Origin of the sequence: Raineyella sp. (genome assembly GCF_034933565.1) — a bacterium.
GTDB lineage: Bacteria > Actinomycetota > Actinomycetes > Propionibacteriales > Propionibacteriaceae > Raineyella.
On the sequence record NZ_JAYFNG010000003.1, the window covers coordinates 1 to 56,680 of the forward strand.

Sequence of the window (56,680 nt, forward strand, 5' to 3'; positions counted from 1 at the left end):
GGTCCGGGGGTAACCGGGCCGGCCGCCGGCGGGGTGGGTAACTGGGGGCCCGGCCGGGCGGGCGGCCGTGGTGTGAGGCTCTGACGCCCCGGCGTCGGCCGAGCGCGGACCTGACGTCGGCCGAGGCTCCGATGACCCGGCGTCGGTCGTCGGTCGACGGTCAGGCGGTGGCCAGGGTCAGTTCCTTCGTGGGCGCGTCGTACGTCGCCCGGTCGAGGATGCCCTCGCGCTTCGCCACGATGACCGGGACCAGGGCCTGGCCGGTCACGTTGAGTGCGGTGCGGACCATGTCGATGATCGGGTCGATGGCCATCAGCAGGCCGACGCCCTCCAGCGGCAGGCCCAGGGTCGACAGGGTCAGGGTCAGCATCACCGTCGCGCCGGTCATCCCGGCGGTGGCGGCCGACCCGAGCACGGCGACCAGCACGATCAGCAGGTAGTCGGCCAGCGTGAGCGGCACGTGGAAGAAGTTCGCCACGAAGATCGAGGCCAGTGCCGGGTAGATCGCGGCGCAGCCGTCCATCTTGGTGGTCGAGCCGAGCGGCACCGCGAACGAGGCGTACGAGGACGGCACGCCCAGGCTCTTGATCGTCACCTCCCGGGTCACCGGCATCGTGCCGAGCGAGGACCGGGAGACGAAGGCGAGCTGGGTGGCGGGCCACACGCCGCGGAAGAAGGGGCCGACCGCCAGCCCGTGGCTCCGCAGGATGAGCGGGTAGACCACGAACCCGACGATCAGGCAGCCGAGGATCACGTCGAGGACGAAGACGCCGAGGGAGCCGACGGTGCCCCAGCCGTACGAGGCGACCGCGTAGCCGAGCAGGCCGACGGTGCCGATCGGGGCGAGCCGGATGATCCACCACAGCACCCGCTGGACGATCGTGAAGGCCGAGTTGACGAAGCCGAGGAACGGCTCGGCCTTCCGGCCGGCGCGCAGGGTGGCGGCGCCGACGACGATCGCGATCACCAGGATCTGCAGGGCGTTGAAGCTCAGCGCGGTGCTGGTGCCGTGGGTGGACACCTCCAGGCCGAGGAAGTTCTGCGGGACCAGGCCGTTGAGGAAGTCGAGCCAGGTGCCCTGGGTCGAGGAGACCTTCGCGGCGCCGGCGGCCACGCTGGTGTGGCCGCCCGGGGTGGTGAGGACACCCAGACCGATGCCGATCAGGACTGCGATCAGTGCGGTGATCGCGAACCAGATGAGGGTCTGGACGGCCAGCCGGGTCGCGTTCGCGACCTCCCGCAGGTGGGCGATCGAGGAGACGATGGCCAGGAAGATCAGCGGCGGGACGACGGCCTTCAGCAGGGTGACGAAGATGGTGCCGATCATCTTCAACGTCGCGGTGAGCCAGTTCGGGATCGCCGTGCCGTCGGCGGCGTGGCCGGCCGGGCCGAGACGCAGGGCGACCAGGCCCAGGACGATGCCCAGGGCCAGGCCGATCAGCACCTGGGCGCTGAAGGACAGGTGGAAGCGCTTCGTGCGCTGCTCGGGCAGGGTGCCGGCGACGGACCGGTCGGCGGGGGTGGCCCGGTCAGGGGCGGTGACCCGGTCAGGGGTGGTGACCCGGTCGGTCGGGGTGGGGCCGGACGGGTCAGCGGACCGTGGCGACGTCGGGTGTGCCGGGGTGGGATCGAGTTCGGTGTGGCTCACGAGCATGGACAGTACAACATGAAATAAGTTTTATCAAAGTCACCCATAAGTCGACCTGTAGGCTGGGTGGTATGGTCAGCCGCCGATGCTCACCCGGGCGGACCGTCCGTCTTCCGCGGCTCGTACGGTTCCCGTTGCTCGTTCGTCGCCAGTGGCTCGTACGTCGCCAGTGGCTCGTACGTCTCCGGTGGAACGTACGTCTCCGGTCGGCGCACTGTCGCCGATCAGCCGGCCGGCCAGCGCCGGCAGCGCCTCCTGCAGCGGTGCCTCCCACTTGAGGGTGACCAGGTCGTCGGCGCGGGTCCGGCCGCGGGTGACGACCACGATCGGCAGGTGCCGCTTCGCCGCCCGCCGGACGAACCGCAGGCCGCTCATCACCTGCAGCGAGGAGCCGAGAACCAGCAGGCCCTCGGCGCGCTCGACCAGGTCGAAGCAGTGCTCCACCGTCGCCCGCGGTACGACGTCGCCGAAGAACACCACGTCGGGGCGCAGCCGGTCAGCCGAGCAGCGGGTGCACAGCGGTGCCCGGAACCCGTCCACCTGCATGGCCGAGAGCACCGCGTCACCGTCCGGCCGGATCTGCGTGCCGCGCCCGACGAAGCCCGGGTTCGCCGCCGCCATCCGGGCATCGAGGGCGCTGCGGGAGCTGACCTCCCCGCAGGCCTCGCAGACCACCCGGGCGAGTGAACCGTGCAGCTCGGTCACCGCCCCGGTGCCGGCGCTCTGGTGCAGGCCGTCGACGTTCTGGGTGATCACCGCCCCGGTCACCCCGGCGCGCTGCAGCGACGTCAGCGCCAGGTGGGCAGGGTTGGGCCGGGCCCGGCGCAGGTTCTGCCAGCCGACGTAGGACCGCGCCCAATAGCGCCGTCGGGCCTCGGCCGAGGCGCGGAACTCGTCGATCCGCATCGGCTGGATCCGGCGCGTGCCGTCCGGGTCGCGGTAGTCCGGGATGCCGGAGGCCGTGCTCATCCCGGCCCCGGTGAGGACGAGCCACGGCCGGGAGGACACCAGGGGGACGATCCGGTCGAGCACGGCTCGAGGGTACGTCACCGGTGGCGGCCCCGACGACGGCGTGCCGCGCCCGACGGTGGCGCGTTGGTCCTGATGGGGTGGCGAGAGTCGGGCGGCGAGGGCGGGGCGGTGGTGCCGCGTTGGTCCTGATGGGGTGGCGAGGGTGGGGCGGTGGTGCCGCGTTGGCCGACGATTCTCACGGCTGACGATCTTCCTCGACCTGGCTGACAGAGGACGGGCGTCGAAATCGGCGAACGTCGGCCGATGTGCGGTACGTCGGCTGATGTGCGGTACGTCGGCTGATGGCCGGTCGTCGGCTCAGTCGGTGGTCGGGCGCTGCTCGCCGGCGGTCACCGGGAAGGGGATCACGTTCTCGCCCACCGGCCGCGGGCAGGTGGCGTACGACGCCACGAAGGCCGCGGGGAAGTTCAGCGACCGGTTGAAGTCCAGCGTGGTGCCGCCCGCAGGGTCGACCTCGCCCAACATGACGAAGCGCCAGTCGGCGGTGTCGAGGCCGTTGGTGGGGTCGTGGAAGACGACGTACGCGTCGCCGTGGCCGCCACTGACCAGCAGTCGGACGTCCTCGTTGTCGCGGGTGAAGGACACCTCGCCCCAGAACGTCATCGGCTGGCTGACATCGGGTCGGGCCGTCTGCACCTCCCGGACCAGGTCGCCGGTGAACTGCTCGAAGTGCGCCCGGACGATCCAGCCCGGGTCCCAGTCGTACGTGGGGACGCCGGTGAATCCGGTGCGGGTGGGCGCCTGCGGGTCGCGCAGGCGCACCATCGGGCGCCCGCCACGGATCCCTGCCTCGGCCATGATGCCGTCGTGGATGAACGACAGATCGGACTCGTCCTCCTCCAGCGGGATCTCGATCGTCCCGGTGACCGGCTCCTCGCGGCGCAGCACGCCGTCCTCGGCGGTGAGCTCGACCCGGACCTCGGCCTCGTCCCCGGACCACAGGCCGGGGAACCCGTCGAGGTGTCGGGGGTCCTCATCCAGCCAGTGCAGCGCGGTGAGCGACAGCCAGCCGTACGGTGCGCGCAGGCCCTTCTCACGTGTCCGGTGCCAACGCGTCCACTCGCTGCGCTCCCACGTCGTCCAGTCGGGTCCGGTGCCCATCGCTCCTCCTGCCTCTGCTGCAGCGAGGGTAGCGCGACCCGCCGACAGCCCGCGGTGGCGTGCCGGGGTGTCGGTCCGCGCGGTGGTCCCGCAGGCCGCCCGGCCGGGTCAGGCCGGCGTGCTCGTCGACGCCAGCGCCTGGCGCAGCGTCGCCACGAAGGCGTCGACGTCGGCCTCGGTGGTGTCGAAGGTGCACATCCAGCGCACCTCGCCGGTGGCCTCGTCCCAGTCGTAGAAGAAGAACCGCTCCCGGAGCCGTTCCGCTGCCGCCCGGGGGACGATCGCGAAGACCGCGTCGGAATCGACCGACTGGGTGATGCGGACCCCGGGCAGGTCGCGGACGCCCGCGGCGAGCCGGGCCGCCATCGCATTGGCCCGTCCGGCCGAGCGCTGCCACAGGTCACCCTCGTACAGGGCGAGGAGCTGGGCGGAGACGAAGCGCATCTTGCTCGGCAGCTGGGTGAGCAGCTTGCGGACGTAGAGCGGCCCGCGGACCGCCTCGGGGTTGAGCACGACGACCGCTTCGGCCCCGATCAGCCCGTTCTTGGTGCCGCCCAGGCTGATGACATCGGCGCCGACCGCGGTGGTGATGTCGCCCAGGCCGCAGCCCAGGCTGACCGCCGCGTTGGCCAGCCGCGAGCCGTCGAGGTGCAGGTACATCCCCAGCCCGTGCGCCTGGTCGGCGAGGGCGCGCAGCTCGTCGGGGGTGTAGACGGTGCCCAGCTCGGTGCACTGCGCGACGCTGACCACCTTGGGCTGGGCGTGGTGCTCGACGCCGAAGCCGTGCGCTCGCCGGGCCACCAGCGCCGGGGTGAGTTTGCCGTCCGGGGCGTCCACGGTCAGCGTCTTGATGCCGGCCAGCTTCTCCGGTGCACCGCACTCGTCTACGTGGATGTGGGCCGTCCCGGCGCAGATCACGGCGTCCCAGCGGTCGGTCAGCATCGCCAGCGACATGATGTTGGCCCCGGTGCCGGTGAAGACCGGGTAGGCGGTCGCCTGTTCCCCGAAGTGACCCCGGAGCACCTGCTGGAGCCGTGCGGTGTACGGATCCTCGCCGTAGCTCACCACGTGGCCGTTGTTCGCGGCGACGATCGCCTCGATCACTTCCGGATGGGCGCCGGAGATGTTGTCGGAGGCGAAGCCGTGGTGGGTCGGATCATGCAGCGGTGCGGGCATACGGACCACAGTAGTGGCGCCGTACGTCCGCACCGCGGGGAGTGACCCGGGCGGGGTCAGCTCAGCTTGATCCGGTACTCGGCCTCCAAGCGGCCGGTGACCTCGTGCTTGCGGGTGCGGCCGGTGGCGTTCCAGCCCATCGCCTCGTACACCCAGATGGCGCGGGTGTTGTCGGCGTACACCCACAGGATGATGTCGGTGAAGCCCTCCTCACGGCAGGCTTCGGGCAGGGCGATCAGCAGGCGGCGGGCCCAGCCCTCGCCCCAGTGCTCGGGGGCGACGCCGAGGAAGCGCAGCTCGCCCCGGTTCGCCGCGGTGGCCTCCCGCTCCGGCTCGACGGCGGCGAAGGACACCACGCCCTCCTCCTCGTTGGCGATCGCCAGCAGGAAGGAGTGCCCGGAGGCCGCCAGGACCTCCTCGATCAGCGGGATGGAATCGTTGATCTTCACGTCGCTCGCGTCGACGAGATCGCGGTGTGCAGTGGCTTCGGCCCAGATGGTGGCGGCCTGCTTGACCAACTTGGGGTCGCGGGTCTTGGTGGCGCCCATCTCGAACTCGGTCATGATGGTCCTTCCGTGTCATGCCGCGTCAGGGCGGGAGTGCCACGACGCTTCTCGGTGCACGCGACCTCGTCAGCAGGGCCGGCACGTGCCTCACTCTAATGGTTGCCGGGGGCGCATTCTAATGGTCGCCGTTGCAGCCAGGGGAATGATCGCCGGTGTGGCCGCGGTGGTGGCCGGGACGGTCCGCCGGACGAGCCTGCGGGACGAGACCTGCGAGGCGTACGGGACGAGGCGTGCGGGGCGAGGGAGCGGTGGGGCGCGGTCAGGCGGCCAGCACCTGGAACAGGACGTGGTCCTGCCAGCGCCCGTTGATCCGCAGATAGCCGGGTGCCCGGCCGATCCGGACGAACCCGTTGGCGACCAGCACATGCTGGGAGGCGATGTTGTGCGGGAGGGTCGCGGCCTCCAGCCGGTGCAGTCCCAGCTCCCCGAAGGCGTACGCCTTGACCGCCGCCACCGCGACGGTGGCCAGACCCCTGCCGGTGTGGTCCAGCGACACCCAGTAGCCGAGCCCGCCGGACAGGAAGGCGCCGCGGGTGATCCGCGAGACGGTGATCCGGCCGACCGGTTCGTCGTCGTCGAGGATGAGGAACGGTGCCGCCAGCCCGGCCTCCCGCTCCCGTAGTGCCTCCGCCAGGAAGGCCTGCTGACCGGGCACGGTGTACCAGGACTCCTCGCGCCGGGGTTCCCACGGCTGGAGGAAGGTGCGGTTGCGGCGGTAGAGCGCCGCCAGGACGGGGGCGTCCTCGAGCGTCGCCGGACGGATCACGGAGCGGGACATGAGGCCAAGTCTGCCAGTGGGCAACGATCGCACAGCGGGCAACGATCAAACATTTGATTAGCTGAGGTAATGAACTATGCTAACCATAGCTGGGCGGTCCGCAGGGACCGGCACGGCAGACCGGAGCCGGCGGACGTCGGCCCGGGACGGATGGAGGCAAGGAAACGACAGTCACGAGGACAGCTCTCACCGGGCGAGCGACACCCACAGCGGCGAAGGACGTGACGATGACCGACACCGAGGCGATCGACACGGCGTCGGTCGACAAGGTTTCGATCGGCAAGGTTTCGATCGGCACCGCGTCGATCAAGACCGAGCCGACTGACACCGAGGCCCTGCTGGGGCTGGCGAACGACGTGCGGATGGTCTGCCAGCAGGTCAGCCGACGGGTCCGGTTCGAGAGCAGTGCCGACGTGGCGCCGCACCAGTTCAGTGTGCTGGTGAAGCTGCGGCACCGTCCGTGGACGCCAGGAGAGCTGGCCGACGCCGAACGGGTGAGCCCGCCGAGCATGACCCGTACGGTCAACTGCCTGTGCGAGCGCGGGCTGGTCGAGAAGGTCGGCAACCCCCAGGACGGCCGCCAGCGCCTGCTGCACCTCACCCCGGAGGGGGAGGCCGTGGTCGAGCGGACGATCAATGCCCGTGACACCTGGATGATGCAGCGCCTCTCGGAACTGTCCGACGACCAGCGCGACACCCTCGCGGCGGCCACCGCCGTGCTGCAGGAGGTGTTGGGCCAGTGAGCCGCACCCAGGCGAGTCCCCGTCCCCTCGGGTCCGTCGGTGCCCGGCGTACGGTCAGCGCGACCCCACACGGCATCTTCGCGTCCCTGCACCTGCGCAACTATCGGTTGTTCTTCTTCGGCATGCTGCTGTCCAACATCGGCCTGTGGATGTTCCGGGTCGCCCAGGACTGGCTGGTGCTGACCCAGCTGACCCAGCACTCCTCGCTCGCGCTGGGCACCATCACCGGTCTGCAGTTCCTGCCGATCCTGCTGCTGTCGGCGTACGGCGGCGCGATCGCCGACCGGTTCGACCAGCGCAAGCTGCTGATGGTCACCCAGACGGCCGCCGGGCTGGTCGCCCTGGTCCAGGCGCTGCTGGTGCTGACCGGCACGGTGCAGCTGTGGCACGTCTACCTGCTGGCCACCCTCGGTGGTGTGGTCGCCGCGTTCGACAACCCGGCCCGGCAGGCGTTCGTCTCCGAGCTGGTCCCGGAGGCCTACCTGGTCAACGCCGTCGGCCTCAACGCCACCACCTTCAACGCCTCGCGGCTGCTCGGCCCGGGACTGGCCGGTCTGATGATCGGTGTCTGGGGTGTCGGCCCGGCGATCCTGGTCAACGCGATCAGCTACGCCGCGACCCTGATCGCCCTCGTCGCGATGGACCCGGCCGACCTGCACCGGGCGCCCCGGACCAACGGTCGGGGCTCGGTCCGGGAGGGCCTGGCGTACGTCCGCCGGCGCCCGGACATCCTGCTGGTGATGTTCATGGTGTTCATGCTCGGCACCTTCGGGCTCAACTTCCAGGTCACCAACGCGCTGATGGCCACCCAGGTGTTCCATGTCGGCCCGGCGGAGTACGGCCTGATGGGCACCCTGATGGGCGTCGGCACGCTGGGCGCGGCCCTGATGGCCGCCTCGCGCAAGCGGCCCCGGATGATGGTCCTGGTCGGTGCCCTGGGCGGCTTCACCGTCGGGATGGCGGGCCTGACCGTGGCCCCCTCGTACGCGGTGTACCTGGGGCTGCTGGTCCTGGTCGGGGTGACCTCGCTGACCGTGATGACCAGCGCCAATGCGACCATCCAGCTCTCCGTCGACCCCGCCATGCGGGGCCGGGTGATGGCCCTCTACATGATGGTGTTCATGGGCGGCACGCCCGTCGGCGCCCCGTTGATCGGCTGGGTCGGCGCCCAGTTCGGCGCCCGGGCCACGCTCGGGGCAGGCGCCGTCGCGACCGGCATCGCCACGCTCGCCGCCCTGTGGGTGCTGCTCCGCTCGCGCCGGGACGGTGCCGGGGCCGACGGTCCGCAGCACGACCGCCCGGACCGTGACACGATGACCGCATGACGCCCACGCTCCACCTCGTCGGCGACGAGCAGGTCGACGCGCTGCTCAGCCGTGAGCCCTTCGCCCTGCTCACCGGCATGCTCCTCGACCAACAGGTGCCGATGGAAGTCGCCTTCGCGGGGCCGGCCAAGCTGCTCGAGCGGCTGGGGACCGTCGATCCCGGCGCGATCGCGGCGATGGACCCCGAGGCGTTCGTCACCGCCTTCTCCGAGCGCCCCGCGGTGCACCGCTTCCCGCGGTCGATGGCCGAGCGGGTCCAGGCACTGGCCGCCGCGGTCGTCGCGACGTACGGCGGCCGCACGGAGGCGATCTGGACCGAGGGCGACCCCGACGGGGCCGAGGTCCTGCGCCGGCTCAAGCGGCTGCCGGGCTTCGGCGAGCAGAAGGCGAAGATCTTCCTTGCCCTGCTCGGCAAGCAGCTCGGCGTGCAGGCGCCCGGTTGGCGGGAGGCTGCCGGCGACTACGGCGTCGAGGGCAGCCGGCGGTCCATCGCCGACGTGGTGGACGCACGCTCCCTCGCCGAGGTCCGCGCCGTCAAGAAGGAGCTGAAGGCGCAGGCCAGGGCGGCGCGACCCGCCCGGACGAAGCCGACCGGAGCCTAGGCTCCTCGAGCGGGCAGCGCGGCCAGGGCGCCAGCGGTCAGCGCGCCAGCGGTCAGGGCGATCAGCGGTCAGGGCGATCAGCGCGCCAGGGCGTGCCGCAGCGCCGAGTCCAGATCCGGCTGGGCGAAGCGGAACCCGGTGGCCTCGAGCCTGGCCGACGACACCCGCTGATCGGTGTGCACCAGCTCCGCGGCACCGTTCCGGCCGAGGACGAGCCGCGGCCCGAACGCCGGGGTGGGGATGAGGGAGGGCCGGTGCAGCACCCGGCCGAGCCGGGTCGCGAACGCCCCCGCGGTGACCGGCTGGGGGGCGACCGCATTGACCGTCCCGGACCAGGTCGGGTCCAGGATCGCCCGGGCGTAGACCCGGGCCAGGTCGTCCAGACCGATCCAGCTCAGCACCGCCTGGGGCCGGGTGAGCCTGCCGCCGACCCCGGCCAGGTAGAGCGGCAGCTGCAGCGCCAGCGCACCGGCCGCGGCGTCGAGGACGACCCCCGTACGCAGCGTCACCAGCCGTACGTCGGCGTCCCGGACCCGCTCGGCGGCCGCCTCCCACTGCCGCACCACGTCGGCCAGGAAGTCGTGACCGGGGGTGGAGTCCTCGTCCAGCAGCTCACCCGGCCGCCTGGCCCCGTACACACCGATGGCACTGGCCTGCACCAGGGCGGTGGGCCCCGCCCCGGCCCGGTGTGCGGCCACGATCGCCCTGGCGAGGGTCGTGGTCGCGTCGAGGCGTGACCACAGGATCTCGTGCTTCGCCGCCGCGGTGAAACGGCCCGCGATGCGGTGGCCGGACAGGTTCACCACCACCTCGACATCGGCGAGCTGCGCCGGATCGAGGTCCCCCAGGGCCGGGGCCCAGGCGATCTCGTCCGCGGAGTGCGGCGGACGGCGGACCAGCCGGCGCACGGTGTGCCCGCCGGTGGTCAGCAGGGCGCACAGCTGGGTGCCGACCGTGCCCGAGGCGCCCGAGACCGCGACCACGACCGGCGTACGTGACAGAGCGGCGTGCAGGGCCAGGTCGGCGCGCAGCTGCTCCTCGCGGAAGCGGAACAGCCCCGCCAGGTGGTGGTGCATCCGGCTCTCGCCGATCGGGCCGGCCAGGGCGGCGGGCAGCTCGTACGTCACCCGGTCGGTGATCCGGGTGCCGCCCTCCTCGGCATCCTCGAAGAGGTGCTCGTGCCGCCAGCTGCGCAGCGGGCCGCTGACCTGCTCGTCGACGAAGAGCACCCCCTGCTCGTACGCCGTGTGCTCCACCAGCCAGTGCAGGCCGGGGGCCGACCGCACCGAGCTGGGCATGGTCCGGCCCGGCCACAGGGCAGTGAGGACGGGGGAGGAGATCCGCAGCAGACGGCGCGAGCCGGCCCGGATGCCGTCACTGGGGCCGTCGACCGTGACGATCGAGCCGGGTGGGCTGAGGCGGACGAAGGCGCCCGGGCGCTCGTGCCAGGCGAACACCTCGTCCCGGGGGTGCGGGTAGGTCGCGGTGTGCTCGAAGACGGTCACGGGAGCCTCTCTGGTCCTGCCGGACCGGCGCCCGGCGGAACATCTGTCCCCATCATGCGTCGCGGACCGCTGCCTCACCAGTACGCGGCCGGCCGTCAGAGCAGTGAGGCCTCCCAGTCGAGCAGCGTCTCCTTGAGGTCCTCCCGCCCGCCGTACCCGCCGAGGGACCCGTCGGCCATGATCACCCGGTGGACCGGGATGATCCACGAGATCGCGGTGGCCGCGCAGGCATTGGCCGCAGCACGGGCGCCGCGTGGCGCTCCGGCCGCGCGGGCCACCTCGCCGTAGCTGATCCGCTGGCCGTACCGGGTGGCCCGGATCACCTCCCAGCAGGCCCGGTGGAAGTCCGATCCGGGCTGGTCGACGTGCAGGTCGTCGTACGCGGTCCGGTCGCCGTCGAGGTGGGCGAGCACCGCGGAGCGTACGATCCCCGCGCCGTCGTCCCGGACCGGTGCAGCCCACTCGGGGCCGACCGCCCCGGCGGGGGAGCGGACGGGGCGGAGCAGGCCCGCCAACAGCTCCGGCGCCGGGGCGAAGCCGGCTGCTCGAACGACCGGGACCTCGTCGCCGGTCCACGCCACGACGAACCCGCCGAACGGCGTGGCGACCTCGGTCCAGCGGAGCCGTACGTCCATGCCGGCAGCCTAGTGCGGCGCCCTGCACAGACGTCGTCCCCCGGACCGGGTGGTCCGGGGGACGACATCTGTGCGCAGGAGTGGGGTCACTCCTCGTGGTGAGGGGCGGGGGTCACTCCGCCGCGACGCCGACGGTGGCCGGCGCCGTCTCGTCGGTGGGTTCGGGGGCCTTCGCGTTGACGATGATCACCGGGGTGCCGATGGTCACCTCACCGGAGATGGCCTGCGCGATGGGGCCGAACTTCTTGCCGTTGGTGACCAGGACGGGGGTCACCAGCGAGTAGCCCTCCTCCTCGATGACCTTGCGGTCGAAGGTGACGAGCGGGGTGCCCGCCTCGACCCGGTCGCCGGTCTTCACCTTGACGTCGAAGCCGCGGCCCTCCATGTTGACCGTGTCGATGCCGACGTGGATCAGCAGTTCGATGCCGCTGTCGAGCCGGATGCCGAAGGCGTGACCGGTCTCGTGGGCGACGAGGATCTTGCCGGGGGCGGGGGACACCACGGTGTCGCCGATGGGCAGGATGCCGACGCCCGCACCGACGGTGCCGCGGCTGAAGACCGGATCGGGGATCTGCTCCAGTGGCATCACGGTGCCGTCCAGCGGGGAGCCGATCTGGGTGATCGCACCGGGCCGCATGGCCGGCTTGATCGGGCGGCCACCGGCGGTGGCGGCCTCGACGGCCGGGGTCTGCACGGCAGCGGCCTCGACGGCGGCCTCGTGGATGGTCGCCTCGGCCTCACGGATCGCGGCGGCCTGGGCCTTCTGCTCAGGAGTCCGGTAGTCGGAGATGATCACCAGGATCATCGCGGTGAAGAACGCGACACCGATCGACAGGGCGTACAGGCCGATGTTGTTGAAGGCGGGGATGGTCAGCAGCGAGGTGAAGACGAAGGCGCTGGTCTTCAGGCCGCCGCCGATACCGGTGATCAGGCCACCCAGGAAGCAGCCGACCAGCATGCGCGGGTAGATCCGCTTGTAGCGCAGGTGGATGCCGTACAGGGACGGCTCGGAGATGCCACCCAGCAGGCCGGCGGCGAGGGCACCGGTGGCGGTCTGGCGCATCATCTTGTCCTTGTCACGGATGGACAGGAAGAGGACACCGGCGGTGGCGCCGAAGCAGGCGAAGTTCCACGAACCCATCGGGCCCTGGATGAAGTCGTAGCCGAGGCTCTGGATGTTCAGCAGCATGATGGCGTTGATCGGCCAGTGCAGGCCCAGCGGCACCATGAAGGGGTACGCCAGCGGGATGACGATGGCGAAGATCAGCGGGGAGAAGTCGTTGATGGACTTCAGGACGTTGGCCAGACCGGCGCCGGCGTACACACCCAGCGGGCCGATCAGGAAGGCGGTCAGCGGGATCATGATCAGCATCGACAGGAACGGCACGAAGATCAGCTGGACGTTCTCGGGGATGATCTTGCGCAGCAGCTTGGTCAACGGGCCGAGGACCCCGGCCATCAGCAGCGGCGGGAACACCTGCGAGCTGTAGTTGAAGATCGTCAGCGGCAGGCCGAAGATCTGCACCACGTTGATGGTGCTGCCGGCGAACTGCATCTGGGTCGAGGCTTCCTTCAGGGCGGCGAAGCCCGGCAGCATCACGACGGCCATGATGGCGAAACCGACCCACGGGTCGGCGCCGACCTTCTTGCTGGCGTTGTAGGCCACCATCAGCGGCAGGAAGACGAACACGCACTGCCAGGCCAGGTTGACGAACTGCCACGACACCGGGAGCGTGGTGCGCGGGTCGGCCCAGTTGCCGATGACGCCCAAGGTGCTCATCAGTGACATGAAGGTGATGAAGAGCGAGGCGCCGAGCAGGGCGCCGATGGTCGGACGGAACGAGTCGGACAGGAACTCGAAGAAGGAGTCCAGCCAGGCGAACTTGCCGCGCGGACCCTTGGCGCGTTCCGCGGCCTTGACATCGGCGTCAGAGGTCTCGCCGGTGGAGACCTTCGCCATCTCGGGGAGCTTCTGGATGTCCTCGAACATCTGGGTCACGGCGCCGCCGATGACCACCTGGAAACGATCGCCGGTCTGCGGGACTGCCCCCATCACCGCCGGGATCGCCTCGACAGCCTTGGAATCGACCTTCGTGCCGTCCTTCAGCTGGAAGCGCAGGCGTGTTGCGCAGTGGGTGAAGCTCTGGATGTTCCCAGCGCCTCCCAAGCCCTTCACGATGTCGCTGGCTGGTGAACTCGCCATCTGGGTTCTCTTTCTCGTGCGACCAGTGGAGCCGTCTTTGGATCCGCTCGTTCCCTGGGATCGGGTCTGACGTCGGTTCCATTGAACGAACACAATCCTAACCCAGGGGGTCAGGGTGTGCTAGGGGTTCTGACGCATAGCTCTGCGTCGAAGCGGCGTGTCTGCAAGGATCCGAGTCTTTTTGTCCACTGTGGATGGAAATCGGTCCGACCGATCTTTGCGTACGGAGGTCGAATGAATCTCAAGCAACGCGCCATCACTAGGTTCGACCGGCGGGGTTTTCGGTGGGGGAGTGTCGACCCTTCGATGGTCCTCCCCGCGGACGGGTGACGGACCATGTACTACGTATGACGAAGATCACGTTACAAGGGCGGTCTCCCCGGGTCCCTCCCGGGGGCGGATCAGGGGTCTCCCGGGTCCGGGGCGGACAGCCGTCAGGCCCCGCCGGGGCCACCGGACGGGTACCAGGGGGCCAGGGGGCAGGGGAGCGGGGCGGGCAGGAGGGTCGTACGCCGCCGCTGGTGGCACGTCGGATCCCGGCGGCCGGGTGCGCGCCATGCCCCGGATTACCCTGGGGTCGGATCCGGCCGGGCGGCGGGACGGGGAGGGTGGACGATGACCGAGACGATGACGAGCACTGTCACCGACACCGCGTTGATCTTCGAGGGTGGCGGCATGCGGGCCAGCTTCACCTCGGCGGCGGTGGTCGAGCTGCTGGCGGCGGGCATCCACGTCGACTGGGTCGGGGGCATCTCGGCCGGCGCCTCGAACACGGTGAACTACCTGACCCGGGACGCCGTACGTGCCCGGACGTCCTTCGTCGAGTTCGCCGCGGATCCGCAGATGGGCAACGTCGGCACCTGGCTGCGCGGCAAGGGGCTGTTCAACGCCCGGTACATCTACGAGGACAGCTGCTACCCGGGCCGGGCGCTGCCCTTCGATTTCGCCACCTACCGCGCCAACCCGGCGCGGATGGCGATCGGCTCGTTCCGGATGAGCGACGGCGAGATGGTCTACTGGGGCAAGGACGACACCCCTGACCTGCCCTCGTTGATGCGCCGTGTCCGGGCCAGCTCGACGATGCCGGTGCTGATGCCTCCGGTCACCATCGACGGAGTCGACTACCTCGACGGTGCGCTGGGCCCGACCGGCGGCTTCGCCCTCGACGCCGCCCGCGCCGCCGGCTACCGGAAGTTCCTCGTCGTGCTGACCCGGCCACGGTCGTACGTGAAGCCCCAGCTGAAGAACGAACGGCTCTTCGGCCGCTGGTTCCGGCGGACCCCGGCCGTCGTCGATGCGTTGATCCGGCGGCCCGCCCACTACAACAGCACGCGCGAGGAGCTGTTCGAGCTCGAGCGGGAGGGCCGGGCGATGCTCTTCGTCCCGGAGACCATGCCGGTCACCAACGGGGAGCGCAACGTGGCCAAGCTGCGTGCGGCCCACGAGCAGGGGCTCGCCCAGGTGCGACGGGAACTGCCGGCCTGGCAGGAGTTCCTCGGCCTGGCCTGACGTCGACCGGCCAGGATCCTCAGGCCGCGGGGGTCCCGGTCTGCCGGGGCTCAGGCTGCGGGGGTCCGGTCCGCTGGGGTCCCGGTCTGCCGGAGCCCCATGCTTCGGGCGGACCGTCTGCCCGCAGGCTCAGGCCGCGTTCGGATCGGGCTGGTGCAGTCCGAAGATGTTGCCCTCGGTGTCCTTGAAGTAGCCCTGCCAGGCCATGCCGGTGAGCGCGGTCTTCGGTGTGAGGGCCTCGCCGCCGTGCGCCAGGATCCGCTCGGCGTAGAGGTCGTAGTCCTCGCAGACCATCGTCACGACATACGCGTTGACCGGCTGATCGTTCTCCGGGGCGCCGCCCCGGCGCGGCAGCAGCCCGCCGTCGATGCCGGCCGTGCCCGGTTCCCCGGTGGTGATCCCCCAGTAGATGCTGTCGGTCGTGCTCGACCAGTCGACGAAGGCCCAGCCGAAGACCTCGGTGTAGAAGGCCCTCGCCCGGTCGACGTCGTCGGCCTGGATCTCGAAGTGCATGGGGCGGACAGGACTGGCCATGGTGACTCCTGCGGTGAGTCGGGTCCGAGGGGGCGTCTCGAGGGCAGGGGCGTACCCGGGGTGGGTGTGCCCGTGCTGCGGGCGGACCGCCCGTCGGACCCGGTCCGGCGGCCCTCCCGCGGACACCAGCCTGCCGCACGCCGGGGCCGACGCGCCAGAGCCTTGGGCCCGTACGCCCGGGGGCAGTGCGGTCGTCCCCGGCTCCGGCCGAGGTCGGCCCCAACCAGGTCAGCTCCGGCCAAGGCCGGCCCTGGACCGGGTCGGCCCCGGGCCGGGTCAGTTCTGGAGGCGCCGGGTGACGGGCCGGATGGCGATCTCCTCGACCGTCGCCTCCGGGGATGCGTCCACGGCCGTACGGACGACCGCGGCGACGGAGTCGACCCGCAGGTGATCCTCGGGGTGGTAGTCCCGGCCGGCCTCCGCCTGGAGGTGGCGCTGCATGTCGGTGTCGACCCGGCCGGGGTAGATCGTCGTCACCCGGACACGTCCGCGCTCGTCCTCGCGCAGTCCGTCGGCGAGCGCCCGCCGGGCGAACTTGGACGCCGAGTACGCAGGGGAGCCGGTCACCCGGCGGCCCGCTCCGGAGTTGATCATGATCACCATGCCGCCGGCGGCGCGCAACGCGGGGAGCAGCAGGCGGGTGAGATCGGCGACGGCGATGACGTTGAGCTCCATCACGTCGCGCCAGTCCGTACGGGTCAGGTCCTCCAGCTGCCGCGGCGCGTCGCGGCCGGCCGAGTGCACCAGGACGTCGAGCCGGTCGATCCCGCTGACCGCCGCGGCGGTGGAGGCCGCGTCGGTGAGGTCGGCCACGAACGGTTCCGCGGAGGGCAGCGCGGCGACCACCGGCGCGACCGCCTCGGCGGAGCGGCCGCCGATCAGCAGATGGTGGGTGTCGGCGAGCACGTCCGCGATGCCGCGGCCGATGCCTCGGCTGGCGCCGGTGATGAGGGCTACTGGGCGATCCATGCCGGGAACGCTACCTGTCGGCGGTGACGTCGGCACGCCGCGATGGAGGAGGATTCCTCGGAGCGGTCCGCGGCGTGCCGCAGACCGTCGTGCAGACCATCGTCGTGCCGACGCTCACCGTGCCGTGGGCCGGCCGGGTCAGCCGCCGTACGGGTAGCCCCGTCCCTGCGGGCCGCCCTCGCCGCCCGGACCATCCTGGCCGCCCGGGTACGGACCGCCCGGGTAGGGACCACCGGGGTGCGGACCACCCGGGTAGGGACCACCGGGGTAGGGACCACCCGGCTGCCCGGGGCCCGCGTAGCCGGGGCCCCACTCCTGCGGGCTCGCAGGAACGGCCTCGAGACCCAGCCGGCGGCGCTGGTCGATGTAGAGCACCGTCGTGAAGAGCACCAGGAACGGCCCGCTCAGCAGGGCGATCACTTCGCTGCCCACGGTGCTGATCAGGAAGAACGGTGCCAGGGAGGCGAGCTGGGCCAGCATGGCGCTCACGCTGTCGACCTCCTGCAGGCTCTGCATCCGCGGCAGCAGCATTCCCTGGCTGATGCCCGAGATGGCGCCGGCGGCGATGCCGACGAGGATGTTCGCCACCAGGAGGTAGCCGAAGATCCGCCAGAACGAGCCACGGCTGATGCGCCAGGAGCGACCCAGCGCGGCGATCGGGCCGTCGCCGTCGATCGCCAGCGTCTGCAGGACGAAGGCCCAGCGGATCTGCAGGAAGATGGCCACGACGATCAGAGCGATCGTCAGCACGACGACCAGGGCGCCCAGCCCCGAACTGCCGGTGTCGACGATCGCCGTCGCCAGTCCGAAGAACACCGCGGCGATGACGAGGATCGCCACCGTCAGCAGCAGCACCAGCAGCACCGCCCGGCCGGCCAGGCCACGCGTACGCCGCCACAGATCACCGACCGTGGAGGTGCGGCCGTCCTCGATGTCCCGGCCGGCGAGCGCGATCATGCCCTGGCACTTGACCTTCACCAGCGCGCTGATGACGGAGATCGCGAGCAGCAGCACGATGCCGCCGACGAGCAACCCGATCGTGGTGGAGTCGAACGACGGCACACCGTCCGGCATGGAGCCGGCCAGCACACGGATGACCGCGCCCACGATGAAGGCGATCGCGATGGCGGCGGTCACCAGCGAGACCAGGGTCGGGATCAGGGCGATGACGATCAGTTGGCCGAAGCGCCGCCCGTAGAACCGGAAGGCGGCGGTCAGCACGTCCCCCAGCGAGAGGGGGTGGGGAGGCAGACCCGAAGACGCAGGGAAGGCAGGGGTGGACATGCCCCTGAGCGTACGACGTCCGGGGCCGCCGTCGGGGGGAACCCCACCCGCAGCGGACAGCGGACGGATCCGGCCGCCACGGGCCCCGTACGCTTCCGTTCGTCTGCCGGGTGGGCCACTCTGGAAGGGATCGTCCCCACAGGGGGAACGCCCCGGAGGAGGGACCAGCGTGGCGAAGTCGGATGCTTCGAAGAAGCAGGCGGAGGAGGGCGGGAAGGTCGCCGGGGACGGCGGCGGGCGTCCGGTGCGGTGGATCCTCGAGCCGGAGGAGCACGACTACCCGGCCGCCGAGTCGTACCTGTCCCTACTGACCGATCCGGATGTGGCGCGGCTGACCGTCGCCGCGATGCGGGAGGCGCAACCGGCCCACTTCAAGGCCAAGGACATCCTGCGGGCGGCCCGGCTGGAGCTGCTGTCCGACGTCAACCCGCACGTGGCGTCCGACCTGCGCAAGATCGCCGAGGGCAAGCCGCTCTCCCCGGTGCTGATGGTGCGCGGCGACCTGCCCGCCGGGCGCCCGGCCCAGATCGCCGACGGCTACCACCGGGTGTGCGCCAGCTACTGGACGGACGAGAACACCGACATCCCGGTCCGCATCGTCGATCCCGCCCGACCATGAGTTTCGGCGTCCTGGCCCTGCTGTGCCTGGTGGCGCTGGCCGGGCCGGTGTTGTCCCTCACCCGGGCCTCGCACCTGCCGGTCGTCGTCGGCGAGCTCGGTGTCGGGCTGCTGCTCGGTGCCACCGGCCTGCGGGTGCTGCACCCCGCCGACCACACCTTCTCCTTCCTCGCCGAGATCGGCTTCGGCCTGGTGATGTTCGTGGCCGGCTCGCACGTGCCGGTCCGGGACCCGGCGCTGCGCACCGGCCTGCGGGTCGGCGTGCTGCGAGCCCTGCTGATCGGGGCGCTCGCCGCTCTCCTGGGCACCGGGCTGGCGATGGCGTTCGGCACCGGCCACGCTGCCCTGTACGGCGTCCTGTTGGCGTCGTCGTCGGCCTCGATGGTGATGCCCGCGCTCAACGGGGTGCCGCTCGATGGCCGTGCCATGGTGCAGATGCTGCCGCAGGTGGCGCTCGCCGATGCGGCCTGCATCGTGCTCCTGCCACTGGTCATCGATCCCACCCATGTGATGCGGGCGGGGATCGGGGCGCTGGCCGTGCTCGCCGCGGCCGCGGTGATCCTCATCTTCCTCCGCTGGCTGGAACGGTCCGGGCGCCGCAAGGCGATCCATGACCTCTCCCAGGAGCACAGCCTGGCGATCGAGCTGCGGATGGCGCTCACCCTGCTCTTCGCCCTGGCCGCGCTCGCTGCCAGCATGCATGTCTCGATCATGCTGGCCGGCTTCGCCCTGGGCCTGGCGTACGCGGCGATCGGCCAACCGCGGCGGCTGTCGCACCAGGTCTTCGCCATCACCGAGGGGCTGTTCTCGCCGATCTTCTTCGTCTGGCTGGGCGCCTCGCTGGACCTGCGCCAGCTCGGCTCCCACCCGGCGGCCATCGGGCTGGGACTGGCCCTCGGGGTGGGGGCGTTGGTCGTCCACGGCGCGATGGCACTGACCGGCCAGCCACTGCCCGTGGCCGTGATGACCGCTGCCCAGATGGGCGTGCCGGTCGCCGCCGCCACCCTCGGCACGAACCTCGGGGTGCTCGCGCCGGGGGAGGACTCGGCGCTGCTGCTCGGCGCCATGGTCACCGTGGTCGCCGTCGCGGTGCTGGCCGGGCCGGTGGGGCGCATCGCCACGGCAGGCTCGCCCGACACCGGCTCCACCGGGCAGGGCTCCAACGGGAAAAGGAGCAACGGCAAGGGTGCCAAGGGAAAAGGGGCCGACGGGCAGGGTGCCAACGGGAACGGGCCCAGTGGGAAGGGCTCCAACGACAAGGGCTCCAACGGCAAGGGCGCCGACAGGAAGGGCCCGCAGGATCAGGGCTTCGACGGGAACGGGGCGTCTGCGACGACGTAGCGCCGCGACACGTTCGGGGCCGTCAGTCGCCCGGTGTCGTCCCCGACGGGGTGCCCGGCACCAGCTTCAGGCCGACCACGGCCGCGACGATGCCGCCGAGGAAGACCAGCCGGGCGGGGGAGACCGCCTCGGCGCCGGTCACCATGGCCCAACCGACGGTCAGTGCGGCTCCGACCCCGACCCAGACGGCGTACGCGGTGCCGATCGGGATGTGGCGGGTCGCCCGGGCGAGACCGAGCATGCTGGCGGTCAGGGCCACCAGGAAGACGAGGGTCGGGAGCGGGCGGGAAAGACCGTCGGAGCGGCCGAGGGCGGTCGCCCAGACGGCCTCGAACGCGGCACTTGCCAGCAGGATGATCCACGGCACGTCAGCTGACCGCCTTCAGACCGACGATCGAGCCGATCAGCACGACCAGCAGCAGGCTGCGGGTGACGGTGGGGCGTTCGGTCCCCCGGACCATCCCGAGCAGCACGGTCAGCGTGGCACCGATCCCGACCCACACCGCGTAGGCGGTCCCCGTCGGGATGTTGGTCATGGCGCGGGCGAGACCGGCCATGCTGAGGACGAGGGCGACGACGAAGGTGACGGTGGGCAGCGGGCGCCGCAGTCCGCGCGAGGCGCCCAGGGCTGTCGCCCAGACCGCCTCCAGCATGCCGGCGCCGACGAGGATGAACCATGACATGGGTGACCTGTCCGAGTCAGTCTTGTCAGCTGCGGGTACTGCTCCCTCGTCCGCGGCCCGGGTCGGGGGCCCTGTCGGAGCATAGCAAGGGCCCTCGGCCCGCAGCTTCAGGGAAATCCCCCATGGTGGGAATAACTCCGACCGATGCATAGTTGAGCGGATGTGACTCAAGCTCCGACTTGAGCGGACTCGACTCAATCATCACCCGATGGAGTCGAGTAGGCTCAGGCAAGGGTTGAGCCGAGTAGACTCAACCCAGCAGCAGTTCCCTGGTCCGCGTGGACCGGCGCCACCGGCACCGGGCACCGGCACCACTCGGGCTACACCACGCAGGTCACACACCATCAGGTCAAAACACCATGGAGGTACATCACATGGCTCGTGCAGTAGGTATCGACCTCGGCACCACCAACTCTGTCGTCGCTGTCCTCGAGGGCGGCGAGCCGACGGTCATCCCGAACGCCGAGGGTGCCCGTACGACCCCGTCCGTCGTCGCCTTCTCCAAGAGCGGCGAGGTCCTGGTCGGCGAGGTCGCCAAGCGTCAGGCGGTGACCAACGTCGACCGTACGATCCGCTCGGTGAAGCGCCACATGGGCACCACCTGGACGACCCGGATCGACGACAAGACCTACAAGCCGCAGCAGATCTCCGCGTTCGTGCTGCAGAAGCTGAAGCGCGACGCCGAGGCGTACCTCGGTGAGACCGTCACCAACGCGGTGATCACCGTCCCCGCCTACTTCTCCGACGCCGAGCGCCAGGCGACCAAGGAGGCCGGTGAGATCGCCGGTCTGACCGTCGACCGGATCATCAACGAGCCGACCGCGGCCGCTCTGGCGTACGGCCTGGACAAGGCCGACCAGGAGCAGACCGTGCTGGTCTTCGACCTCGGTGGTGGCACCTTCGACGTCTCGCTGCTGGACATCTCCGACGGCGTGTTCGAGGTCAAGGCCACCAAGGGCGACAACCGCCTGGGTGGCGACGACTGGGACACCCGGGTCGTCGAGTGGATGATCAAGCAGTTCAAGAACAAGAACGGCGTCGACCTCGGTCAGGACAAGATCGCCCGCCAGCGCCTCCAGGAGGCCGCGGAGAAGGCGAAGATCGAGCTGTCCGCCGCGTCGGAGACCTCGATCAACCTGCCGTACATCACCCTGGGCGAGTCCGGGCCGCTGCACCTCGAGGAGAAGCTGTCCCGCGCCGAGTTCCAGAAGATGACCCTGGACCTGCTCGACCGCTGCCGCGCCCCGTTCAACTCGGTGCTGCAGGACGCGAGCATCCCGGTCTCGAAGATCGACCAGGTGATCCTGGTCGGTGGTTCGACCCGGATGCCCGCCGTCGTCGACCTGGTCAAGGAGCTGACCGGCGGCAAGGAGCCGAACAAGTCGGTCAACCCCGACGAGGTCGTCGCCCTGGGCGCCTCCCTGCAGGCCGGTGTGCTGAAGGGTGAGGTCAAGGACGTCCTGCTGCTCGACGTGACCCCGCTGTCGCTGGGCATCGAGACCAAGGGTGGCGTGATGACCAAGATCATCGAGCGCAACACCACCATCCCGACCAAGCGCTCCGAGGTGTTCACCACCGCCGAGGACAACCAGCCGTCGGTGATGATCCAGGTCTACCAGGGCGAGCGCGAGTTCGCCCGGGACAACAAGTCGCTCGGCAACTTCGAGCTGACCGGCCTGATGCCCGCGCCGCGCGGCGTGCCGCAGGTCGAGGTCACCTTCGACATCGACGCCAACGGCATCGTCCACGTCAACGCCAAGGACATGGCCACCGGCAAGGAACAGTCGATGACCGTCACCGGCGGCTCCGCGCTCGGCAAGGACGAGATCAACAACATGGTCAAGGAGGCCGAGGCGCACGCGGAGGAGGATCGCAAGCGTCGCGAGGCGGTCGACACCCGCAACGAGGCCGAGGCGCTGGTCTTCCGCACCGAGAAGCTGCTGAAGGACAACGCCGACAAGATCGGTGAGGACACCAGGACCCCGGTCGAGGAGTCGATCAAGGAGCTGAAGACCGCGCTCGAGGGCGAGGACGTCGAGGCGATCAAGGCCGGCATGGAGAAGCTCAACACCACCTCCGCCGCGATGGGCCAGGCGATGTACGCCGCCGCCCAGGCGCAGTCCGCGCAGGAGCAGCAGGCCGCGTCCGCCGAGAGCGGCGCTGGCTCGGCCCAGGACGACGACGTGGTCGACGCCGAGATCGTCGATGACGAGAACGACAAGGGTGACAAGAAGTGACCGATCCCGAGAACGTGAACGGCGAGGAGGAGCGGCCGGAGGGCCTGCACATCTCCGACAAGCGCCGTTTCGATCCCGAGACGTACGAACGCCGGGTCCCGGGGACGCCGACGGCCGATCAGGCCGCGGCGGGCCCCGGGCCGTCCGGTGACACCGGTGCGGAGCCGGCCGACCGGGCGGAGCCGACCGGGCAGGTCGAGGACGCCGACGAGACCGAGGAGGGCGAGGTGCCCGGAGAGTTCGTCGTGCCCGACGACGTCAGCGAGCTGGTGGAGGATGCCCGGGTGGTGGAGCTGGAGAGCCAGGTGCGGGAGCGCACCGAGGACCTGCAGCGGCTGCAGGCCGAGTACGTCAACTACAAGCGTCGTGTCGACCGGGACCGCGATGTGGCCCGCCAGACCGGGATCGAGTCGGTGATGAACGACCTGCTGGCCGTCCTCGACGACCTGCGGTCGGCTCGCTCCCACGAGGACCTGACCGGCGGTTTCAAGGCCGTCGCCGAGGAGATCGAGAAGGTCGCGGCGAAGCACGGTCTCGAGGCGTACGGCGTCGAGGGCGAGGCCTTCGACCCGCAGATCCACGAGGCGCTGATGCATCAGCCCGCCCCCGAGGGCACCGAGGTCGACGGTCCGACCGTCGTCGCAGTGCTGCAGCCCGGCTACCGCATCGGCGAGCGCATCCTGCGTCCCGCCCGGGTGGCCGTCACCGGGGCCTGAGACCGGCCCCACGAGGGAGGACGACGATCGGCGGTCCGGGTCCGGAGTGTTCAGCCCGGACCGCCGATCCGCCCCCCGGGACCATCACCCCGGAAGGCTTCCTGAACACACCCCATGAACACACACTCCAGGAACACCTGATCCTGCGAGCATGCGAGCAGCAGTGAGGACGAGCATGCGAGCAGACGAGTACGCGAGCAGCAGACGAGTACGCGCGCAGTACGCGAGCACGGTGAACCCAGCAACCACGGATGAGAGGCCGCGCCGGTGAGCACGAAGGACTGGCTCGAGAAGGACTACTACAAGGTCCTGGGCGTCTCGAAGGACGCCACCCAGGACGACATCAAGAAGGCCTTCCGCAAGCTGGCGCGCGAGAACCACCCCGACGCCAACCCGGGCAACGCCGACAAGGCGGAGCGGTTCAAGGCCGTCTCGGAGGCCAACGACGTCCTGTCGGACCCCAAGAAGCGCAAGGAGTACGACCAGCAGCGCAGCCTGTTCGGGGGCGGCTTCCGGTTCAACCGCGGCCAGGGGCAGGCCACGCCGAACGTCGACGACCTGTTCCGCAACGCCACCTCCGGCGCCGGTGACTTCTCCGACCTGCTCGGTGGCCTGTTCGGTGGGGGCGGTGGCGGCGTCCGCCGGACGACCAGCCGCAGCCCGCGCCGGGGGGCCGATGTCGAGGGCGACGTGACGATCGACTTCGACCAGGCCGTCGAGGGCACCACGGTGTCCATGCAGATGGTCTCCGACGCGCCCTGTGCGGCTTGTTCGGGCACCGGCGCGAGGTCCGGCACCGTGCCGCGGGTCTGCCCGACCTGTCAGGGCTCGGGGATGCGTACGGCCACCTCGGGTGGCGTCTTCCAGGTCACCGAGCCCTGCCAGGACTGCCACGGCCGTGGGCTGATCGTCGACGACCCGTGCCCGGTCTGCGGCGGTTCCGGGCGTGGTCGTTCGACCCACACCATGCAGGTCCGCATCCCGGCCGGGGTCGAGGACGGCCAGCGGATCCGGCTGAAGGGCAAGGGCTCCCAGGGTGAGCACGGCGGCGGCCCCGGTGACCTCTACGTCGACGTCCACGTCACCCCGCACAAGCTCTTCGGCCGCAGCGGCACCAACCTCACCATCACCGTTCCGGTGACCTTCAGCGAGGCCGCGCTGGGTGCCGAGATCGAGGTGCCGACCCTGCACGGGCAGAACGTCCGGCTGCGGATCCCCGCCGGGACGCCGAACGGGCGTACGTTGCGGGTCCGCGGGCGCGGTGTCGTCCGCAAGGACGGCTCCAAGGGTGATCTGCTGGTCACCATCGAGGTGACCGTCCCGGCCCAGCTGACCGACCGGGCCCGTAACGCCCTGCTGATCTACGCCGACGAGGCGGGCGAGACCAACCCGCGCGCCGCGCTGTTCGCCCGGGGGCACTGATGGCCGCCGAGTCGAGCCGGCTCCCGGAACGGATCGACCGGGATGCGCCGGTCTTCGCGATCTCGGTGGCGGCCCGACTCGCCGGCATGCATCCGCAGACGCTGCGGACGTACGACCGGCTGGGACTGGTGTCCCCGCGGCGTACGTCCGGGCGTGGCCGGCGCTACTCGCCGCGCGACGTCGACCGGCTGCGGATGGTCCAGCACCTCAGTCAGGTCGAGGGGATCAACCTCGAGGGCATCCACCGGATCCTGCAGATGCAGGACCTGGTCGAGGATCTGCAGGCCCAGGTGCGCGATCTCGAGGAGCGGCTCCGGCAGGCGCTGGTGGCGCCGGCGGGGTCGCGGTTCTTCACCGCCGACCCGTCCGGTGGCGTCCGGATGGGCTCCTCGGTCGGTCGGCCCCATCCGCCGCGGGCGCTCACCGGTCGCTGACCGGAGGTTACGACGGCCTCGCCGGTCGCCGACCGGGCGACGCGAGGGCCTCACCGGTCGTGTCGCGAAGGCACAGCGCGGCGGTGCCGGGGCTGTGACCGGGGGACGCCGAGGTCGGCCAGGACCGCCTCGGCAGCGCGCTGTCCGGACACCATCGCCCCATGGATCGAGCCGGTCTTGCGATGGTCACCGGCGACGTACACGTCGTCCCAGATCCGCACCTGCTGCCGGTCGGACAGCGGCGGGCGGTGCGTCGGCAGCGCGTTCGGCAGCTCGAAGTGCGCCACCACCTCCCAGTCGTCGGTCGGCACGCCGTAGATCGCGGCCAGATGGCGACGGACGACCCGGGCATCGGCCCGGCCGTCGAAGCGGTCGAGGAGTGTCTTGGCGGCCACCAGGTGGGTGCCCGGCGGAGCGTACGTGGGGGCGAAGCTGGTCACTTCGACCGCGGTCCACACCGGCCCGATCGGGCCCCGCCCGTCGAGCGCGAAGACCGGCAGTGCGAAGGGCGCCTCGGGGGCGCGGAACCACCAGGTGGCGACGCCCTGCATCCGCGGGCGTCGCACCGGCAGCAGCTGGTTCACCGCCTCGGGGCTGACCGCGACGACGGCCTTCCGGGCCCGCAGCGTGTCACTCCATGTCCTGACCTCCACGCCCGGGCCGGTCTCCAGCACGGCGGAGGCGTGCACCTCCAGACGCACCGGTCGCCGCAACTGGGCAGCGAGCAACTCCGGCAGTGCCTGCATGCCGTTCGCCGGCAGCCCGGGGGTCCCGGCGAGGATGCTGTGCAGCACCCATTTCGCGTACGCCGCCGACGTCGTCCCGCTGCTGTCGGCGAGCAATGCGTAGAGCACCGGGAGCAGCAGCTCCTCGCGCAGGGCGCCGCGCACCCGGTACTCGTCCAGGGACGCCTCCAGTGTGGTGTCGTCGTCGGAGTCGAGCACCCGCCCGCCGACCAGGCCGCTGGCCGACCAGCGGGCCAGCGCGGTGAGGTCGGTGGCGGAGATCATCCGGCTGCGGACCATCGAGGGCAGCAGCCGGGGGGCGCGCCGCGGATCACCGAGGAGCTGCGGGCCGTCGGTGCGACGCACCAGCAGCGCGGCCTGCGGATAGCGCATGTCGAGCAGATCGAGGTCGACCCAGCGGTGCACGGCCGGCATCTGCGGGTTCAGCGTCATCAGGCCCCAGTCGCAGGTGAACCCGTCGATCCGCGAGGAGCGGATCCGCCCGCCGACCGTCTGGCCGGCATCGACGGTGAGGACGTCCATCCCGGCGTCCTCCAGGACCCGGGCGCACCGCAGCCCCGCGACGCCGGCACCGATGACGATGACATCGGCATCCATCCCGCTCACCTCCCGGATCGGACCTCCAGGGCCCGGCAACGGGCGCCCGGTACCCCGTCAGGGGTGCTGGACAATTGTGCAGCACCGCCGCCGTCCTGTCGGGTCAACCGGCTCCAGCTTCTCGGTACGAGGCCCGAGCTTTTCGGGTCACCTGGGCTCGAGGTTTCTCGGGTACGACGCCCGAGGCTCTCGGATCGACGAGGCCGAGACTCTCGGATCGACGAGGTCGCGAGTTCCTCGGGTCAACTGAGCTCGAGCTGACCGAACATGTTGAACCGGACCAGGTCCTGGCGGGGATGGTGGACGAACTCCCACAGATGCGCGTCCGGGTCGGCGACGATCGCGGTGTACGCGCCCCAGTCACGATCGGTGGGCGGGCGCACCGAGTAGCCGCCCGCGGCGAGCCACTCCTCGTACGCTGCGCGGACCTGCGCGTCGGTGCGGAAGTGGCTGACCAGGCGCTGCCCGCGGAATCCGGTGCCGCCGGACGACAGTTGGGCGCCGTCGGCGAGGTGCTCCCAGCTGGACAGGGCGAGGATCGGGCCGAGGGTCTGGAACAGGACGACATCGGTCACGCCACGGCGGGCCTGGAATCCGACGGCCTCGTAGAACTGCGTCGACCGCTCGAGGTCCTTCACGCCGAGCGTGACAATCGACAGGCGCGGTTGCATGGGCTCACCGTAACCCGGGTCGCGGCCCGGACGCGGTGGTGACCGGGATCACGACACAGGTCCGGGGGACGGCAGTGGTCGGGTTCACGACACCGGGTCGGCCCGCCGGTGACCCGGACCATGGTCCCGGTCCGGGTCGGGTGGAGTCAGGAGCCGAGGAACGCCCTCACGATCGGTCCCGCGGTCGCGGAGCCGGAGGTGCCGTTCTCGGCGTAGACGGCGACCGCCACCCCGTCGCGGTAGCCGATCATCCAGGCGTGGGTCTTCGGCGGGGTGTCGGTGCCGTACTCGGCGGTGCCGGTCTTGGCGCCGGTGAGGACGCCGCGCATGCTCGACGCCGTCCCGTCGGTCACCACGGACTGCATGATCGAGCGCAGCGCACCCGCCTCCTGGTCGGTGAGTGGGGGCGCGTCGGCGCTCGGGCGGTGCGCCTCGAGCAGGTAGGGCACCACGGTGTGGCCGCTCGCCACCGAGGCGGCCACACCGGCCATCGACATCGGGGACGCCTCGACCAGGCCCTGGCCGATCAGGGCCTCGGCGGCGCCCACGGTGTTCGCCGGGGGCGGCACCGAGCCGTAGAAGGCGGGGAACCCGGTGTCGTGGTCCTTACCGAGCCCGAGGCTGGCGGCCGCGTCGGTCAGCTGCTGCGGGGTGATCCGGTCGCGCTGGCCGATCATCGCGGTGTTGCAGGAGTTCGCCACCGCCGCGCGCAGGGTGGTCCGGCCCAGGCCGGCGGCGGGGAAGTCGGAGTAGTTGGTGAACGTACGCCCGTCGACGGTCACGGTGGGGGAGCAGGTGACGGCGGAGTCGGGGGTGAGGCCGGAGCGCAGCAGCGCCAGCGAGGTGACCACCTTGAAGGTGGACCCGGGGGCCTGGCGGGCGAAGGTGGCGGTCGGGTTGGCCCCGTCGTCGGGCGCGGTGGCGGCGGCGAGGATCGCGCCGGTGCTGGTGTCGACCGCGACCAGGGCGGCGGAGCCCTTGACCGAGGACAGTGCCTGTTCGGCCTTGGTCTGGCGACCTGCGTCGAGGGTCGTCTGCAGGGCGGCGCCGGCGGTCGCGGTGGCGTTGAACACCGCCGGTGGGTCGGCGACCTGACCGGCCGGGGTGTCCCGCGGGACGATGATCACCCGGTCGCCCGGCTTGCCGCGCAGCTGGTCGTCGTAGCGCTCCTGCAGGCCGCCGACACCGACCGGGTCGCCGACCAGGACGGCGCCGCCGGAGGCCTGGGCCCGCTGCGCGTCCGCCGTCCCGACGGTGCCCAGCAGGCCCTGGGCGAAGCTGGCGGTCGGGGCGAGCTGGCGGACCTCGCGGTGCACCCGCGCCCCGGGCGTGCCGAGGAAGTCGGGGGGGACCTGGGCGCGTTCGGCCCGGATGGTCAGCGCCTCGACGAAGGCGATCGCCCCGGCGGCGTGCACCTTGTCGAGGTAGCGCTGGGAGTCGATGCCGAGGGCGGTGGCGATCTTCCGTGCGGAGTCGTCGACCTGGCCGGCGGCGACGGTGGACTTGTCGAGGCCGAGGACGAAGACGTCGCGTTCCTTGACGATCGGCAGTCCGTCGGTGCCGAGGATCTGGCCGCGCTGGGCGGCGGTGCGCCGGTGGACCAGCCGGGTGGTGGCGGTGAGCGCGGGGTGGAGGACGGTGGGCGCCCAGTCGAGCGACCAGCCCTGGCCGCCGCGGGTGTACGTGGCGGTCGTGTCGTAGTGCCAGGTGCCGGCCGGGAAGACCCAGTCGAAGGTGAGCGGGACAGTGGCCTTCTGCCCGTCGACCGTCGCCGTGCCGGGGGTGACCCGCGGCCTGATCCCGTCCATCCCGCTGGTCAGGGCGGTCAGCTCGGCCTCGGCGTCGGCCCCGTTGCCGGTCCGCAGGCCGGCCAGCGAGCCGGACTCCAGGCCCGTCCGGAGCGCGGCCACCTCCCCGTTCAGGCCGACCCGGGCCAGTGGCCCGCAGCCGACGGTGGCGGTGAGCAGGGCGAGCGCGAGGAGGGGCAGGAGCAGTCGCCGGATCGTACGGTGGGTCACCTCGGCAGTCTTCGCCACCGTGGGGGTCACGTCAACGAGGTCCGGTCACCGGGCGACCGGTCGATCACCGGGTGAACCGTACGGTGGCGCCGCTGGCCCGGGAGGAGGCAGCATGAGCCCATGATCACGGCCATGCACCTGCTCATCTATTCCGACGATGCCGCGGCGACCCGGACCTTCCTGCGTGACGTGCTGCTGCTCGAGTCGGTCTCCGTGTCGGCACAGAGCGGGGAGCCGGACGAGGCCTCCGTCGACGACTGGCTGATCTTCGCCGCCGGCCCCTGCGAGGTCGCCGTCCACCCGACCCATGCGGAGGGCGTCGGGGCGACGTACGAGTCGCCGAAGCACCACAGCATCTCGCTGATGTGCGACGACCTGGCGGACACGATGGCCGAGCTGGCGGGGCGTGGCGCCGTCTTCACCGGGGAGGCCCAGGATCTCGGCTGGGGGCTCGCCGTCACGCTCCAGGTGCCCGGTGCCGAGGACATGCTCCTCTACCAGCCCCGGCACGCCACCGCGTACGCCAAGGGTCTGCGGGCCTGACCGACCCCCGGCCCGCCCGACGTCCGGCCCGCCCGGGATCCTGGGTCGGCCGGGATCCTGGGGCGGTCGGGTGGCCCGGACCCTGCGTCGGTCGGGCGGCCGCCCGACCCGGTCACGTCCGGGGACCCGGGCGGGTCGGAGTGCTGGGGGCGCTGGGGGCGCTGGGGGCACCCGGGACGCCGGGGAGCCTCGGGGCCGGTGTGCCGGCGGCCGGGAGCCGGACGGTGAACACGGTGTTGCCGGGCCGGGAGCTGCAGGTGACCGTGCCGTGGTGGGCCTCGACGACGGCCCGGACGATCGCCAGCCCGAGCCCGGTGCTGCCCTCCGTCGACCTGCGGGACGTGTCGGCCCGGGCGAACCGGTCGAACAGGTGCGGCAGGAAGTCGGGGTCGATGCCGGGCCCGTCGTCGGTCACGATCGCCTCGACGGAGCCGTCCCCGCCCCGCCGGACGACGGTGCTCACCGTGCTGCCGGGCGGGGTGTGCTTGCGGGCGTTGGACAGCAGGTTGGCGATCACCTGGGACAGCTGACGGCGGTCGCCGTGCACGGTCATCGCCTCGTCCGGGACGTCGCAGGTGAACACGTGGTCCGGCCCGGCGGCCGTCGCGTCCATCACCGCCTCGACCGCGAGCTCGCTCAGGTCCAGGTCGACGAAGGTGGGCGTACGTCCCTCGTCGAGCCGCGCCAGCATCAGCAGATCCTCCACCAGCCCGGTCATCCGATCAGTCTGTGACTCCACCCGGCCCAGTGACGTACGGCCCTCGGGGCTGAGCTCCTCGGTCAGCCGCAGGATGTCGGTGTAGCCGCGTACGGCCGCCAGCGGGGTGCGCAGCTCGTGCGAGGCGTCCGCGACGAAGGCGCGCAGCTGGCGTTCGGTCCGGGCCCGGGCCCCCAGCGCCTCGTCGACGTTGTCGATCAGCAGGTTGAGCGCGTGGCCGACGTTGCCGACCTCGGTGCCGGGCTGGGCCAGGTCGGTCGGCACCCGGCGGCCGCTCAGATCGACGGTGCCGCTCTCCAGCGGCATCGCGGCGACGTCGGTGGCGACCTTGGAGATCCGGGCCAGCGGACGCAGTGAACGGCTGATCGCGAGGGTGGCGACCAGGCCCGCCAGCAGCAGCGCCGATGCGCCGCCGACCAGTTCGGTGGCGGTCAGGAACGCCACCGGGCCGTCGACCGTCGTCGTCGGCAGACCGGTCACCACCACCTTGACGCCGCCGCTGCTCTGGTCGGCGACGGTGATCGACTGCATCCGGTACTCACCGATGGACAGCCGGACCGTCTGCGGTGCGGGCAGGCGGGGGGTGGTCTCCGCATCGTTGTGGGCGGCGCCGGTGGCGGGGGTGAGCAGCCCGGCGGCGGCGATCGTCTGCACATCGGCGACCCGCAGTGCCGAAGTCGACCCGTCCGGCACCCGGTAGTAGGCCGCCGTGCTGCCGGACGCGTCGCGCACCAGGGTCAGCACCCGGGTCGGCTGACCCGGCGCGTCGATCGGGTTGCGGTCGTGCACGTCGTCGTCATGGTCGGTCGGCCGGGCGTACGACAAGGAGCGCAGCATCGCCTGCTGGACGTCGGAGTCGAGCCGCTGGGAGAGGTTGTGGTGCATCACCGCGACCGTCACCGCGCCGAACGCGGCGAGCACGGCGGCCATGATCACCAGGATCATCGCGACCAACCGCGTCGTCAGCGACAGCCGGCGCCAGCGACCGATGCCCGCCTTCCGAGTGCCCGATCCCTTCCCCGGGGTGGTCAGGGTGGTGGCCGCGGGCAGCGCCGGGTCGGCGTACGGCGGGATGGGACCGGGGGCAGCTGCCATCAGACGGCGGGCTTCAGCACGTAGCCGACGCCCCGGACGGTGTGGATCATCGGCTCGCGGCCGGCGTCGATCTTCTTGCGCAGGTAGGAGATGTAGAGCTCGACGATGTTCGCCTGGCCGGCGAAGTCGTAGTGCCACACGTTGTCGAGGATCTGGCCGCGGCTGAGCACCACCTTCGGGTTCTCCATCAGGTAGCGCAGCAGCTCGAACTGGGTGGCGGTCAGGTCGATGTCGTCGCCGCCGCGGGTGACCTCGCGGGTCTCGACGTTCATCGTCAGGTCACCGACGACCAGCTCCGCGGAGTCCGCGTACGCGGCGCCGGACCGCTCGACCAACCGGTGCAGCCGCAGCAGCACCTCCTCGATGGCGAACGGCTTGGTGACGTAGTCGTCGCCGCCGCGGACCAGACCGGTGATCCGGTCCTCGACGCTGTCCTTGGCGGTGAGGAACAGGCAGGGGATCTCGGGGAAGTGCTGGCGGATCCGGGCGAGCACCTCGTCCCCCTCCAGGCCGGGCAGCATCCAGTCGAGCACCAGCACATCGGGGGCGTACGTCCGGGCCTGCTCGACCGCGTCCAGGCCGTCATGGGAGACCTTGACGTCCCAGTTGCACATCCGCAGGCCCATCGCGACGAGGTCGGCGAGGACCGCCTCGTCGTCCACCACGAGGGCGCGGATCGGGGAGCCGTCCGGGTGACTCAGCTTCGGCAGCGCCTCGGCGAGTGCGGCGAAGTTCCGGTGGGTGCTCATGCCGTCCCCCAGCGATCGTGCCGCGTACGGCGGCGGGTGATGGTTGTCAGTCTAGGTTCCTCCTCGCACCACGGCGGTGAACGGGAGCCGTCCACCATGGCACCCGATGATGGTGTGCCGGGGACGTACGCATCCTGTGCCGGATCTGTGAGGCGCCGGCCCACCGCCTCCCGGGTCGCCCACCGACGCAGTGCGGACGTTCCCGCGGGAACGTCGTCCCTGCCGTCGGACGTCGCGCGCGTTCCCGCGGGGAACGTCCCGGGAGCGTCGCGGCCCGAACGTCGCGGGGGTATCGCGGCCCGAACGCCTCGGCACCCGGACGCTGTCGGGGCGGTGGTTAGGGTGGGGTCATGACCGAGGTCACCGTCACACGCAATGACGACACGGGCCGCTACGAGGCCCGTGTCGGTGGCGAACTCGCCGACTACCTGGACCTGCTCTACAAGGGCCACGGACGCCGGGACCAGGAGCAGGTCGAGCAGGACTGACCCGCATGGAACGCCGCGCCCTGCTGGCCCAGCGGCTGGCCACCCAACGCCTCACGGCCGCTCCGGCCGATCCGGTCGCGGTGGTCGGTGAGGCGCTCGCCGTCCAGTCCCAGGACGCCCCGATGGCCCGCTGGTCGATCGGGATGCGCTCGGGGACGCCCGGGCCGGAGGTCGCCGCGGCGGTCGATCGGGGCCGGATCGTCCGCACCCACGTCCTGCGGCCGACCTGGCACTACGTCCTCCCGGTGGACCTGCGCTGGCTGCTCGCGCTGTCCGCTGCCCGGATCGAACGGTCGATGGGGGCGCGGCACCGCCAGCTGCGGATCACCGAGCCGGTGGTCGAGCGGGCGTTCGAGGTGATCCGGGCGGCGATCACCGAGCAGGGGCCGCTCACCCGCCGCCGACTGCACCCGCTGCTGCCGACGACCGGATTCCCCGAACAGGGCCAGGTCGTCGGCCACCTGCTGATGCTCGCCGAGCTGCGGGAGCTGGTCGTCTCGGGTCCGTCGGCGGGCGACCAGCACACGTACGCCCTGATGGATGACGTGGTGCCGCCCGCGACGCCGCGCCCGCGCGAGGACCTGGTCCGCGAGCTGACCGCGCGGTTCTTCGCCGGTCACGGGCCGGCGAGCATCCGGGAACTCACCCGCTGGGCGGCGGTGACCCAGGCGGAGATCCGCCGCGCGCTCGACGAGCTGGGCCTGGCGTCGGTGACGTTCGACGGGGTGGAGCTGTGGTGGGACCCGGCGGCGGTCCACGAGGAGACCCGGCCGCGGCGGGCGCACCTGCTGCCGACGTTCGACGAGGCCACCCTGACCTACCTGGCGCCGTCGTGGCAGCGGACCGACGGCCATCCGATGGGGGACCGGCCGCCCACGTACGCGCGGGTCGGCGGTGGGGTGGTGATCTGTGACCTCGCCGAGGTCGGCCTGTGGCAGCGCCGGGCCACCGGGGCGACGACGCGGGTCACGCTCGCCCTCAGTCCGGCGGTGTCCGCACCCCAACGGCAGGCGATCATCGCCGAGGCGCAGCGGCTCGCCGACTTCGAGGGCCGCCCGCTGGAACTGGCGGACTGAGCCTGGGCAGCGGGCCCCGGGCGGACGGGCCAGGGAGTGGCTTCCTCGTCGCTAGTGAGTTGGTCTGCCAGCGGGCCCCGGGCGGACAGGCCAGGGACAGCGAGGAGCGACGGCGGATCCCGGACACAGCACACGGACCACGGGAACCGCGGGCCGTGGGGCGGCCCGGGCCACGTGGTCCGTGGGATCGTACGGTCGGGTCAGCGGGTGGATCCGGCTCAGATCGTGTAGTCGGGCTTGGCGTTCTCCCCCTCGCCGGGCGGGGTGTCAGGACCCGGCTGGGTGTCAGGACCGGGCTCGGCGTCAGGGCCGGGCTGCGGGGTGGGGCCGGGCTCGGCGGTGGGGGCCTCGCCCTCCTGCTTCGGCTCGAGCTTCTCGCTGAGGGTCTCGCGGCCCTTCTCGATCGCGTCGTCGATCTGGTCGACGGTCTCCTTGACGACCTTGGCCACCTTGTCCAGCGTCTCGTCCAGGTTGAGCTTCTTCTTGGCCTCGTCGAAGTTGAATCCCATGTCAGTGCTCCCGTGATGGTGCGCCGGGCGGACCGGCTGCGCTTGGTTCCAGGCTAGCCAGCCACGACTCCGGGACGCGGCCCGCTGGCCGGGGATCGGGGACTTCTGGGTGCTCGGCCCCGACCGGTTCCGGGTCGGTTCCGGGATCCTCCCCGCCACACAGCAACCGCATGGGAACCTCTCATCCCCGACCTGCCCATCGTGGCCACCATGGACTCGTCCGATCCACCGGACGGTTCTGATCCACCACATCGCGTCGGTCCAGCACATCGCCTCGATCCACCACATCGCCTCGGTCCAGCGCATCGTCCCGATCCACTGGGTCGTTCGGCCCGCCACGTCCTTCCGGTCCGCCACATCGACTCGCGGGAGTCTCCCATGGTCACACTCGTCGTCGCCCTCGCCATCGGCCTGGTCACCTTCGCCTCCGCGCGCGACTGGCCGGGGACGCGCCGCCTGCACGCCCTGTGGCTGCACCACGGCCCGGCGATCATCGGGTACGTATGCAGCGCCCCGGCGACCTTCGTGACGCTGGCCGTGCTCGGCGTGACCACCTGGATCCTCGCCGGCGCCGGCAGCCGGGTGAGCCTGGCCCTGCTGCGCGACATGAGCACCAACCTGCACCAGCTGCGGCAGGAACCGATGACGGTGCTGGTCCGCAGCGCGTTCTGGGCCACCCCGGTCGAGATGGTCGGCTGGCTGGTCCTGTTCACCCTGATCGCGGCGCCGATCGAACGCTGGATCGGCACCCGCGCCTGGCTGCTGGTCTTCTGGGTCGGTCACATCGGCGCCACCCTGCTGGTCGCGGTGCTGCTCACGGTCGGGGTCAGTTCCGGGCGGGTCCCGACGACCGTGGCGAACACCATCGACGTCGGCGCCAGCTACGCGTTCTTCTGTCTCGCCGCGGTCGGCACGTACGGACTGCGGGGCCGGTGGCGGATCGCCTGGGCCGCGCTGATCGTGGCGTACGTGGCGCAGGCCGCGTTCACCTCGCCGGGCTTCACCTCGCTCGGGCACACGGTCGCGGCACTGATCGGTTTCGCGATCGGCCCGGTGTTCCTGCGCCGGCCGGCGGCGACCGGCTGGCCGGTGGCGGGTCTCGAGGCCCTCGGGGCGCGGGCTGCCGGACGACTCACTGCCCGCCGGCGGCGGTCCGCGACCGCCCGTCCGGTGCCGGACCCGCAGCCGGTGTCCGGGCCCGTGACGCCGCCCCGATCGGTGGCGAGCACAGCGTCGATGATGGCGACCTCGGCGCCGACGGTGGCGAGCGCGGTGCCACGGGAGGTCCCGGGGGTCAGCCTGCCGTCGCGGGGCGTACGGGTCGGTGCCGGAGCAGGTCCGCGACCTGAGGGCTGAGGAACCGGCCCTGCGGATCGAGCCGCGACCGGACCGTCCGGAACTCCTCGAAGCGGGGCAGCGCGGTGAGATCGAACAGGTCGGCGTCGAAGTACTTGCCCCAGTGCGGCAGGCCGCCGAGGGCCGCCAGCTCCCGCTGGATCTCGCCGAGCAGCTCGACCGAGCCGTCCGGCACCGACCCGTCGGGGCGCTGGTAGACGACGAACCCGAACCACACCACCTCGCGTCCGAAGGCCGAGGACAGCCAGGCCCGGCTCGGCCCGGTCGGGCGCAGGATGACCGGGTAGTGCATCCGGAACGGCGATGCGGTGATCACCCGGGCCAGGGCCACCGCCGCTTCGTCGAACCGGTCGAGCGGGACGCCCACTTCCATGTTGATCTGCGGTGCCGGGATGCCGTTGCGGAAGATCTCCACCAGATCACCGGTGGTGTCCGAGTAGTCGAAGAACCGCCCGACCGTACGTTGCGGGGCCGCATCGTCGTCATGCTCGCCGGTGTCGTCGCCGAGCCGGGCCCGGGTGGCCTCGAGGATGGGGTTGAGGTCCGTGTGCGGCGCGTCGGAGTGCGCTGCGGTGGCTCCGTCGGCCACCCGGTGCGATCCCTGCGGTCCCTGCAGGTCCGACGATCCGGACGGGTCCGGTGATCCCGGCGATCCGAGTGGACGGACCTCCCAGACGTGGGCGCGATCCTCCTCGACCCACCACCAGGCCTTCACCTGGGTCGAGCGGCGGTTCCAGGCCGCGAAACCCTCGCGCAGCTCGCCGCCCGAGGTCGTGTACTTGGCGCAGTGGTAGCGGCTGTTGGGCCGTACGGCCAGGGTCACCCGGGTGAGGACGCCGAGGCTGCCCAGGTGCAGCAGGAACGCCCCGTACTCCTCGTCATCGGCCGTCACCTCGTGCTCGGCACCGTCCGCCCCGACGTACGCCACCGCGAGCACCGCGTCGGCGAGCAGGCCCTCGCCCAGACCCTGCGCGTGGGTGCCGGTGCCGAGCGCGCCGGCGACGGTCTGCTCGGTGATCACCGGCGGGCAGACCGGCAGCGTCAGGCCCCAGTCGCGGACGTGCTCCCACACCTCGGTGAGGGTGCAGTCGGCGGTAACGGTGACCGCGTCACGATCGAGCCGGATCACGCGCGGCCCGGCGCTGCGCAGGTGGAGCGCGATCGCATCGGTGCCGTCGATCAGCGTCGGGTAGCTGAACCGCGAGCCGAGCACCTGCACCCGGCTGCCGGGGTGGGCGGTGAGCAGCTCGGCGATCCCGTCGGCACCCGCCACGGCGTACGAACGCTCCGGCCGGGCCAGGGTCGCGGTCTCGCACCAGTTGCGGGTGGGGAGGTCGACGGGCGTGGTCACCGCAGCATCATGCCACCCGGGGGCCGGCCGGGTCCCGGTGCTGCGCCATGGCGTGATACGCCCGGCGGGATCGCGTGACATACCCGGGCGGGATCGCGTGGCACGCCCGGCGGGATCGCATGGCACACCGGCGGGCTGGCGTGACATACCCGGCGGCTGGCATGGCACGCTGAGGCCGTACGGGTTCAGCCGCCGAAGACCCCGGTGCCCTCGCCGATCAGCGCCAGGCCGAAGAGGACGAACAGGGCGGCCGCGCCGTACTTGATCGCCTTCTCCGGGAGCTTCCGCTTCAGGATGAAGCCGACCAGGATCGCCAGGGCATCGGCGGCGACCATGCCGATGGTCGAGCCGACCCAGGTCCAGAACCAGTTCTCCTGGGTGGCCAGGGTGATGGTGGCCAGCATCGTCTTGTCGCCGAGCTCGGCCAGGAAGAACGCGCTGCCGACGGCGACGAGCGAGAACCCCTTGGCGTTGCGAGCCTTGTCGGCCTCTGCCTCGGTGAGCTCGTCGCCGCGCAGGGTCCACACCGCGAACGCCAGGAATGCGATGCCCGCCACGATGGCGATGCCGCCCTGCCACTGGGCGAACACGTCGCCGATGAAGAAGCCGATGCCGACCGACACCAGGTGCACGATCGCCGTGGCGATGCTGATGCCGATCAGCACGTCGCGGGGGCGGTAGCGGGCGGCGAAGGTCATCGCCATCAGCTGGCTCTTGTCGCCGAGTTCGGCGACGAAGATGACGGCGATGCTGAGGAGCAGGGCGTTCACAGGGATCCTCTCCGGGCGCGGCCGCAGGCAGCCCGGAACAGGGATGACTCCGACCGTCCCCGTCCGATGGGTGGGGTGAGCGGTCGAAAGTCTCGTCCGCCATCATCGATGGCCCGTCGTGCCGGGCAAGAGCCAGTGTGTCGACACGACTGTTGGGGACTACTCCCTTTCGGTCGCCCACCCTACCCGGTCGGCGTCCGCCGGCGTGAATCGTCGGCGGACGTCACGCGTGTGGGTCGGTCGTCGGCGGACCTCACTCGCGTGGGCGGACCGGATGCTCACTGAGGATCGAGATGCGGTTGTAGACGTTCATCCGGATCGCCACCCATTGCAGGGCCGAGTACTGCGCGTCGGTCAGTGCCGCGCGGGCCCGGGCCAGTTCGGCCCTGCGCAGCTCCGGGTCGGGCAGCTCGGTCGCCGCCTCGCCGATGGTGAGGGCGGCCCGCTCGAGGTCGGAGAACAGCTCGTCGGCCTCCCGCCAGCTCGGCAGTACGGAGAGCTGCTGCGCCGTGATGCCCAGTTGGAGGGCCTTGCGACCGTGCACGTCGAGGCAGTACGCGCAGCCGTTGAGTTGGGAGATGCGCACGCTCATCAACTCGATCACTGCCGGGTGCAGGCCGGCGTCCCGGGCCGATCCGGCGATCCGGGCGGACCAGGTGTTGGTGGCGGCCCAGTTCTCCGGGTCGGCCTTGTCCAGGTAGAACCTTCCAGAAGCCATGATCCATCCTCGGTCAGGAGCGTGCCTCCAGGCTATCCGTCCGGTCCATCGTCCGGTCGGACGTCCGGTCCGCCCGGCAGAGGCGAGAGTCCTGTCGACCGGGCAAGGGCCCGCCGTCCGGTACGACCGAGCCCCGATCAGACGACATGCATCCTGACCCACACCGAATGGCGTGGGCCAAGGTCAGGTCGATAGGCGGAGCCTATGGTCCGATCCACAGGTTCGATCGAAAATGCCTATCGATCTGACTTTTTGCGATATAGACTCTGTATTGCATTCAGCAAGCCACCTAGTTCAAAGGGGTTCACCCGATGTCGCTCATGAACACCAAGATCCTGCCGTTCACCACGCAGGCCTTCCACCAGGGGAAGTTCGTCGAGGTCTCCGACAAGGACACCGTCGGCAAGTGGTCCGTCTTCTTCTTCTACCCGGCCGACTTCACCTTCGTCTGCCCGACCGAGCTCGGTGACATGGCCGACCACTACGAGGAGCTGCAGAAGCTCGGCGTCGAGGTCTTCTCCGTGTCGACCGACTCGCACTTCGTCCACAAGGCCTGGCACGACTCCTCCGAGGAGGTCGGCAAGATCCAGTACTACATGCTGGGCGACTCGAACGGCACCATCACCAACAACTTCGACAACATGCGTCCGGGCGCCGGCCAGGCCGACCGCGCGACCTTCCTGGTCGATCCCGAGGGCACCATCCAGTACATCGAGACGACCGCCGAGGGCATCGGCCGTGAGGCCGGCCAGCTGATCCGCAAGATCAAGGCCGCCCAGTACGTCGCCGCCCACCCGGGCGAGGTCTGCCCGGCCAAGTGGGAAGAGGGCGAGAAGACCCTCACCCCGGGCATCGACCTCGTCGGCAAGATCTGATCTGCCCCCGTCCGATCGATCCGATCGGGCCCGCCCGGAGACGCTCCGGGCATGTGCAGAGGTGAACGGTGGGCGCCCGGTCCGACCGGGCGCCCACCGGCCGTTCACCCCGCTCCCTCCTCAAACCCCGCCCCGGCCGTCCGATCGGGGCCCTTTCGCCCGGGCGCGTCACCAGCGCGCCGCCCGTCGACCCGACACTCGGAGGATCCCATGCTCGACGCCACCCTCAAGACCCAGCTGCAGGAGCAGTACCTGACGAAGATCACCGAGCCCGTCGAGCTCGTCAGCTCCCTGGACGACCGTCCGAAGTCGCGTGAGCTGGCCGAGTTGCTCGACGAGATCGCCGGCCTGTCGGATCTGGTCACCCACGTCCGCGCCGACGACGACGAGCGTCGCCCCTCCTTCGCCATCACCCGGCCGGGGGCGGACATCTCCATCCGGTTCGCCGGCATCCCGATGGGCCACGAGTTCAGCTCGTTGGTCCTGGCGCTGCTGCAGGTCGGTGGCGTGCCGGTCAAGGAGGACGCCGAGACGATCGCGGCGGTCAAGGACCTCGACGGTGACTACGAGTTCGTCACGTACATGTCGCTGACCTGCCAGAACTGCCCGACGGTCGTCCAGGCGCTGAACGCGATGGCCGTCCTGAACCCGCGGATCAAGCACGTCGCCGTCGAGGGGTCGCTCTTCCAGGACGAGGTCGAGGAGCGGCGCATCCTCGCCGTCCCGACCATCTACCTGAACGGGGAGGAGTGGGGCTCCGGGCGGACCGACATGAAGCAGTTCGTCGAGCGCCTCGACCACCACGCCGCGGCCCGCACCGCCGACAAGCTCAACGCGCGCGCCCCGTACGAGGTGCTCGTCATCGGCGGCGGCCCGGCCGGTGCCGCGGCGGCGATCTACGCCGCCCGCAAGGGCATCCGCACCGGCATGGCGTGCGACCGCATCGGCGGCCAGGTGCTCGACACGATGGCCATCGAGAACCACATCTCGCAGGTCTACACCGAGGGCCCCAAGCTCGGCGCCGCGTACGGCGAGCACATGAGCGCGTACGACATCGACCAGATCGCCGGTGTCCGGGCCTCCCGGCTGGTCCCGGGCCTCGACGGCGAGCTGCACACCGTCGAGTTCGACGGCGGCGGGCGCCTGCAGGCCCGCACCGTCATCCTGGCGACCGGCGCCCGGTGGCGTACGCTGGGCGTCCCCGGTGAGGCCGACTACCGCAACAAGGGCGTCTCGTTCTGCCCGCACTGTGACGGCCCGCTGTTCAAGGGCAAGCCGATCGCCGTGGTCGGCGGCGGCAACTCCGGGGTCGAGGCCGCCATCGACCTGGCCGGTGTCACCGAACACGTGACCGTGGTCGAGTTCCTCGATCAGCTGAAGGCCGACGATGTCCTGCTGCGCAAGCTGGACAGCCTGCCCAACACCGACGTCGTCACCTCCGCGCGGACCACCGAGGTCGACGGCGACGGTGCGCAGATGACCGGGCTGCAGTACGAGGACCGCCGGACCGGCGAGCTGCACACCCTGGCGGTCGACGGCGTCTTCGTCCAGATCGGCCTGCTGCCCAACACCGAGTGGCTGAAGGGCTCGGTCGAGCTGACGCCGCGCGGCGAGATCGTCATCGACGAGAAGGGCGCGACGAGCATCCCCGGCATCTACGGCGCCGGCGACTGCACCACCGTCCCGTTCAAGCAGATCGTCATCGCCGAGGGGTCCGGCGCCACGGCGGCGCTGAGCGCCTTCGAGCACATGATCCGCACCTCGGCGCCGGTGGCCGCGGCGGCACGCTGACCGTACGCGCGTCGCACAACGGACGCGCTGACCGTATGAGCACTTGAGCGTACGGACGTCGAGCGTACGGATGTCGAGCGTACGGACGTCGAACGGCGGGTGGCACCGATCTGGGGGGTCGGTGCCACCCTCTCGCGGAGGAGGACCCGATGAACCTGCGTGACCTGGAGTATCTGGTGGCGCTGCATGTGCACCGCCACTTCGGGCGTGCGGCGGCGGCGTGCTTCGTCAGCCAGCCCACTCTGTCGACGCAGCTGCGCAAGCTGGAGTCCGAGCTCGGCGTGGTGCTGATCGAGCGCAGCTCACGTAGCGTCATCTTCACCGCGGTGGGCGAGGCGGTGGTCGTCCGGGCCCGTCGCATCCTGGCCGATGCGGAGGACATCCGTGCGCTGGCCCGGCAGGCCCGCAAGCCGCACGCGGGCACCATCCGGATCGGCCTGTTCCCGACCCTCGGGCCGTACCTGTTGCCGCACGTCGTGCCCGAGCTGCACAACCGCTTCCCGGGCCTGGAGATCCTCCTGGTCGAGGAGAAGACGGCGGTGCTGCTGGATGAGTTGCGCAGCGGTGCCCTCGACGCTGCGGCGGTGGCCCTGCCGGTCGTCGACGAGACCCTGCACATCGAACCGCTGTTCCGCGAGGACTTCATCTTCGCCGCGCCGGTGGGGGACGCGGTCGCCGAGGGCGACGGCCCTCTCGATCCCGAGGCGCTGGCCGGGGAGGACCTGCTGCTGCTCACCGAGGGGCACTGCCTGCGCGACCAGGCCCTCGAGATCTGCGCCGAGACCGGGGCGACCGAACATGTGGGCTTCCGGGCGACCAGTCTGGAGACACTGCGGCACATGGTCGCCGCGGGGGTGGGGGCGACTCTGCTGCCCGAACTGGCCGTCGCGCCGCCGGTGACCCCGAACCCGGGGATCGCCCTGCGGCGCTTCGCCGATCCCGCGCCGCACCGCGACATCGCCCTGCTGTGGCGTCGCACCAGCGTCTTCCGTGAACTGCTCCCGGAGATCGCCGCGGTGCTCCGCGACGTCCCGGGCGGCCTGGTGCGCCCGCTCGCCGCGTGACCACTTGCGCTGGCCGGGCGCCGCGTGGCCACTCACGTCCGACCGGGTGCATCCGACCGGGTCCATCCGACCGGGTCCATCCGACCGGGTGCGTCTGATTACTTGCGCTGGCCGGGTGCCATGTGACTACTTGTGCTGGCGGGGCGCCGCGTGGCCACTCACGGTCTGACCGGGCGCCCTCGCCGGCAGGAACAACAACCGCGGACCCCGAGCTCGGGGTCCGCGGTTGTGTCTACGCGGGTGGTGCGCTGTGAACGGTGCGCCGTCCGTGGGGGCGCGCTGTGGGGGGTGTGTCCGTCCGTGGGGCCGTGGGGTCAGGCTGTGGTGGAGGACTTGCTGCGCAGCGGGCCCCAGCCGAGGATGCCGAGGATGACGGCGATGACCACGAGGGCGATGCCGGCCCACAGGGCGATGGTCCCGACCAGCCACCAGGCGTACGCCGTCAGCAGCATGCCGCGCAGGGTGTCACCCATGAACAGGCTCTGCCGCAGGTCACCGAGCTTCTTGACCTGGGCCGGGTCGGCGTTGGTGTCCTTGGAGAGCGTCTGGTACTGGCCGGAGATCTCGTTGTAGGTCTTGCCGCTGCTCGAGGCGTTCATGTGCTCGAGGATGTAGTGGTTGGCGAAGGCCTCGGCCTTCGGGCCGTTGTCGAGCGGGGTGCCGGCGTACTTGGTCAGTGCGGCCTTCATGTCGTCGTTCGTGAGGGCAGCGCCGGCGGGCATGGTGATGCGCTCCGACGACAGCTGATTCTTCACGTATCCATGGGCCCAAGTGCCGCCGATGATGGCAGCGACACCCACGAGAACCAGCACGACGGCTGCCACGCGGCTCAGAACACCGTAGACGGTGCGTTCCATGATCGTTCCCTCTTCCTCTCCATTGGTTTGGGGGGTACGGATGAAAAGTACATCACCGTCAGAGGTAGTACGACGTTATGTAGGAGTCGATGCAGCTGTGTATTTGAATGTTCGACATTTCTGTGAGGGGGAGGTGGGTGACCCACGTAATGACGCCGTTTCGCCTGTACCCCCGAGGGGTATTCACAGGATTGAACGAGCGCCCCTGGTCACCCTCTGTGGTCACTCTCCCGGCGGTGTTGATGGCCTTGGTCGGTGGTCGGTGGTCGGTGGTCGGTGACCGATGGCTGATGGCTGATGGCTGATGGCTGGCGGCTGGCGGCTGGCGGCTGGCGGCGCAGGGGGTGGGGCGAGGTGACGGTTGCGCGTTGACCGACGATTCTCAGGACGGACGCCCTTCCTCGAGCAGGCCGACGGAGGAAGGGCGTCGAAGTTGGCGAACGTCGGCCTATGCGCGGTACGTCGGTCTACGTGGCTGCGTCAGCCAGGTTGCCCGGCCGCTGTCGCTGAATGCTGCGACGCCCCGGCATGATGACGCCGCCCAGGCAGGATGACGCCGCCCGCGGGTGTGACGATGCCCCGGACGTGACGCCGCCCAGGCAGGATGACGCCGCGGGTGTGACGATGCCCCGGACGTGAGGACGCCCCGGGCGTGACGATGCCCCCGGCGGAGTGCCGGGGGCATCGAGGAAGTTCCCGTGAAGCCGGAACGAGTGTCAGGCCACGGTGTAGTAACCGCTGACCGGCATCCAGCTGACCGGGTGCACCTGGGTGCCCTCGCGCGGGTTCAGGGCGGAGATCATCATGCCGTTGCCGACGTAGATGCCCACGTGGCCGCCGCCGTTCTGCAGCACCAGGTCGCCGGGCTGCGGGGTGCTGGTGCGCTTCAGGGCGCCGGGCTGGGCGTACGAGGTGCGCGGCAGGCTGACGCCCGCCTTGGCGTACACCCACTGGGTGAAGCCCGAGCAGTCCCAGGCGCCGAACTTGGTGCCGCCGTAGACGTAGGCGGAGCCGACGCCGCTGTAGGCGGCCTTGACGATCGAGGCGCGCGTGCCGGACAGCGAGGAGACGTCGACCGACGCCGTCGACTTCGTCGAGGTGGCGGTGGCCTTGGTGCCCGCCGGCGAGCTGCCGGACCGCGGGACGCCGTCGGTCAGGTAGCGGGTGGCGACCCAGCGCTTGGCGCCGTTGTAGTTGATCTCGGTCCAGCCGTCGGTCGTGACGCCGGTGGTGGTCACCGAGGTCCCCTTCGGCAGGGTGGTGACCCGGTTGTACTGGGTGCCGGCGCCGGTGCGGACGTTCAGCGCGACGGTGGTGTGGCGGGTCGTCGCGGAGCTCGAGGACGACGTGCTGCTGGTGACCGCGGCCATGGTGGTCGTCGTGGCACCGGCCGGGGCGGAGCCCTCGGCGTGTGCGGCGATCGGGGCGGCGCCGGCGCCACCGAGGGTGACGAGGCCGGCGACAGCAGCGATGCCGGCGCGGCGGGCTGCCGAGGTGTCGGTGTACCCGGCGCTGTGGGCGGCCAGGGAATGGGCGCGCCAAGTGCGGTTGGTGGCGGTGCCCGCGCTGCGGCGCGGCGTGATGGACAGGGACTGCGACATGGGGGGCCTCCGTACGCCTGCGAAGTGAGCTGTCGGGTTCGGGTGGGAGGCACCCGGCGTCAGGGGATGTGGTGGTCCCCGTCGGCTTCACCCCAAGGCCGACCTGGTGGGCCGGTCACAAGTGGTTCCCCCGCTTCTGCCTGGACGTTGATGACAACGGACACGAGCGGCGGCAGAACTAGGCGGACCGCCCGCGGCATGGACCCTGGATGCGACCACGCGATCGTCACGCTAACCCGACCGGCGACAAGATCACAAACCGATAACAGCCCAGGTGTCCGGGGTGGCGGGGTCCGGGGACTCCCGGAGGGGGGTGGTCAGGGGCCCCGGTGCCACCCTTGACTCCACCTTGCGCCGGACTGAATCCCCTTGCCGGACGCCTGTCGTGGCGACTTCGGGTGGCGGTCCCGCCCTGCCGGACGAACCTCAGGAAACCCTCAGGATGATGTGATGCGGATCACGAAATCGGGTCGCAGGGTCGGTCTGGATCACGGCACGGTCTCGCCCTGGTCTCTGAGCGGTCACGGCTCTCATGCCTTGGATCCGCGTCTCATGTTCCGGAGGCAGCAGGGACTCGTGTCCCGGAGGCGGCAGGAATCCGTCTTCTGGGGAGGGGGCTCGTGTCCCGGAGGTAGCACGAACTCGTCTTCTGGGGAGGGGGCTCGTGTCCCGGAGGTAGCACGAACTCGTCTTCTGGGGGAGGGGACTCGTGTCCCGGAGGCGGCGCCTCGTGGACGCAGGGCCTGGTCCGGCCGTGTGGCGTCCCGACCGACCCCAGTGGGTCCGTCGGGCGCGTGCCGCTCAGCGGAACTCCTCGGACTCCTCGGCCGTGTAGAACAACCCCATGTCGTCGTCGCACAGCTCGTCGTCGCGGACGGCGAGCAGGCGCTGCTGCTGGGCCGCCCGGGTCTCGGTGGCGGCCCGGGCCACCCGGTGCAGCCGGTCGACCACCCCGGCGTCCGCCAGCACCTGCTTGCCGGCCCGGAACAGCGCCTCGTCACCGGTCAGCAGCCGGCTCTCCGCCCACACCTTGCAGGCCACCATGTCGTGGAAGTCGCCCAGCGCGGTCTGGCGCCGCAACGTCGACAGCGGCTTGACGATGTAGTCCAGCTCCTCGCGGAAGCCCGGATTGCGCAGGTAGAAGTACTTCTTGGCATAGATCGCCTCGTCCAGTGCGGTGGCGAGCCCGTCGGGGGCGTCGTCGGCCACCAGGACGACGATGTCGAGGTCGGAGCCCTGCACCAGGATCCCGGTGGACCGCTCGGGGCGGAGCACGTCGTGCGCCATCCCGTAGACGATGTCGCCGGCGATCGCGACGCAGAAGTGCCCGGCGAGCTGCGGGTCGGCGAGGAACGGACGGGTGATGTCGGCCATGATCCGGCGGGCCGTGTAGAGCTTGCGCCGGCTGACCTGCTCGATGTGATCGGCCAGCGCGGCCGCCGCCTCGTCGAGCGCCTCCGGCCGGTCGGCCGGCCCCACCACGGTATAGGTGAGGAACTCACGCAGGATCGAGGGGGAGAGCCGTACGTACCCGTCGAGCTTGATGTCGAGGCGTACGTAGCGCTTCCCGATCACCCGGTGGGCGAGTCGCTCGTCGCCCAGACAGGCCTTCCACAGCGGGAAACCGGCCGCTCCCAGCGCCTCGTGCAGCTGGGAGCCGGTCAGCGGCCCGCGGAAGGAGGTCGCCCGCAGCGCCCGGTCCGCCAGCTCGGTGAGGACCGGGTCGAGGGAGGACATCGCTCAGCCGATGGTGGCGCGGACGGTGTCCGCGATCGACGCGGCGTAGCGAGCGGTCAGCTCCTTGGTCGGCCCCTCCACCATCACCCGGCAGAGGTTCTGCGTGCCGGAGTAGCGCACCAGCACCCGGCCCTTGCCGGCCAGGTCGGTCTCGGCCTGCTCGATGGCGGCGACCAGCGCCGGGACGGTGTCGATGGCGGGCTTGCGCTGCACGTCGATGTTCACCAGCACCTGCGGGAAGACGTCCATTGCGGCGGCCAGCTCGGACAGCGGCTTGCCGGTCTTCAGCATCGTCGCCACCACCTGGAGGGCGGTGAGCTCGCCGTCGCCGGTGGTGTGGTGGTCGAGGAAGATGACGTGGCCGGAGTCCTCGCCGCCCAGGTTGGCCCCGAGGCGGCGCATGTCCTCGAGCACGTAGCGGTCGCCGACCTTGGCGGCATGGTGCTTGTAGCCGTACTTCTCGCAGGCCACGGTCATGCCCAGGTTGCTCATCACGGTCGAGACGAGCAGGTCGTTCCTGAGCCGGCCCTCGGCGTGCAGCTGGTTGGCGCAGACGACGAGGATCTGGTCGCCGGTGATCTCGTTGCCCAGCTCATCGACGGCGATCAGCCGGTCGCCGTCACCGTCGAAGGCGAGCCCGACGTTCGCGCCGTTCGCCAGCACCGCGGCCCGCAGGTCCTGGGTGTGCTGGGAGCCGCAGTCGGCGTTGATGTTGTAGCCGTCCGGCTCGTCGTGGATCACCGTGACCTGGGCGCCGAGCTCGCGGAAGATGGCCGGGCCGACCTGGTAGGTGGCGCCGTTGCCAGTGTCGAGGACGACCTTGAAGCCCTCCATCGACAGCTCTCGGGGGAAGGTGTTCTTCAGGAAGACGGTGTAGCGGCCGACGGCGTCCTCGAGCCGGTGGGCGCTGCCGAGGTCATGCGCGGCGGCCGCCAGGGAGTCCAGCCGGTCACCGAGGATGAGCTCCTCGATCTCGTGCTCGTCCTCGTCGGAGAGCTTGTAGCCGGTGCCGGCGAAGACCTTGATGCCGTTGTCCTGGTACGGGTTGTGCGAGGCGGAGACGACGAACCCGGCGTCGGCGCGCATCGACTCGGTCATGTACGCGATGCCGGGGGTCGGCAGCACGCCGACCCTCTCGACATTGCCGCCCATCGAGGTGACGCCCGCCACCAGTGCGCTCTCCAGCATGTCGCCGGAGATCCGGGTGTCCTTGCCGATGACGATCCGCACCCGGTGCGCGGCAGGCTTGTCCCGGCGCACCACGTGCGTGACGGCCTGGCCCAGACGGAAGGCGGTGATCGCGTCCATCGGATATCGGTTGGCCTCGCCGCGGATGCCGTCGGTGCCGAACAACTTGCCCATCTGCTGTGTCTCCTTCTGCTGCCGGGTCTTCGCCCGACGTGATCTTGTCACCCGGGGCCGGGACGTCTGCCGGGGGTCCACCGGACGTGTGTCGCCGCGGGACGGGTGCCCGGCGCGGCCGCCGGGCACCCGTCACCGGGCGATCTCAAGCGGTCTCGAACAGGCCCATGTCGGGGACCGGCCCCGCGGCCCGGGTGCAGGTGTCGTCGATGATCGCCTGCAGCCAGCCGGTGCCCGCCTCCTTCGCCGCGGTGTCCAGCGCCTGGACGGCGGCGATGTACGGGGTGCCGGCCACCGCCGCGGTGGCGAGCGGCGCGGCCAGTGCCTCGGGGACGATCAGCAGCGGTGCCGGTATCCGGTCCGGCGTGCAGGCCTCGAGCAGCTCGGCCCGGTGCTCGACCAGCTGGCGGCGGCCCTCGGTGTCCGGGGCGATCGTCGTGATCAGGGCGGCCAGGCGCTTCGTACGCTCCTCGCGGGCGGACTCCAGCATCTCCAGCGCCCCCTCCAGCACCAGCTCGCCGAACTCCTGGGCGGCGAAGAACGGCCGGCGGACCCCGCGGTACCACGCCTCGAGCGCGAGCAGGTTGGCGACGTAGCCGATGTTCTTCTCCAGCAGTGGCGCGAGCCGCTTGTAGCGGCGCGGCGTGTTGGGGCGGCGGATCCCGTCGGTCGGCGGGGTGAGGACCAGCAGGCCGTCCTCCCGGACGTCGTCGCGCAGGATCGATCCGGCGCCGACCACGGTGCCGAAGCCGACCTGGACCGGCCCGACCGTGCCGCCCTGGCCGCCGAGGAAGATCGGTGGCTGGTCGAGCATCACCCCGCGCGGCACGTCGCCGAACAGCGAGGCGGTGGTCTTGTTGCCGTCCGGGGTGAAGTTGAAGTGGATGTAGGAGGAGCCGACCTCGCTGTGGTGGCGGCGGCTGGTGCCGCCGGCCATCAGGACGTCGCAGAAGTTGATCAGGCTGCCCAGCGTGACGAACGGGAACAGGATCGTCTGCTTCAGCCCGACCGTGTGGGCGCCACCGGCCTGCTCCTCGAGGAGGGTGCCCTCCCGGACATGGGCGCCGAGCGCCATCGAGGCGGCCTCCAGGAAGACGGAGCGGGAGAAGTAGCCACCCTTGAGGCGTACGTCCGGGCCCAGTCGGCAGTCCTGCAGGGTGACCGGGGCCTCCTCACCGAGCTGGACCCCGGCGGAGATGACGGTCGAGGCGCCATGGATCCGGCAGCCCGGGTGGATCGTCACGCCGTCGGCGGAGATCCGGTCGACATCGACGTCGTCGCCGATGTCGATGCTCCACGGGTTGGGGATGTCGACGCCGCGTTCGATGAGTTGTATGGCCTTGTCGAAGCCGCGTGGCTTCCCCTGCATGGACGATCCTCCCCCTGGCGGCGGTGCGCCGGCCGGGACTGAGTCTAACCGGCGGTGCCCGGGTCGGGCAGCCCCATCGTCCGGCGGGCCAGCAGGACGTACGTCGCGGCGAGCTCCTCCGGGGCGATCGGGCCGCTGATGTGGTACCAGGTGGCGACCGCGGTGCACATCGTGATCACCGCGCGCCCGGCCTCGCGGGCCGCTGTCGCCGGGAAGTCCCCGCGCGCGACGCAGTCGGCGACCGCGGCGTAGAGCAGCCCCTCCTGCTCGTCACGCATCCCCACCAGGCGTTCCCGGTGGGCCGGCTCCAGGGCCCGCAGCTCGCTGGCCGCGACGAACGCCTCGTCGCGGCGGTGGGCGTGGAACAGCACCAGGCTCTCCACCACGGCGTCGAACCGGCGCAGCGGATCGTCACCGGCCCGGTCGACCGCCGCCCGGGTCCGGGTGAGCAGGTCGCCGATGGCCTGCTCCATCACCGCCGCGAGCAGCTCCTGCTTGGAGGCGTAGTGGTGGTAGAGCCCCGGCACCGACAGGCCCACCGCGGCGGCGATCGTCCGGATCGTCGTGCCGTGGTAGCCCTGCCCGGCGAAACAGGTCAGCGCCCCGCGCAGCAACGGCGGAAAGGTCTCGCGACCGAAATCACGCCAGTCGTCCGGCCGGTCGGAATCGTCCACGGTGGCTCCTCGGGGGTGGGGGTCCTGTGATCGTACGGGCCGCGACCGCCCCGCCGGGTGTCCGCTCATGGCGGCAGATGTGACCTGCTTGACATGCCTTGTGTTCCGGGTCACACTCTTGCTACCGAGCGATCGCTCGGTAGGTCCGGGGTCCGACCCCCGAGACGTGGCCGGTCCCGGTGACGCAGTCAGCCCCGGTGACCGACCGGACCACGACGGGCCCCGACCCGTCCGACGAACGGAGTGAGATGACACAGAGGGACAGAGTGGTCCTGCTGGGAGGCGCCCGGACACCCATCGGCTCGTACGGCGGCTGCCTGCGTGAGGTCCCCGCCCACGAGCTCGGCGCCGCCGCGGTCCGCGAGGCCTTGGCCCGCACCGGCACCGCCCCCGACCGGGTCGATGAGGTCGTGATGGGCTGCATCGGCCAGGTCGGCCCGGACTCCTACAACGCCCGCCGGGTGACGCTGGCCGCTGATCTGCCGGTGAGCACCCCCGCGTACAACGTGAACCGGCTGTGCGGCAGCGGCCTGCAGGCCGTGTGGTCGGCCGCCCAGCGGATCGTCTGGGGCGCCGCCGATGTGGTGGTCGCCGGCGGCAACGAGTCGATGTCGCGGATGCCGTTCCTCGAGTACGGCTCCCGGGGGAACAATCGGCTGGGCGACCGTACGCTGCTCGACGGCACGGTCGCGATGCTGACCGACCCGTTCAGCAACCAGCACATGGGGGTCACCGCCGAGAACGTCGCCGCCCGCTACGGCGTCGACCGGGCCGCCCAGGACGAGTTCGCCCTGGAGAGCCAGCGGCGGGCCGCCACGGCCGCGGCGCAGGCGGCGTTCGCCGAGGAGATCACCGCGGTGACCGTCTCCGGCCGCCGGCCCGTCGTGGTCGACACCGACGAGCATCCCCGCCCCGACACCACCCTGGACCGGCTCGGTTCGCTGCGCCCGGTCTTCCGCGAGGGTGGCACCGTCACCGCCGGCAACGCCTCCGGCGTCAACGACGGCGGGGCCGCCCTGGTGCTGGCCCGGGAGTCGGCTGCCCTCGACCACGGACAGCGTCCGCTGGCCACCCTCGAGGAGGTGACGGTCGCGGCGATGGAGCCCGAGCTGATGGGCTACGCGCCGGTGCATGCCCTGGCGAAGCTGTGGGACGCGACCGGTCTGACCCCTGCCGATGTGGACGTGATCGAGCTGAACGAGGCCTTCGCCGCCCAGGCGGTCGCGGTGATCCGCGACGCCGGGCTCGACCCGGAGCGGACGAACCCCTACGGCGGCGCGATCGCCATGGGCCACCCGGTCGGCGCCAGCGGGGCGATCCTCACCCTGCGCGCCGCCCTCGACCTGACCCGCCGCGACCTGGAGTACGCGGTGGTCTCCCTGTGCATCGGCGGCGGGCAGGCCATCGCCGCACTGTTGAGGAGGTACGACGCATGACCATCGGACTCGAGCACCACGCCGCCACCGGCACGGTCCCCGGCAGCGCCCCTGGCCCTGCCACCGGCACCGACAGAGTGCCCGCCATCGGCAGCGGCACCGTCCGGCCGATCGACCGGATCGGTGTCATCGGCGCCGGCTCGATGGGCCGCGGGATCGCCGAGACCGCCCTGCGCGGCGGCCTGCCGGTGACGCTCTGTGACACCACCGGGAGCGCGCTCGCCTCGGCCCGGCGCACCATCGAGAAGGGCCTGCTCAAGTCGGTCGACAAGGGCACCCTTGAGGCCGGGCAGGTCGAGCCGATGCTGGCCCTGCTGACCACCACCGCCACGACGGCCGATCTGGCCGGCCAGCCGCTGGTCGTCGAGGCCGTCCCCGAGCTCGTCGACCTCAAGCATGCCGTGCTCGGCGCCGTCGAGGAACTGCTGGACGCGGACGCCGTACTGGCCTCCAACACCTCCTCGATCCCGATCTCCACCCTCGCCGGGCGGCTGCGTCGGCCGGAGCGCTTCCTCGGCCTGCACTTCTTCATCCCGGTGCCGCGGATGGACCTGGTCGAGGTCATCCCCTCCCTCGCCACCGCGCCGGAGGTCACCGCGGCGGCCCGCGATCTCGCCGGCAACCGGCTGGGCAAGATCGCGGTGGTCGTCGGGGACAGCCCCGGCTTCCTCGTCAACCGGCTGCTGGTGCCGTACGTGATGGCCGGGGTGCGGATGTACGAGGCCGGCTACGCCTCGGCCGAGGACATCGACACCGCCATGAAGCTCGGCGCCGGGCACCCGATGGGCCCGCTGGAGCTGTGCGACCTGATCGGCCTCGACATCATCCGCGATGCCGGTGACGCGATCTGGGCCGAGACCCGCGACCCTGCGGCCGTCGTCCCCGGCGTCCTGCGCCGGATGTGCGACCTCGGCCGCCTCGGCCGCAAGACCGGTCGCGGCTTCCACGACTACACCGACCGCTGACCGACCGATCCCGACCTCCGCCCACCGCTGACCGACCGACCCACTGGATGCCCCCCTGCACCGACCCACGCTCGATCACCCCACCACTGGAAGGAACGACAACGATGTCTGCTCCCGCCGTCACCCGCACCACTTCCACCTCGACCACCGCCACCTCGATCGCCTCATCCACCCCCACCGCGGCCGCCTCCACTGCGACCGTGGCCGCAGCGGGCCCGACCACCGACTTCTATGACGTCTTCGCCGATGTGGCCGGCGCGGACCGGGCGGCCTGGGACCGTGCCCGTACGCTCGCCGACGACGCGTTCCCGGATGTCAATGAGGCCTGGGAGAAGGCCGAGTATCCGCTGCACCTGGTCCGCCGGATGGGCGAGCTGGACCTGCTCGCCGACGGTGTGCCGGTCCCGGGCGGCAGCGCGCCACTGTCGCCGCTCGCCGCCGGCCTGGTCAACATGGAGGTGGCCCGGATCGACGGGTCGCTGGCGACCGTCACCGCCGTCCAGGGCGGCCTCACCATGCGCTCCCTGCACCTGCTCGGCTCGCCCGAGCAGCAGGAGGAGTGGCTCGGCCCGCTCGCCCGGGCGGAGAAGCTCGGTGCCTTCGGCCTCACCGAGCCGGCGCACGGCTCCGACGCCGTCGGCCTGGAGACCAGTGCCGTACGCTCCGGCGACGGGTGGGTGCTGAACGGCCAGAAGCGCTGGATCGGCAACGGGTCGGTCGGCGACATGACGATCATCTGGGCCCGCAACGAGGAGGGGAAGGTCAACGGGTTCGTCGTCCCGCAGGACGCCCCCGGCTACGCCGCGGAGACGATCACCGGCAAGGTCAGCCTGCGCGGCATCCCGCAGGCGCTGATCACCCTCACCGACGTGTGGGTGCCCGACGCGGCCCGGCTGCCACATGCGCACTCGTTCCGGGACGTGTCCCGGGTGCTGATGGCCACCCGGGCCGGGATCGCCTGGGCCGCACTCGGGCACGCCACCGCCTGCTACGAGGCGGCGCTGGCCCATGCCGGCACCCGGGTGCAGTTCGGCCGGCCGCTGGCGTCCTACCAGCTGGTCCAGGACCGGCTGGCCACCATGCTCGGCTCGCTGGTCACCATGCAACTGCACTGCCGGCGGATCGCCGACCTCGACACCGCCGGCCGGCTGCGCCCCGAACAGGCCTCGATGGCCAAGGTGCAGTGCACCCGGGCGGCCCGTACGGTCGCCGCCGACGCCCGCGACCTGCTCGGGGGCAGCGGCATCCTGCTCGAGAACCATGTGATCCGCCACCTGGCCGACCTCGAGGCCCTGCACACGTACGAGGGCACCGACTCGGTGCAGTCGTTGATCATCGGACGATCCATCACCGGCGTCGGCGCGTTCGCCTGAGCCCGGGCACCCGTCACCGGAACCACAGAGGAGCTGACAGACATGGACAAGGTCGTCCCCACTGCCGCCCAGGCCGTCGCCGACATCCCTGACGGTGCGGTGATCTCCGTGGGTGGCTTCGGCTGCTGCGGATCCCCGCACGTGCTCATCGGCGCCCTGCTGGACCAGGGCGCCACCGACCTGCGGGTCGTCTCCAACAATCCCGGCGCCCAGAGTGCCGGCGAGGACATCTCGCTGGGCCGGCTCGTCAGCGCCGGGCGGATCAGCCGGTTCACCGGGTCGTACGTGTCCTCGAACCACGAGTTCGAACGGCAGTACCTGACCGGCCGGATCGAGTTCGAGCCCGTCCCGCAGGGCACCCTGGCCGAGAAGATGCGGGCCGGCGGAGCGGGCATCCCCGCCTTCTGGACCGCGTCGGGCACCGGCTCGCCGGTCGGCGAGGGCGGCCTGCCGCTGCTGCACGACGAGACCGGGGCGGTCGTCAAGGTCTCCGCGCCGAAGGAGACCCGCCGGATGACCTTCCGGGGCGAGGACCGCGAGTTCGTCCTGGAGGAGTCCGTCACCACCCAGTACGGCCTGGTCCGGGCCTGGAAGGGGGACCGGCACGGCAACCTGGTCTTCCGCCGCTCGGCAGCCAACTTCAACCCGCTCGCGGCCCAGTGCGCCACCATTGCGATCGCCGAGGTCGAGGAGCTGGTGGAGCCCGGCGAACTGCGCCCCGAGGAGATCCACCTGCCCGGCATCTACGTCCACCGGGTGGTGCCGCTCACCCCGGCCCAGGCCGCCGACAAGCCGATCGAGTTCCGCCACGTACGCTCCCGCGAGGCCGAGCGCGGCTCGGGCGCGGGGGCTGCGGGGGCGGGCGTCGAGGGATCGCGGACGTACGGCCTGACCCGGGAGCAGATGGCCGCCCGTGCCGCGGCCGAACTGCACGACGGCGACTACGTCAACCTCGGCATCGGCATCCCCACCCTGGTCGCCGGGCAGATGCCGGACGGGGTGGAGGTCGTCCTGCAGTCGGAGAACGGCGTCCTCGGGCTCGGGCCGGCACCGTACGACGACGAGGTGGACGCCGACCTGATCAACGCCGGCAAGATCACCACGACGATGCGGGTCGGGGCCTGCACCTTCGACTCGGCCACCAGCTTCGGGATGATCCGCGGCGGCAAGATCGATGTCGCCGTGCTGGGCGCGATGCAGGTCAGCGCCACCGGTGACATCGCGAACTGGATGATCCCGGGCCGCAAGGTGACCGGCATGGGCGGTGCGATGGACCTGGTGCAGGGCGCCCGCAGGATCATCGCGCTGATGGAACACGTCACCAAGGACGGCGAGCCCCGCATCCTCCCGGAGTGCGCGCTGCCGCTGACGGCTCGCGGGGCGGTGGACACCATCATCACCGACCTGTGCGTCCTGGACGTCACGCCCACCGGCCTGGTGCTGCGCGAACTGGCACCGGGGGTCACGGTCGCCGATGTCCGGGCCCGGACCGGGGCGCCGTTCACCGTCGCTGCGGCACTGGAAGAGCCGGAGCGGCTGTCCGCCTGAGGTGGTCGGCTGTGCCCGGTCGGCCGTGCCCGGTCGCCCGAGCTGCCCAGTCTGGTCGGCTGTGCCCGGTCGGCCGTGCCCGGTCGCCCGAGCTGCCCGGTCTGGTCGGCTGTGTCCGGTCGGCCGTGCCCGGTCGCCCGAGCTGCCCGGTCTGGTCGGCTGTGTCCGGTCGGCCGTGCCCGGTCGCCCGAGCTGCCCGGACTGGTCGGCTGAGCCGCGTCGGTGGGGGCAGTCGCCCGCGCTGTCCGCCTGACCGGGTCGGCTGGGGTGTCTGCCTGGGCCGGCCGAGCCCGGTCAACGCCGGGGGCGCAGCTGGTCGGCATCGGGTTGCGGGATCGAGGGTGCGATCCCGCAGCCCGATGCCGGTTGCGTTGCTGCGGTGGTCTGCAAGCTGCTGCGGTGGTCTGCAAGCTGGTGCGGTGGTCTGCAAGCTGGTGCGGTGGACTGCAAGATGCTGCGGTGGTCTGCAACTGGTTGCTTGATGAGGCAGAATGCCGACGGTGCCGGCATCGACCGACCTTGTTCGTGTTGGTCGATGTTGCTGAAGTTGTGCGACGGAGCTCCGGCGGCAGATGCGAGGAAGGGGAGCGTCCTCGAGGTACGTCGGTCTGTGCGGGGGGCATCGGCCGGGCCCAGGCATCGGCCGGGCCCAGGGGTTGGCCGGGCCCAGGGGCTGGCCGGGCCCAGGGGTTGGGCGGGTCCAGGGTTGGGCGGGTCCAGGGCTGGGCCGGGACAACCGGTTGGTCTGGGCGATGGGGTCGCCGGGACCGCGTGTCGGCCGGGGGATTCGGCCAGGGGACGGGTGGCCAGGGCCACGTCTGGGCCACCTTCGCCTGCGGTGGCCGATGTTGTTCGTGTTGGTCGACGTTGCTGAAGTTGTGCGACGGAGCTCCGGCGGCAGATGCGAGGAAGGGGAGCGTCCTGGAGGTACGTCGGCCTGTGTGGGGGCATCGGCCGGGCCCAGGGGTTGGCCGGGTCCAAGGGCTGGGCGGGGACCATGGGATGGGCTGGGACGACGGGCGGGCTGGGACGACCGGCAGTCGGGATGACGGGTCGGCCAGGGTCGCGGGCGGAGCGTACGTCTAACGTACGAGCCCGGTCCGGTAGGCGATCACCACCAGTTGGGGGCGGTCGCGTGCGCCGAGCTTGGCCATGATGTGGCTGACGTGGGTGCGGGCGGTGGCGGTGCTCACCACCAGTCGGTCGCCGATCTCGGCATTGTTGAGGCCCTCGCCGACCAGGGTCAGCACCTCCTGCTCCCGTTCGGTGAGCACGGCGAGCCGCTCGTCGGAGCGTACGGCGGGGGCGGCGCCGGTGAAGGTGGCGATCACCGTACGCGTCACGCTCGGCGACAGCAGTGAGGAACCGCTGGCGGCAAGCCGGATCCCGCGCAGGATGTCGTCCGGTTCGGAGTCCTTGACCAGGAATCCGGCGGCCCCGGCCTGCAGGGCCGCGAAGACGTACTCGTCGAGTTCGAAGGTGGTCAGCACCACCACCCGGGTCGACGCGCAGGCCGGGTCGGCCCCTATCCGCTGCAGCGCCGCGATGCCGTCCAACTCGGG

General features: G+C 71.2%; 50 protein-coding genes, 2 pseudogenes and 2 riboswitches (1 of these 54 cut by a window edge). Of the genes and pseudogenes, 22 read left to right on the forward strand and 30 right to left on the reverse strand.

Annotation, left to right across the window (positions count from 1 at the left end):
- Positions 1-160 precede the first annotated feature (160 nt).
- The 6 genes from VB059_RS01130 to VB059_RS01155 form a co-directional block, all read right to left on the reverse strand.
- Positions 161-1,648, reverse strand: coding sequence for a dicarboxylate/amino acid:cation symporter (locus VB059_RS01130; RefSeq protein WP_323420181.1), 1,488 nt, complete (start codon positions 1,646-1,648; stop codon positions 161-163).
- Positions 1,649-1,723: 75 nt separating this feature from the next.
- Entirely contained in the window at positions 1,724-2,680 is a 957-nt protein-coding gene (locus VB059_RS01135; RefSeq protein WP_323420182.1) for an NAD-dependent protein deacetylase, read from the reverse strand.
- A 297-nt stretch (positions 2,681-2,977) separates the two neighbouring features.
- Positions 2,978-3,781, reverse strand: a complete 804-nt coding sequence (locus VB059_RS01140; protein WP_323420183.1) for a DUF1684 domain-containing protein — start codon at positions 3,779-3,781, stop codon at positions 2,978-2,980.
- A 108-nt stretch (positions 3,782-3,889) separates the two neighbouring features.
- The gene (locus VB059_RS01145; protein WP_323420184.1) at positions 3,890-4,957 is read right to left on the reverse strand and encodes a threonine aldolase family protein; all 1,068 of its coding nucleotides are present in this window, start codon (positions 4,955-4,957) and stop codon (positions 3,890-3,892) included.
- A gap of 56 nt (positions 4,958-5,013) precedes the next feature.
- On the reverse strand, positions 5,014-5,520 hold the full coding sequence (locus VB059_RS01150; RefSeq protein ID WP_323420185.1) for a GNAT family N-acetyltransferase: 507 nt from the start codon (positions 5,518-5,520) through the stop codon (positions 5,014-5,016).
- Positions 5,521-5,782: 262 nt separating this feature from the next.
- Positions 5,783-6,301 (reverse strand): GNAT family N-acetyltransferase, encoded by a 519-nt coding sequence (locus VB059_RS01155; RefSeq protein ID WP_323420186.1) that lies wholly within the window; start codon positions 6,299-6,301, stop codon positions 5,783-5,785.
- Positions 6,302-6,528: 227 nt separating this feature from the next.
- On the opposite strand from VB059_RS01155, the gene VB059_RS01160 reads away from it, so the two are divergent.
- From VB059_RS01160 to VB059_RS01170, 3 genes are read left to right on the forward strand one after another with little or no spacing between them, the layout of a single operon-like run.
- Positions 6,529-7,044 carry a MarR family transcriptional regulator gene (locus VB059_RS01160; protein WP_323420187.1) on the forward strand — a complete coding sequence of 172 codons (516 nt, stop codon included), beginning with the start codon at positions 6,529-6,531 and terminating at the stop codon, positions 7,042-7,044.
- Positions 7,041-8,369 carry an MFS transporter gene (locus VB059_RS01165; RefSeq protein ID WP_323420188.1) on the forward strand — a complete coding sequence of 443 codons (1,329 nt, stop codon included), beginning with the start codon at positions 7,041-7,043 and terminating at the stop codon, positions 8,367-8,369. Before VB059_RS01160 ends, VB059_RS01165 begins: the two co-directional genes overlap by 4 nt.
- Positions 8,366-8,971 (forward strand): HhH-GPD-type base excision DNA repair protein, encoded by a 606-nt coding sequence (locus VB059_RS01170; protein ID WP_323420189.1) that lies wholly within the window; start codon positions 8,366-8,368, stop codon positions 8,969-8,971. The genes VB059_RS01165 and VB059_RS01170 overlap by 4 nt, the downstream gene beginning before the upstream one ends.
- Positions 8,972-9,048: 77 nt before the next feature.
- Here the strand turns inward: VB059_RS01170 and VB059_RS01175 are convergent, their stop codons facing one another.
- The 3 genes and pseudogenes from VB059_RS01175 to VB059_RS01185 all read right to left on the reverse strand — a co-directional run.
- Positions 9,049-10,476, reverse strand: a complete 1,428-nt coding sequence (locus tag VB059_RS01175) for a TIGR01777 family oxidoreductase (RefSeq protein ID WP_323420190.1) — start codon at positions 10,474-10,476, stop codon at positions 9,049-9,051.
- A 95-nt stretch (positions 10,477-10,571) separates the two neighbouring features.
- Positions 10,572-11,111 (reverse strand): methylated-DNA--[protein]-cysteine S-methyltransferase, encoded by a 540-nt coding sequence (locus tag VB059_RS01180; RefSeq protein WP_323420191.1) that lies wholly within the window; start codon positions 11,109-11,111, stop codon positions 10,572-10,574.
- 178 nt (positions 11,112-11,289) lie between these two features.
- A pseudogene (locus tag VB059_RS01185) lies at positions 11,290-13,314 on the reverse strand (glucose PTS transporter subunit IIA); the annotation flags it as partial.
- Positions 13,315-13,941: 627 nt separating this feature from the next.
- Here VB059_RS01185 and VB059_RS01190 point away from each other — a divergent pair.
- Positions 13,942-14,823: a patatin family protein gene (locus VB059_RS01190; RefSeq protein WP_323420242.1), complete on the forward strand. Its 882-nt coding sequence runs from the start codon at positions 13,942-13,944 to the stop codon at positions 14,821-14,823.
- 129 nt (positions 14,824-14,952) lie between these two features.
- On the opposite strand, the gene VB059_RS01195 is transcribed toward VB059_RS01190, so the two are convergent.
- The 3 genes from VB059_RS01195 to VB059_RS01205 all read right to left on the reverse strand — a co-directional run bounded on the left by VB059_RS01195 (position 14,953) and on the right by VB059_RS01205 (position 17,610).
- Positions 14,953-15,357, reverse strand: coding sequence for a VOC family protein (locus tag VB059_RS01195; protein ID WP_323420192.1), 405 nt, complete (start codon positions 15,355-15,357; stop codon positions 14,953-14,955).
- Between the two features lie 276 nt (positions 15,358-15,633).
- Positions 15,634-16,326 carry an SDR family oxidoreductase gene (locus VB059_RS01200; protein ID WP_323420193.1) on the reverse strand — a complete coding sequence of 231 codons (693 nt, stop codon included), beginning with the start codon at positions 16,324-16,326 and terminating at the stop codon, positions 15,634-15,636.
- A gap of 138 nt (positions 16,327-16,464) precedes the next feature.
- On the reverse strand, positions 16,465-17,610 hold the full coding sequence (locus VB059_RS01205; RefSeq protein ID WP_323420194.1) for a hypothetical protein: 1,146 nt from the start codon (positions 17,608-17,610) through the stop codon (positions 16,465-16,467).
- A 169-nt stretch (positions 17,611-17,779) separates the two neighbouring features.
- Between VB059_RS01205 and VB059_RS01210 the strand changes: the two genes are divergently transcribed.
- Positions 17,780-18,229, forward strand: a complete 450-nt coding sequence (locus VB059_RS01210) for a hypothetical protein (protein ID WP_323420195.1) — start codon at positions 17,780-17,782, stop codon at positions 18,227-18,229.
- Entirely contained in the window at positions 18,226-19,569 is a 1,344-nt protein-coding gene (locus tag VB059_RS01215) for a cation:proton antiporter (protein WP_323420196.1), read from the forward strand. The genes VB059_RS01210 and VB059_RS01215 overlap by 4 nt, the downstream gene beginning before the upstream one ends.
- Before the next feature lie 22 nt (positions 19,570-19,591).
- Here VB059_RS01215 and VB059_RS01220 read toward each other — a convergent pair whose 3' ends face one another.
- Both VB059_RS01220 and VB059_RS01225 read right to left on the reverse strand, forming a co-directional pair.
- Positions 19,592-19,936, reverse strand: coding sequence for a multidrug efflux SMR transporter (locus VB059_RS01220; RefSeq protein WP_323420197.1), 345 nt, complete (start codon positions 19,934-19,936; stop codon positions 19,592-19,594).
- Between the two features lies 1 nt (position 19,937).
- Positions 19,938-20,252, reverse strand: a complete 315-nt coding sequence (locus VB059_RS01225) for a multidrug efflux SMR transporter (RefSeq protein WP_323420198.1) — start codon at positions 20,250-20,252, stop codon at positions 19,938-19,940.
- Between the two features lie 10 nt (positions 20,253-20,262).
- Positions 20,263-20,327, reverse strand: a riboswitch (guanidine-III (ykkC-III) riboswitch).
- A gap of 299 nt (positions 20,328-20,626) precedes the next feature.
- Between VB059_RS01225 and dnaK the strand changes: the two genes are divergently transcribed.
- The 4 genes from dnaK (at position 20,627) to VB059_RS01245 (ending at position 25,061) form a co-directional block, all read left to right on the forward strand.
- Positions 20,627-22,489 carry a molecular chaperone DnaK gene (gene dnaK / locus VB059_RS01230; RefSeq protein ID WP_323420199.1) on the forward strand — a complete coding sequence of 621 codons (1,863 nt, stop codon included), beginning with the start codon at positions 20,627-20,629 and terminating at the stop codon, positions 22,487-22,489.
- Positions 22,486-23,205, forward strand: a complete 720-nt coding sequence (gene grpE / locus VB059_RS01235; protein WP_323420200.1) for a nucleotide exchange factor GrpE — start codon at positions 22,486-22,488, stop codon at positions 23,203-23,205. The genes dnaK and grpE overlap by 4 nt, the downstream gene beginning before the upstream one ends.
- 267 nt (positions 23,206-23,472) lie before the next feature.
- Positions 23,473-24,627 carry a molecular chaperone DnaJ gene (dnaJ, locus tag VB059_RS01240; protein ID WP_323420201.1) on the forward strand — a complete coding sequence of 385 codons (1,155 nt, stop codon included), beginning with the start codon at positions 23,473-23,475 and terminating at the stop codon, positions 24,625-24,627.
- Entirely contained in the window at positions 24,627-25,061 is a 435-nt protein-coding gene (locus VB059_RS01245) for a heat shock protein transcriptional repressor HspR (RefSeq protein WP_323420202.1), read from the forward strand. The genes dnaJ and VB059_RS01245 overlap by 1 nt, the downstream gene beginning before the upstream one ends.
- A gap of 50 nt (positions 25,062-25,111) precedes the next feature.
- Here VB059_RS01245 and VB059_RS01250 read toward each other — a convergent pair whose 3' ends face one another.
- The 3 genes from VB059_RS01250 to VB059_RS01260 all read right to left on the reverse strand — a co-directional run bounded on the left by VB059_RS01250 (position 25,112) and on the right by VB059_RS01260 (position 29,093).
- On the reverse strand, positions 25,112-26,404 hold the full coding sequence (locus VB059_RS01250) for a flavin monoamine oxidase family protein (RefSeq protein WP_323420203.1): 1,293 nt from the start codon (positions 26,402-26,404) through the stop codon (positions 25,112-25,114).
- Between the two features lie 242 nt (positions 26,405-26,646).
- Positions 26,647-27,075 (reverse strand): VOC family protein, encoded by a 429-nt coding sequence (locus VB059_RS01255; RefSeq protein WP_323420204.1) that lies wholly within the window; start codon positions 27,073-27,075, stop codon positions 26,647-26,649.
- A gap of 146 nt (positions 27,076-27,221) precedes the next feature.
- The gene (locus VB059_RS01260) at positions 27,222-29,093 is read right to left on the reverse strand and encodes a penicillin-binding transpeptidase domain-containing protein (protein WP_323420205.1); all 1,872 of its coding nucleotides are present in this window, start codon (positions 29,091-29,093) and stop codon (positions 27,222-27,224) included.
- Between the two features lie 120 nt (positions 29,094-29,213).
- Here VB059_RS01260 and VB059_RS01265 point away from each other — a divergent pair, with 120 nt between their 5' ends.
- Complete coding sequence (locus VB059_RS01265) at positions 29,214-29,636, forward strand: VOC family protein (protein WP_323420206.1); 423 nt, start codon at positions 29,214-29,216, stop codon at positions 29,634-29,636.
- A gap of 112 nt (positions 29,637-29,748) precedes the next feature.
- On the opposite strand, the gene VB059_RS01270 is transcribed toward VB059_RS01265, so the two are convergent.
- Complete coding sequence (locus VB059_RS01270; protein ID WP_323420207.1) at positions 29,749-31,449, reverse strand: HAMP domain-containing sensor histidine kinase; 1,701 nt, start codon at positions 31,447-31,449, stop codon at positions 29,749-29,751.
- Positions 31,449-32,198 (reverse strand): response regulator transcription factor, encoded by a 750-nt coding sequence (locus VB059_RS01275; protein WP_323420208.1) that lies wholly within the window; start codon positions 32,196-32,198, stop codon positions 31,449-31,451. Before VB059_RS01275 ends, VB059_RS01270 begins: the two co-directional genes overlap by 1 nt.
- A 350-nt stretch (positions 32,199-32,548) precedes the next feature.
- On the opposite strand from VB059_RS01275, the gene VB059_RS01280 reads away from it, so the two are divergent.
- Entirely contained in the window at positions 32,549-32,686 is a 138-nt protein-coding gene (locus VB059_RS01280) for a hypothetical protein (RefSeq protein ID WP_323420209.1), read from the forward strand.
- Positions 32,687-32,691: 5 nt separating this feature from the next.
- Positions 32,692-33,762: a winged helix DNA-binding domain-containing protein gene (locus VB059_RS01285; RefSeq protein WP_323420210.1), complete on the forward strand. Its 1,071-nt coding sequence runs from the start codon at positions 32,692-32,694 to the stop codon at positions 33,760-33,762.
- 218 nt (positions 33,763-33,980) lie between these two features.
- Here the strand turns inward: VB059_RS01285 and VB059_RS01290 are convergent, their stop codons facing one another.
- On the reverse strand, positions 33,981-34,271 hold the full coding sequence (locus VB059_RS01290) for a hypothetical protein (RefSeq protein ID WP_323420211.1): 291 nt from the start codon (positions 34,269-34,271) through the stop codon (positions 33,981-33,983).
- Between the two features lie 378 nt (positions 34,272-34,649).
- On the opposite strand from VB059_RS01290, the gene VB059_RS01295 reads away from it, so the two are divergent.
- Entirely contained in the window at positions 34,650-35,627 is a 978-nt protein-coding gene (locus VB059_RS01295) for a rhomboid-like protein (RefSeq protein ID WP_323420212.1), read from the forward strand.
- Here the strand turns inward: VB059_RS01295 and VB059_RS01300 are convergent.
- From VB059_RS01300 to VB059_RS01310, 3 genes are all read right to left on the reverse strand, one after another.
- Complete coding sequence (locus VB059_RS01300; RefSeq protein ID WP_323420213.1) at positions 35,566-36,978, reverse strand: D-arabinono-1,4-lactone oxidase; 1,413 nt, start codon at positions 36,976-36,978, stop codon at positions 35,566-35,568. The genes VB059_RS01295 and VB059_RS01300 overlap by 62 nt on opposite strands.
- Before the next feature lie 185 nt (positions 36,979-37,163).
- The gene (locus VB059_RS01305; protein WP_323420214.1) at positions 37,164-37,748 is read right to left on the reverse strand and encodes a TMEM165/GDT1 family protein; all 585 of its coding nucleotides are present in this window, start codon (positions 37,746-37,748) and stop codon (positions 37,164-37,166) included.
- Positions 37,749-38,001: 253 nt separating this feature from the next.
- Positions 38,002-38,466, reverse strand: a complete 465-nt coding sequence (locus tag VB059_RS01310) for a carboxymuconolactone decarboxylase family protein (RefSeq protein WP_323420215.1) — start codon at positions 38,464-38,466, stop codon at positions 38,002-38,004.
- 311 nt (positions 38,467-38,777) lie between these two features.
- On the opposite strand from VB059_RS01310, the gene ahpC reads away from it, so the two are divergent.
- The 3 genes from ahpC (at position 38,778) to VB059_RS01325 (ending at position 42,196) form a co-directional block, all read left to right on the forward strand.
- On the forward strand, positions 38,778-39,341 hold the full coding sequence (gene ahpC, locus VB059_RS01315; protein WP_323420216.1) for an alkyl hydroperoxide reductase subunit C: 564 nt from the start codon (positions 38,778-38,780) through the stop codon (positions 39,339-39,341).
- 210 nt (positions 39,342-39,551) lie between these two features.
- Positions 39,552-41,132 carry an alkyl hydroperoxide reductase subunit F gene (gene ahpF / locus VB059_RS01320; protein WP_323420217.1) on the forward strand — a complete coding sequence of 527 codons (1,581 nt, stop codon included), beginning with the start codon at positions 39,552-39,554 and terminating at the stop codon, positions 41,130-41,132.
- A gap of 149 nt (positions 41,133-41,281) precedes the next feature.
- Positions 41,282-42,196 (forward strand): LysR substrate-binding domain-containing protein, encoded by a 915-nt coding sequence (locus VB059_RS01325; protein ID WP_323420218.1) that lies wholly within the window; start codon positions 41,282-41,284, stop codon positions 42,194-42,196.
- A gap of 314 nt (positions 42,197-42,510) precedes the next feature.
- Here the strand turns inward: VB059_RS01325 and VB059_RS01330 are convergent, their stop codons facing one another.
- The 6 genes from VB059_RS01330 to VB059_RS01355 form a co-directional block, all read right to left on the reverse strand.
- Complete coding sequence (locus VB059_RS01330; protein WP_323420219.1) at positions 42,511-43,053, reverse strand: hypothetical protein; 543 nt, start codon at positions 43,051-43,053, stop codon at positions 42,511-42,513.
- A 716-nt stretch (positions 43,054-43,769) separates the two neighbouring features.
- Positions 43,770-44,654 carry a C40 family peptidase gene (locus tag VB059_RS01335; protein WP_323420220.1) on the reverse strand — a complete coding sequence of 295 codons (885 nt, stop codon included), beginning with the start codon at positions 44,652-44,654 and terminating at the stop codon, positions 43,770-43,772.
- A gap of 2 nt (positions 44,655-44,656) precedes the next feature.
- Positions 44,657-44,817, reverse strand: a riboswitch (cyclic di-AMP (ydaO/yuaA leader).
- Between the two features lie 638 nt (positions 44,818-45,455).
- Complete coding sequence (locus VB059_RS01340) at positions 45,456-46,391, reverse strand: hypothetical protein (protein ID WP_323420221.1); 936 nt, start codon at positions 46,389-46,391, stop codon at positions 45,456-45,458.
- Between the two features lie 3 nt (positions 46,392-46,394).
- Entirely contained in the window at positions 46,395-47,753 is a 1,359-nt protein-coding gene (gene glmM, locus VB059_RS01345; protein ID WP_323420222.1) for a phosphoglucosamine mutase, read from the reverse strand.
- Positions 47,754-47,898: 145 nt separating this feature from the next.
- Positions 47,899-49,122, reverse strand: coding sequence for a UDP-N-acetylglucosamine pyrophosphorylase (locus VB059_RS01350; RefSeq protein ID WP_323420223.1), 1,224 nt, complete (start codon positions 49,120-49,122; stop codon positions 47,899-47,901).
- 44 nt (positions 49,123-49,166) lie between these two features.
- A complete protein-coding gene (locus tag VB059_RS01355) occupies positions 49,167-49,796 on the reverse strand; it encodes a TetR/AcrR family transcriptional regulator (protein WP_323420224.1) in 630 nt (209 codons plus the stop codon).
- A gap of 248 nt (positions 49,797-50,044) precedes the next feature.
- Here VB059_RS01355 and VB059_RS01360 point away from each other — a divergent pair, with 248 nt between their 5' ends.
- The 5 genes and pseudogenes from VB059_RS01360 to VB059_RS14500 all read left to right on the forward strand — a co-directional run bounded on the left by VB059_RS01360 (position 50,045) and on the right by VB059_RS14500 (position 55,118).
- Positions 50,045-51,232, forward strand: a complete 1,188-nt coding sequence (locus VB059_RS01360) for a thiolase family protein (protein ID WP_323420225.1) — start codon at positions 50,045-50,047, stop codon at positions 51,230-51,232.
- Positions 51,229-52,197: a 3-hydroxyacyl-CoA dehydrogenase family protein gene (locus tag VB059_RS01365; protein WP_323420226.1), complete on the forward strand. Its 969-nt coding sequence runs from the start codon at positions 51,229-51,231 to the stop codon at positions 52,195-52,197. Before VB059_RS01360 ends, VB059_RS01365 begins: the two co-directional genes overlap by 4 nt.
- 104 nt (positions 52,198-52,301) lie before the next feature.
- Positions 52,302-53,570 (forward strand): acyl-CoA dehydrogenase family protein, encoded by a 1,269-nt coding sequence (locus tag VB059_RS01370; protein WP_323420227.1) that lies wholly within the window; start codon positions 52,302-52,304, stop codon positions 53,568-53,570.
- A 42-nt stretch (positions 53,571-53,612) separates the two neighbouring features.
- Positions 53,613-54,320, forward strand: a pseudogene (locus tag VB059_RS14495) (CoA transferase subunit A); the annotation flags it as partial.
- Positions 54,321-54,473: 153 nt separating this feature from the next.
- A complete protein-coding gene (locus VB059_RS14500) occupies positions 54,474-55,118 on the forward strand; it encodes a 3-oxoacid CoA-transferase subunit B (protein WP_416339470.1) in 645 nt (214 codons plus the stop codon).
- Positions 55,119-56,200: 1,082 nt separating this feature from the next.
- On the opposite strand, the gene VB059_RS01380 is transcribed toward VB059_RS14500, so the two are convergent.
- Positions 56,201-56,680: the 3' portion of a response regulator transcription factor gene (locus tag VB059_RS01380; protein WP_323420229.1), read on the reverse strand. The gene runs 210 nt beyond the window's last position; 480 of the gene's 690 nt are visible here — the last part of the coding sequence; its start codon lies off the right edge, out of view — the gene reads right to left on this strand; its stop codon occupies positions 56,201-56,203.

Bases quoted from the DNA above. Each gene is read 5' to 3' on its own strand.
- VB059_RS01180 (WP_323420191.1), bottom strand. From the start codon at position 11,111: ATGGACGTACGGCTCCGCTGGACCGAGGTCGCCACGCCGTTCGGCGGG.
- VB059_RS01270 (WP_323420207.1), bottom strand. From the start codon at position 31,449: ATGGCAGCTGCCCCCGGTCCCATCCCGCCGTACGCCGACCCGGCGCTG.
- VB059_RS01250 (WP_323420203.1), bottom strand. From the start codon at position 26,404: ATGGATGCCGATGTCATCGTCATCGGTGCCGGCGTCGCGGGGCTGCGG.
- VB059_RS01195 (WP_323420192.1), bottom strand. From the start codon at position 15,357: ATGGCCAGTCCTGTCCGCCCCATGCACTTCGAGATCCAGGCCGACGAC.
- VB059_RS01325 (WP_323420218.1), top strand. From the start codon at position 41,282: ATGAACCTGCGTGACCTGGAGTATCTGGTGGCGCTGCATGTGCACCGC.
- VB059_RS01160 (WP_323420187.1), top strand. From the start codon at position 6,529: ATGACCGACACCGAGGCGATCGACACGGCGTCGGTCGACAAGGTTTCG.
- VB059_RS01280 (WP_323420209.1), top strand. From the start codon at position 32,549: ATGACCGAGGTCACCGTCACACGCAATGACGACACGGGCCGCTACGAG.
- VB059_RS01265 (WP_323420206.1), top strand. From the start codon at position 29,214: ATGATCACGGCCATGCACCTGCTCATCTATTCCGACGATGCCGCGGCG.
- VB059_RS01145 (WP_323420184.1), bottom strand. From the start codon at position 4,957: ATGCCCGCACCGCTGCATGATCCGACCCACCACGGCTTCGCCTCCGAC.
- VB059_RS01150 (WP_323420185.1), bottom strand. From the start codon at position 5,520: ATGACCGAGTTCGAGATGGGCGCCACCAAGACCCGCGACCCCAAGTTG.
- VB059_RS01225 (WP_323420198.1), bottom strand. From the start codon at position 20,252: ATGTCATGGTTCATCCTCGTCGGCGCCGGCATGCTGGAGGCGGTCTGG.
- ahpF (WP_323420217.1), top strand. From the start codon at position 39,552: ATGCTCGACGCCACCCTCAAGACCCAGCTGCAGGAGCAGTACCTGACG.
- VB059_RS14500 (WP_416339470.1), top strand. From the start codon at position 54,474: ATGGCCGCCCGTGCCGCGGCCGAACTGCACGACGGCGACTACGTCAAC.
- dnaK (WP_323420199.1), top strand. From the start codon at position 20,627: ATGGCTCGTGCAGTAGGTATCGACCTCGGCACCACCAACTCTGTCGTC.
- glmM (WP_323420222.1), bottom strand. From the start codon at position 47,753: ATGGGCAAGTTGTTCGGCACCGACGGCATCCGCGGCGAGGCCAACCGA.
- VB059_RS01365 (WP_323420226.1), top strand. From the start codon at position 51,229: ATGACCATCGGACTCGAGCACCACGCCGCCACCGGCACGGTCCCCGGC.
- VB059_RS01285 (WP_323420210.1), top strand. From the start codon at position 32,692: ATGGAACGCCGCGCCCTGCTGGCCCAGCGGCTGGCCACCCAACGCCTC.
- VB059_RS01170 (WP_323420189.1), top strand. From the start codon at position 8,366: ATGACGCCCACGCTCCACCTCGTCGGCGACGAGCAGGTCGACGCGCTG.
- VB059_RS01360 (WP_323420225.1), top strand. From the start codon at position 50,045: ATGACACAGAGGGACAGAGTGGTCCTGCTGGGAGGCGCCCGGACACCC.
- VB059_RS01245 (WP_323420202.1), top strand. From the start codon at position 24,627: ATGGCCGCCGAGTCGAGCCGGCTCCCGGAACGGATCGACCGGGATGCG.
- VB059_RS01215 (WP_323420196.1), top strand. From the start codon at position 18,226: ATGAGTTTCGGCGTCCTGGCCCTGCTGTGCCTGGTGGCGCTGGCCGGG.
- VB059_RS01255 (WP_323420204.1), bottom strand. From the start codon at position 27,075: ATGCAACCGCGCCTGTCGATTGTCACGCTCGGCGTGAAGGACCTCGAG.
- VB059_RS01370 (WP_323420227.1), top strand. From the start codon at position 52,302: ATGTCTGCTCCCGCCGTCACCCGCACCACTTCCACCTCGACCACCGCC.
- VB059_RS01335 (WP_323420220.1), bottom strand. From the start codon at position 44,654: ATGTCGCAGTCCCTGTCCATCACGCCGCGCCGCAGCGCGGGCACCGCC.
- VB059_RS01155 (WP_323420186.1), bottom strand. From the start codon at position 6,301: ATGTCCCGCTCCGTGATCCGTCCGGCGACGCTCGAGGACGCCCCCGTC.
- VB059_RS01140 (WP_323420183.1), bottom strand. From the start codon at position 3,781: ATGGGCACCGGACCCGACTGGACGACGTGGGAGCGCAGCGAGTGGACG.
- VB059_RS01330 (WP_323420219.1), bottom strand. From the start codon at position 43,053: ATGGAACGCACCGTCTACGGTGTTCTGAGCCGCGTGGCAGCCGTCGTG.
- VB059_RS01200 (WP_323420193.1), bottom strand. From the start codon at position 16,326: ATGGATCGCCCAGTAGCCCTCATCACCGGCGCCAGCCGAGGCATCGGC.
- VB059_RS01340 (WP_323420221.1), bottom strand. From the start codon at position 46,391: ATGTCCTCCCTCGACCCGGTCCTCACCGAGCTGGCGGACCGGGCGCTG.
- VB059_RS01350 (WP_323420223.1), bottom strand. From the start codon at position 49,122: ATGCAGGGGAAGCCACGCGGCTTCGACAAGGCCATACAACTCATCGAA.
- VB059_RS01295 (WP_323420212.1), top strand. From the start codon at position 34,650: ATGGTCACACTCGTCGTCGCCCTCGCCATCGGCCTGGTCACCTTCGCC.
- ahpC (WP_323420216.1), top strand. From the start codon at position 38,778: ATGTCGCTCATGAACACCAAGATCCTGCCGTTCACCACGCAGGCCTTC.
- VB059_RS01275 (WP_323420208.1), bottom strand. From the start codon at position 32,198: ATGAGCACCCACCGGAACTTCGCCGCACTCGCCGAGGCGCTGCCGAAG.
- VB059_RS01205 (WP_323420194.1), bottom strand. From the start codon at position 17,610: ATGTCCACCCCTGCCTTCCCTGCGTCTTCGGGTCTGCCTCCCCACCCC.
- VB059_RS01310 (WP_323420215.1), bottom strand. From the start codon at position 38,466: ATGGCTTCTGGAAGGTTCTACCTGGACAAGGCCGACCCGGAGAACTGG.
- VB059_RS01290 (WP_323420211.1), bottom strand. From the start codon at position 34,271: ATGGGATTCAACTTCGACGAGGCCAAGAAGAAGCTCAACCTGGACGAG.
- VB059_RS01190 (WP_323420242.1), top strand. From the start codon at position 13,942: ATGACGAGCACTGTCACCGACACCGCGTTGATCTTCGAGGGTGGCGGC.